This is a genomic window from Campylobacter sp. 2018MI13, from assembly GCF_018501135.1.
Classification (GTDB): Bacteria; Campylobacterota; Campylobacteria; order Campylobacterales; family Campylobacteraceae; genus Campylobacter_E.
In genome coordinates this window covers 1-49,092 of record NZ_JAHCZC010000003.1, presented here as the reverse complement: position 1 = coordinate 49,092, position 49,092 = coordinate 1, and the positions used below count along the sequence as shown (strand labels likewise).

Below are 49,092 nucleotides of genomic sequence, written 5' to 3'. Positions count from 1 at the left end.
CTCTAAAACTTCCGTAATTTTTACAAAATTTATAATTTTCTTTATGAAATTTTTCTCTTATTAACTTTTTATCCATAATCTAACCTAAAAAATTTATAAGCATATTACATAAGGAATTAAAATGAAAGCTATATTGCTAAGCGTTGCTTTATTGTTTTTTACCGCTTGTTTTGATAAGAAAGAAGATAAAAAAGAAGAAGAAAGCGAACAAATTACTCAAGTTGAAGTTAAAAAAGAACCTGATTTTAATAGACTAATTAAATTCTCTTTAAAATTTTATAATAGCGATGAGATTTTTGAAATTAAAAGAATTAATAATGATAATAAAGACTTAGAATTTACTTCAAATGATAAAATTATATTATTTAATTTCTTTACTACTTGGTGCCCACCTTGCAAGGCTGAAATTCCACACTTAAATGATTTAGCATTAAAATATAAAGATAGATTAAGAGTTATTGGTGTTTTATTAGAAGATAAAAGTGATGAAGAAATAGCTAAATTTATTAAGGATAATGGTATTAGCTATGATATTGTTACAGGTGATAATAATTACACATTTTTAAAAGTTTTAGGAGAAATTAACGGCATTCCATATATTGCTTTATACGACCAAAATGGTAAAAACATAAACAACTATCTAGGTGCAGTTTATGAAGAAATGCTTGATATTGATATTCAAAAGGTTATGAAATAATGTTAGATTTTTTAAAAAAAGGCTTAGCAAAAACACTTGAAGCTATAAATCAAGTAAAACCAAAGAACGAAAAAATAAGTAAAGATTTATTAGAAGAAATGCTAGTAAATGCTGATATTACTTATGAAATAGTAGAAGAGATTTTATACTACTTACCGCCTAAAGATATAGTTGAAAGAGCGGATTTAGAAAGAGTAATGAGCTCATATTTTATGTATGAAAATCCTAATTCAAATTCTAATGATAAACCATTTGTAGAATTGATATTAGGTGTAAATGGAGTAGGAAAGACTACAACTATAGGAAAATTAAGTAATTTTTATAAAAATCAAGGCAAAAAAGTTTTACTAGGAGCGTGCGATACTTTTAGAGCAGGTGCAATTATGCAACTTGAACTTTGGGCTAGTAAAAATAATTGCGATATTGTAAGCACTAAGCAAGGGCATGACCCAAGTGCAGTTGCATTTGATACCATTACAAAAGCACTTAGCAAAGGTTATGATAATGTGATTATTGATACAGCAGGAAGATTAGAAAATAAAAAAAATCTAGCAAATGAACTAGAAAAAATAATAAGAATTTCATCTCGTGCTTATGAAAACGCTCCACATAGAAAAATTCTAGTCCTAGATGCAACTCAAGGAAATAGTGGTATTAATCAAGCAAAAGTTTTTAATGATTTAGTAAAGCTTGATGGAGTAATTATTACTAAACTTGATGGAACAAGTAAAGGTGGTTCATTATTTGCAATCGCAAGAGAATTAGAGCTACCAATTTTATATTTTGGATATGGAGAAGGTGCAAATGATATTGCTCCTTTTAAAGCAAATGAATATTTAAAGGTTCTTTTAGACGGAATTTTTAACAATGGCTAAGAAAAAATCAAGCCTTTATGAATGCCAAGCTTGTGGTAATCAGCAAATTAGATTTTTAGGCAAATGCCCTGAATGTGGGGCATTTAATTCATATTTAGAATTAAACCAAACTCAAATTGAAGTATTAAAAAACGAAATAAAACCAAATTCAAACAAAGCAGTTAGTATTAAAGAAGTTTTAATTGAGCAAGTTGATAGATTTTCAACTTATGATAAAGAGCTTGATTTGGTTTTAGGTGGTGGGCTTGTTGTAGGCTCATTAGTTTTACTAGGTGGCTCTCCTGGTGTTGGCAAATCAACTTTACTCTTAAAAACCGCTGCAAACTTAGCGAAAAATGGCAAAAAAGTCCTTTATGTTAGTGCTGAAGAGAGTAAAAGTCAAATAAAACTTCGTGCAAATAGACTAAATGCTAATGAAGATAATTTGTTTTTACTTACAGAACTTTGTTTTGAAAATATTAAAAATGAAGTTTTAAGCAATAATTATGAAGTCTTAATTATAGATAGTATTCAAACTATTTATTCAGAAAATATAAGTTCGTGTGCTGGTTCAATCACTCAAGTAAGAGAGCTTACATTTGAACTAATGAAACTAAGCAAAAGCAATAATATTAGCACATTTATAATAGGACATATCACTAAAGAAGGCTCAATTGCAGGACCTAGAGTGCTTGAACACATGGTTGATGTGGTGCTTTATTTTGAAGGTGATGCTAGTAAGGAATTAAGAATTTTAAGGGGCTTTAAAAATCGTTTCGGAAGCACTAGCGAAATAGGCATTTGGCAAATGAGCGAAAATGGACTTATAAGCGCAAACAATATTAAAACTAGATTTGTAGGTAAAAATCACGCAGGAAGTGCTCTAACTATTATTTTAGAAGGTAGCAGAGCAATTACTCTTGAAGTTCAAGCTTTAGTATGTGAAAGTGCTTATGCTAAAAGAAGTGCAACGGGATTTGATAGAAATAGACTTGATATGATTTTAGCCTTGCTTGAGAGAAAATTAGAAATTCCACTTGCAAGATATGATGTATTTATAAATATTAGTGGTGGGATAAAAGTTAGCGAAACTGCTGCTGATTTAGCAGTTGCGGCTGCTATAATATCTAGCTTTAAAAATAGAGTTTTAAGCAATGAGAGTGTATTTATTGGGGAGCTTAGTTTAAATGGTGGAATTTGCGAAGTTTTTAGCCTTGATATTAGACTTAATGAAGCAAAAAATCAAGGCTTTAAAAATGCTATAATTCCAAATAAAAGTAATTTTAAAGGTATTAAATGCTTTGTAGCTAATGAGTTAGCTCAAGTTTTAGAATGGATGTAAGTATGAAAAAAGCTTTTACTATGATTGAATTATTAGTTGTTATGGTTGTTGGTGCTATACTTAGTGCGGTTGCTGTTTCTAAAATACATACAAGTGAATTAATAGATGCTGCTAGAAGTATTGCAAACGATATTAGATATACAAAAATTCTAGCGTTAGGAGATGACGCTTATGATGGAACAAATAGTTATCATAATAAATATTATCGTTTTACAATAGCTTCTAATAAGATTTATAAAATTAGTAAAGTTGAATATAACTCAAAAGGAACAACACCAGTTTTAGCAGAATATGCTGAAGATTTTTTAAATCCTGATAAAAGAATATGTGATTTTGAAAAAGATGAAGCGTGTGCTACAAGAACAGCTATTCTTAAAATTAAAAAATATAATATAACATTTACCCCAACTACACCAACCACAACTCCTGCTAGTGGTCTAACGCCAACTGATACTATTATATTTAATGAATTAGGAGAGCCTTTAAACTTTAATCAAAATCCAAGTGGTTTTAAAATAGAAATTTCAAAAGGTAGTGATATAGCTTGTATTTATGTAGAACAATATTCTGGATTTGTACATATTGACAAAGCTGCGTGTAAGTAAAAAAGGTTTTACTTTAATTGAATTAGTTTTAGTTTTAGTTGTTGCTGGAATACTCTCAAGTATAGCAATATCAAAAATCAATTCAAATTCTTTAATCCTAGCAGCTAGGAGTTTATCTCAAGATATTTATATACTTCGTGATTTAGCACTAAATTACGATGTATATGATTATACGACAAATTACGATAAATCATATTGGCAAATATATTTTCATTGTGTAGCAAATACAAAAACTTCATATAACAAATATAAATGCAATCATCAAGAATTTGGATATAGTATTTTTAGCGATAGCATAGGTTCTAGCTCATCAAATCCAGATGCAAATGAATTAGCAAAAGATTTATTTGACAAAACAAAACTAATTGGAACTAGATATGCAGGAATAAGCGTAGATGATAATTTGCTTACAACAAGGACAAATCTTACAAAAAGCTTTGGTATAACTAAAATTGATGTATTTTATAATCTAAATAATAAATACAAAAAAACTCACAGAATAATGGTAAATGAATTAGGAGAATTATTTGCAAGTTCATATACTAATAAATCAAAAACTTATAATCTAATAAAAGCTAATTCATATATTATTAGACTAAGCAAATCAACTAATATAGACCAAAATAACTCAATATGTATTGTAATAAATAATGTAGGTTTTACAACAATTCCTAAAAATAATAACGGACAACTTATTTCTAATATCAAAAAGCCTATATATTGTCATAATTTATAAATTACTAAAATATAAAAATACAAATATAGAATTAACATTTTTTAAAAAGGAGATAATATGAAAAAAATTTTATCAACACTAATATGTGTAATCAGCCTAAACGCACAAAACTTCGTAGGTGCTGATTTTATGGTAGGAAAAGCTAAAGATTACGGGCTTAATTTAAGCGATAATGGTATTTATCAAGGAAGAATTTTTATAAATTCTTATAAACTTAGTAATTATGATAATGATTTTGTTTTTGGTGCAGACTTAAGCATTCACGACTTTGATTCAGAATATAAAAATAATATAGAAAGTGGCAAAATTTCAAGCACTTATACTGCTGTTAATGTATTGGGTGGTATTGGATTTTTTAATAATAATGTAGGAGTTAAATCAGGCTTTAATATCTTAGGTGGCTTAGGTCATGAAAAAATCAAAAGCAAAACTAATACTAAAGATTTAGTAGCTAATACTAATTTAATCAAATTAGGAGCTAGCACTATGAATATTTTTGATGAAGGATTAGTTATTGAAGCTAGTGCTTTTGCAAAATTTTATTTAGATAATAAAAGAGATAAATTATTTAACGAGCAACAAAAAAGACTAAATTATGAAGCAAATCTTATGCTAGGTTATAAATTCACTCGCAATTTAGACGGCTTTTATGCAGGAATTAAAGCAAGTTATACAAATGATGTAATAGCTAAAGGTATTAGATACGGAGTTAATTTAGGATATAGTTTTTAAGAATTTAAAACTAGGAATTAAAATTCCTAGTTTGAATATATTTTTACTAAATTAAGTGCTACTTCATAAGATTTTTCAAGTGATTTAACAGGTAAAAACTCAAATCTTGAATGAAAATTATGCGCTCCTGTAAAAAAATTCGGGGTAAAAAGACCCTTTACACTCAACGCGCTTCCATCAGTCCCGCCACGCATAGCAATTGTATTTGCTTTAATATTTGATAATTCAAAAGCTTTATATAATTTATCTAAACTATCTTTATTATCATCGTTTAGAGCATCTTTTAGATTGTAATAAGTATCACTCATTTCTAGTTTAAAACTAGCTTTTTTATATTTATTTTGCATAAAATCAACGCAAGTTTTAATGTATTCTTTTTTCTCTTCAAATTTAGTTTTATCGTGGTCTCTTATATTTAAACACACACTAGCTTCGTTTTGATTTGAGTGCATTTCATTTATCCAAATATATCCATCTTTATCTTTTGTATTTTCAGGAGTTTGCAATCTATCAAAAAGATTTATAAACTCATTTGCTAATAAAGTAGGATTTAGCATTATTTTATAAGCATTCATTGGGTGTGCTGAAACACCTATTATATTAAGCTTTGCACTTGCTGCATTAAATGTCTCATACATTAATTCCCCAACCTCACAACAATCAATAGTATAAGGATGAGTTGTCCTAAAATCATCTAAATTAAGCTGCTTTGAGCCTAAAAGCCCTATTTCTTCATCAGGCACAAAAGCTAAAAATATATCAGGATGATTAATATCACTATTTTTAAGAGTTTTAATTAAGTTCATAATAACAGCAATTGCAGCCTTATTATCAGCCCCTAAAACAGACGAGCCATCGCTAAAAATAATGTCTTCATTTAAATACTTCATAATTTCAGGGTGTTTAGAAATCTCTAAAACCGCCTTACCTAAATCTAAATCCTTGCCTTCAAATCTTAAAATCTTAGGATTTACACAAGGACTAAGCCCAACATCAATAGTGTCAAGATGAGCTACAAAACCTAAGCTAGTCTTAGTTTTATCACCAGCTAAAAGTGCGGTTAAAATGCCATTATCATTTAGCTTAATTTCGCTAAGTCCTAAATTCTCTAGCTCACTTTTTAATAATTTCGCTAATTGCAACTGCCCTTCGCTAGTAGGAGTATTACTCTTACTAGCGTCGCTTTGAGATGAGATTTTTACATATTTTATAAAGTCTTCTACCAACATATCTAACCTTTAAAATTATAAACATAAGTAGTATCAAATCCTAACGGAAGACCTAAAGCCCAGAATATAAATAAACTACCAACTAAAGCTATCCATAAAGCAATACCAAATGGAAGCATTAATGAACTAAGTGTTCCAACTCCTGTTTTTTTATAATATTTTTGACAATAACCAATCACTAATGGGTAAAATGGAAACATAGGTGTCATAACATTTACTGCACTATCACTCGTCCTATATGCTGCTTGAGTAAGTTCAGGGCTAATTCCAAGTAACATTAACATAGGAACAAAAATAACGCTTAATATAGCCCATTTTGATGTAGCTGATGTAACAAAAATATTTAAAAAGCTTGTAAATATAATCACTCCTAAAATTGTAAAAACTGAAGGCATATTCATACTCTTTAAAAACTCAGCTCCTGAAATTGCTAATAGAGTTGAAAGATTTGAAGTATTAAATACATATAAAAACTGCCCGCATACAAAACAAAATACAATAAAGGTAGTAAGAGTATTTAAACTACTAGCAGCCATTTTTGATAAATCACTTGATGTTTTTATAGAGCCACTGATTTTTCCATATACATATCCTGGAATTGCTAAGAATAAAAATACCAATGGAACAATAGCTTTCATTAAAGCTGCATCAGCACTAGTAAGTGAGCCATTAGCACCACGCATAACAGAATTCTCTGGGATTGATACAACAAATAATAATAAAGCCATAAATATAAATGTTAAAGTCGCTCCCCAATAAGCTTTATTTTCTTGTGAGCTTAATTTCTCATTTTCTAAATGAGCGATTTTACAATCACTATCAATAGGCATAGTTTTATTTAGCATAGGCTCAATAATTTTTGAGCTAACAAACCAACAAGCAGCAATTACGCTAAAGGTTGAAAAAATACTTAAAAAATAATTACACAATACATTTACGCTTATTTCAGGGTCAATTGTTCTTGCTGCTTTTTGAGTAAATTCTTGCATTAACGGATCAACTACACTTGGAATATAACTAGCACTAAACCCACCTGCAAGTGCAGCAAATGAAGTAGTAATTCCAGCTATTGGATGGCGACCTGCACTATAATACATAGCAGCTGCAATTGGCATTAAAAATACATAAGCACTATCTGATACTATATGACAAAATATAGAAATTAATATAACCACAGGAACAACAATGCTTTTTGGAACTATTCCTATCATTTTAATTAGTAATGCTCTAATATAACCACTGCCTTCTGCAATACTAACTCCTAAAGTAGCAACTAAAACTAATTGTAAAGCAGGAAAAGTTATAAAATTAACGCCTAATCTAACTATTAATTCAGTTAAATTATGAATTTCAAACATATTTTTAACTACAATTTTTTCGTGACTAACTGGATGAATATAAGAAAAGTCAATAAAACTTAATGCAAAACTTAAAATCATCACAATAAAAAATGCAATTAAAAAAAGAATTGTAATATCAGGTAATTTGTTTCCTAATACTTCAATTTTGTGTAAGATTTTTTCAAATCCATTTCGTTTGATTTGCTGGTTTTCTACCATTAAGGCTCCTTTTTGATAAAATGAAAGGACTTATGTTACAATAAAATCAGATTTTAAGCAAAGAAAATTAGCACTTTTATATATTAATGTAACTTTTCGTAACAAATATTAAAAATATAATTGAAAAAGTATAACTAAGATGATAAGTGGTGCGGATGAGAGGACTTGAACCTCCACGCATTGCTGCACCAGATCCTAAGTCTGGCGTGTCTGCCAATTTCACCACATCCGCTAAGTGGTACGCCCAAGAGGATTCGAACCTCTGACCTACGGCTTAGAAGGCCGTTGCTCTATCCAGCTGAGCTATGAACGCACACTAAAAATAAAAGCTGTATATTATCCTAATAAAATTAATTTTTGCTTAAATTAAATTATATTTTTTATTATTTTATTTCTACCTGTATTTTTAGCCTCATATAAACACTTATCAACTCTTGTTATATATTCATCTAAAATATTATTAGCAAAATTATCTTCTATAAAAACTAAACCTATACTAACGCTAGTAGTTAAGCTTTCAACAGAAAATGTAGAATTTGAATACTCTATTCTAAAATTCTCACAAGCATTTTCAAAATCTAAAGCAGATACATTATAAGCTAATATTAAAAATTCTTCTCCACCCCATCTACAAATCAAATCAGTATATTCTCCAAAATGCTTTCTCATTAAATTTGCACAATTTTTTAATACTTCATCTCCCACACTATGTCCGTAAGTATCATTTACTTTTTTAAAATAATCAACATCTATTAAAGCAATACTTACCTTACTTTTAATATTTAAATCTTCAATACTATCTATAAAACACCATCTATTCATAAGTCTTGTTAAATAATCAAAATTTGCACTTTTATCAAGCTTTTTGTTTATATTTTGTCTATTTTCTAATTCAATATATATTTGTTTTCTTAAAACACTTGATACAATTACAAAAATAGTTGATACTACAATCCCATTAAAACAATTAAAATAGAATTTAGAACCATCACTAAATAAATATAAAGGTATATCTAAAGAATAATCATTCACACAAAAAAAATAATACATTGCCAAATAATAAATAAGTCCGAAAGTCGCTATTAAATATATAATGTATTTTTTCCTATAAATACCTATATAAAAATAAGATATTATAGGTAATATATAATATTCAAACCCATAACCCCACCCAAGATAATAAATTGAGCTAGCAGAAAAAACAAAACAAGAAAAAAAAGTGATATGAATACAAGCATTAAAATTATTACTTTTTACAAAAACTAAAGAAATTAAAAATAACCCCGCTAACATAAAGTATGCTAAAAACAAATAAGGAATATCATTAATTATCATTATTAAAGCATATACTAAATTAAAAACTAAAATACCTTTCATAATTTTTTCAGCTTGTAAAACTTCTACTAGCTCATATTTTCTTTTTTCAAAATCTATCATATTTGTCCTAAAACTATAGTTTCTACTTTATTTTTACCTGATTTTTTACCACTATATAAGGCATTATCAGCTTGAGATAGCATATAATCTATACTTTCAAGTCTTAAAGAATAACAAATTCCAAAAGTAATTGTAGTTTTCCTAGCATTATAACCATCTTTATGAGTATAGTTAGCAAAATCTTCCCTAATCTCATTCATTAGTTCTTCACTTTCATCTATGCTAAGACCTGTTAATAGCATTAAAAACTCTTCTCCACCCCATCTAGCTACATAACTAGAAGCTCTTTTAGATATTTTATCTTTAATGATTTTTGCTGTATTTTTAAGAACAATATCTCCAAAATTATGACCGCACTCATCATTTAAACTCTTAAAATTATCAATATCACCTAAGACAATTACCATAGAACGAATCTGGTCTTTTTGAAAATAATTATGATATATATGTAAAATTTCATTCATTGCACGACGATTTAAAATATTTGTCAAATAATCATAATCAGCTTTATTTTGTAATTTAATGCTTTCTTTTTCTAATATTTTACTTTCATTCTCATCAATACTATGCGTATAAAATGAATAAAAAATAATTACAGAAGTAATATTTATAACATTAAATACATATACAAAAACCATATATTCGCTTTCAAAATCAGGAACATCTTTTGTAATAATTATTGTAACTATAAATAAAATAATTTCAAAAATACCAATAATCAAAGGATATTTAGAACTGCTAAAGTCATGAACATAGCCAAGAGATAAAAGTGCTATCATAACTATTAAAAAACCATATCCTTGCCCTAAAATATATGTGCAAATTGAACAAGACAGCAAAACAGAAGCATGTGTAAAATAAACAGCAATATTATGATATTTGTCAATTTTTAAAATAAAAATCGTAGCTACTAAAGCAATAAAAGCTTCAATAAACTTAATATTAACCATAGGATAAAGACCTAGAAAATAAAACACACTCCCATAAGTAGTATGGGTTATTGTTAGTAAAATCATTGTGATTTTTACTAATTGTCTTATATTATCTATCTTTCTAAATTCATTCATCTTCTATACGCTTTGCTTCTATCCTATTTCTACCGCTATTTTTTGCCATATACAATAATTCATCAACTTTTTTAATATAATTATCAAAATTACTATATGAAAAATCGCCATTTACATGCAAACAACCAACACTAGCACTTATCGTAAAATCGCCAGCACAGAATTTATTATTTTTTAGCTCTTTTCTAAAATTATTACACGCTTCATAAAATTCTTCTTCACTGCAACCTAATGCAAATACTAAGAATTCTTCCCCGCCCCACCTAGCAATCATATCAGTATATCTTGAAAAATTAAGCTTTATGCAACTTGCAGTTACTCTTAAAACTTCATCTCCAACACTATGCCCATAAGTATCATTAACTTTTTTAAAAAAATCTATATCTATTAAAGCAAAATGAAAATTCTTTTTATATTGAATTAAATGAATTTTTTCCATAAAAGCCCAACGATTTAGCAAATATGTAAGCGGGTCTGTAGAAGCATTAATACTTAAAACTTCATTTACATTTTCTTTTGTCTCAATTGTTTTATAAACTTTAATTTTTAAAAAATACATAACAATTATAATTGTAAGACACGCAAATAAGCTATGAATAATATAAAATATGCCATTAATATTGTATCCAAGCACATATAATTGATTTTGTAAGGTATATTTATTAACTTCCATAAATATATACAATAATTCAAAAACTATACTCTCAAAAATTGCTAATGTATAGATAATTTTTCTATTTTCAAATTGACCTACATAACAAAAAGCTATACAAGGTATTAAAAAATATTGAGCTCCAAAACTCCAACCAAAATAAAGAACCATAAAAATAGCATAAACTATACAAACAAAATGCACCGTATATACTAAACTATTGACTTCTAATAAATCTAACTTTTTTAATGAATACAAATATATACAAGCTAAAAACAAATTAACAAACATAGGATAGTTATGACCTAACCAACCCATTAAAATAGATAATAAAAAATATAATGTTGAAAATATAATTAGTATATATCTAGCAATTTTTTTTGCTACAACTAAATCATCTTGATCTAAAAAACTTCCCATATCTAACCTAAATTAACTAACTTTACTCTATTTTTTCCAGAGTCTTTTGCACTATAAAGTGCTGCATCTGCTTTTGTTATCAATACATCTTTATTAATTAAATTTATAGAATAACTAACACCTATTGAAATAGTAACGCTAGTTTCATTTAAATTATCTTTAATTTGTAATTTTTCAATAGATTTTCTACTTTTTTCTAAAGAATTTAAAACATCATTGTAAGAGTAATTGCTAAATAGTATTAAAAATTCTTCTCCACCCCATCTAGCCACATAAGTATTTGTATTGTTTTCATATTCGTTTTTAAACACTTTAGAAACTTCTTTTAAAGCTAAATCTCCAAAATTATGACCATAAGTATCGTTTAAATGCTTGAAATTATCAATATCTCCTATTGCTAATGCTAAAGAATTTACTTCTTTATTTTTTAATTTTTCTAACATATTATCTAATATCTCATTCATAGCACGACGATTTAAAAGTGTGGTTAAATAATCATTTTCAGCTTTATATTGTAAGAATTCTTTTCTAGCATCAAGTTGCTTAATAATCTTGGCATTTTCTCTATCATTTAGCCAAATATAAACTAGCAATGTAACTACCATAAACAAAAAATTAGCTATATTTATATATGGCATATAAGGATTTGGATAATTTGGAGTATCTTTTGTAATATAAAGCATTACAAAAAAAGCAGTCGCTTCTACAAGTCCTATACCTATTGGAACTAAGAAAGTATTGAAATTTTGTAAATATGCTAATGATAATAAAAGAACTATTATCATAGTAAAACCATAGCCCCATCCAAGATAATAAGTGCAATAACAACAAGAAAATAATATATCTAAATGCGCATATAAAGTAGCAATTGCATATCCCTTGTTTCTTATCAACACTACATAAGCTACTAATAAAGAAATAATAATTTGAATTAAGCTAGAAGGTAATAAGAAATATAGCCCCGTTAGAGTAAAACTAACAGCATATATAAGATGAACTAAGCCAATAATAACAACGGTAACTTTTATTATATATTCAAAATTATCAACTCTTCTAATCTCTTTCAACTTATTTTTCCTAAAACCATAAATCAAAAAATATTTTATAATTTAAACCTAAAATATTATTTAAAATTCCAAAACCTGGCTAGAGAGTGAAGGAATCGAACCCCCCGCAGAATAGTCAACTACCCCACCACAAGATTTGAAGTCTTAGGGCTACACCAGTAGGCCAAACTCTCCATAAAAAAGGCTTAGTTATAGCATAAAATGTTTAATATCTGTAACTTTTAATAAACTTTTCAAAATCACTTTTTGTATTCATATTTAAAAAAGCATTATCATTTTTAAAGCTTAAAGTAATTGCCTTTGACTTTATAAAAAAATCTTTGATTTTGCAATTTTCATCTAATTCATCTAAATATTTTAAATCGCTCATCTTATAAAAACCACATAAAAAATGAGTTTTGATACTTTTTGCCACTACTGAACTTTTATATCTTTTATGTTTATAAAAAAGTCTTTTTATAGAGCTTTTATTAATTTTTACAAAATCAACTGCAATTACAAAAACAGAATTTGAATTAGGAATTTTAATATTTGTAAAAGTCTTTAAGCCATTAATCGGATGAAAATATTCATAATTATCTTTTAAAAATTTACATTTTAAATCACTTGGCTTAGCCTTAGCACAAAAATATATTTCATTAAATAAAGGCTGTAATTTTTCATATAAATAATTAATCAGGCTAATTTCACGCTTTTTATAAATAAAGCGTAAATTAGCCTTATCTTGCCCCATTCTACTTGATTTTCCACCACCTAAAATTAGGCAAACGCTATTTTTAAAGCTCATCAGGAGAACAAATATATCCTTTAATTGCACTAGCAGCCGCAATTGCACTATTTGCAAGATAAACTTCTGAAGTTCTCGCACCCATACGACCTACGAAATTTCTATTCGTAGTTGATATACAACGCTCTCCATCAGCTAAAATCCCCATATACCCACCTAAACAAGCACCACAAGTTGGATTACTTACAACTGCACCAGCACTAGCAAATATATCCATTAAGCCTTCTTTTTGAGCTTGTAAAGCAATTTTGGTTGTAGCTGGAGTAATTATCATTCTTACATCTGAATGAACTTTTTTATCTTTTAAAATACTCGCTGCAATTCTTAAATCACTTAGCCTTCCATTTGTGCATGAGCCTACAAATGCTTGGTCAATTTTTACCTTTTCACTTACAGCTTGTTTTATACTTTTACCATTGCTTGGTAAGAACGGATATGCTACAACAGGGTCAAGCTTGTCTAAATCAATCTCAATTACTCTTTCATAAACAGCATTAGGTAAATGGCTAAACTCAACGCCTTTTCTCTTTAAATCAACCGAGTTTAAAAACTCTCTTGTAACATTATCAACAGCACAAATTCCATTCTTTGCACCTGCTTCAATCGCCATATTACATAAACTAAAACGGCTATCCATATCAAGCTCTTCAATTCCAAAAAACTCTAATGATTTATATAAAGCCCCATCAACGCCTAAAATTCTAATAATTTCTAAAATTAAATCTTTTCCATAAACCCAAGGCTTTAATTTTCCACGAAACTGCACTTTAATAGCACTTGGCACTTTAAACCAGTTTTTACCTGTTATCATTGCATACGCTAAATCAGTGCTTCCCATTCCAGTAGCAAATGCTCCTAAAGCTCCGTGCGTACAGGTATGACTATCTGCACCAATTATCACATCACCTGGGCTAATAAGTCCATTTTCAGGTAAAAGTGCGTGTTCAATACCCATATTTTTTTCATCAAAAAGATATTTTAAATTATGTTCTTTTGCAAAATCTCTACTAATTTTTGCTTGATTTGCACTTAGAATATCTTTTGCAGGAATATAGTGGTCAAGCACAATTGCAAAGCCATCAGGATTAGCTAATCTTGTAGCACCACTTTTTTTAAATTGTTTAATAGAAATTGGAGTTGTAATATCATTTCCTATTACCATATCAATAGGACAATCAATAATCTCACCTGCTTTTACTTCTTTTCCTATGTGATGAGCAAATATTTGTTCTGTTAAAGTCATAGATTTCCCTTTTTTTCTAATTTTATTAATTTTAGCCGTTAAAATTAATAAAAGGATTAAAAATGAATTATTATGATTTAGTGCAAATTAAAGATTATTTAAAGCAATATAAAAAGATAAATCGTGCATATAGAATAAACGATAATTGCTTATGTATTGAGTTTAAAGATAAACTATATTTTGATTTAACCAAGGGCAAAAGTGCAATTTATAGTGGTAATTTATATGCTAAAGATTATACTAGTCCATTTGATTTACAACTTAAAAAAATGCTTTTTAACGCAAGTATTTTAGATATTAAAGTGCCTATAAATAATAGGATTTTAGAGTTTAAACTAGCCTTAGCTCACGCTTATAAAAAAATGGAATTTTATTTAATACTTGAGTTTTCAGGAAAATTTACAAATGCACTAATCTTAGATGATAAAAGAAATATAATAAGTGCCTTAAGATACGGCAAAAACAACCTTAGAGATATTTTACAAAATGAACCTTACATAGATTTAGAACCTACAAAAATCACTGAAAAAAATATAAAAATTGAAGATTTTAAAATTTATTTCGCAAATATTTTTGCAAGTCTTCAAAACGAGAAATTAAACTCATTAAAAGCTCAAAAAATAATGGAAAATGATAAAAAAATTGAAAAATTAGAGCTTTTAATAAATTCTTTAGAAGATGAAGAATTGCTAAACAAAAAAGCACTTTATGAATACGCAAAAGGCGATGCACTAAAAGAAAACTTATATAAAATCAAAGATTACGAAAGAGAATTTGAAATAGGAATTTATAAATATTCTTTAATCAACTCTGCAAAATATGAGCTAAATAATATTTATAAAAACGCTAAAAAATTAAGCCAAAAAGCAAAAAATATAAGCATAGAAAAAGATAATCTAAACGAAAAAATAAATGCTTTAAATAGCCTAAAACAAGCAATAATTTGCACAAAAGATGAAGTATTTTTACGCTCATTATTCGCAAAAAACAATAAAAAAGGCAAAACCCAGCAAAATCCAAACATATTAAATTTTTATGTAAATGATTACAAAATTAGCGTAGGACTTAATGAAAACGCTAATGAATATTTGCTAAAAAATAGCAAAAAAGATGATTTATGGTTTCATTTAAAGGATTTAAAAGGCTCTCATGTAATAATTTCAAGCAACAAAAAAAGCTATGATATAGATTTAATCTATCATGCTGCAAGTCTTTGTGCTTGTTATTCTGGTAAAAAAGAAGGTAATTTTTTAGTAGATTTTACAAAAAGAGCAAATGTAAAAATTATTGAAAAAGCGTTCGTTAATTATGTTAATTACGATACTATAAAGGTTTTTTTATGAGTGTTAGCAATATTGGAAATATAAATTATATAAATCAAAATCAAGGCGTAGCGATTGATAATCACGCAAAACATAATGCAAAAATGTTTGCTGATGAGCAAATTACTTTAGTTACGCCAGAAGTTAATGTAATAGAAGAAAGTAGCGAAAGCTCAAAAACAAACACAAATCTTGATGATGAAAAATCATATCAAGAAGAACGCCCTAAAAAAGAGCATAAAAGAGCTAATTTTTTCGGTGTTATGATAGAAGAAGATGAAGAAATTGAAGAAATAAAAGAAAGCGATAGGCTTTTTGATAAACTTGTTTAAGGAGTATTTATGTTGAATGAAAAAATAAAAACAGGCTTAATTTTTGCAATAATTGCAGTAATTTTTCTAGCGATAAATTCTTATTATTTATGGCTAATAATATTTTTATTAGCTAGTGGCATTGGATATTTTGAAGCTTGTAAATTATTTGATACTAAAAATAATTATTTAATTTTAGCCTTAGGATTGATATTAGGAATTTATACTCAAATGCCTGTGGTTTCTATGATTTTTGCTATTTTAGTTCTTGCTTCTTTTTTAGCATACAAACAAGGAGATTTAAAAGAAATTCTACCATTTATTTATGCAGGAATTGGAATTAGCTTTATTTTTGAAACTTATATTAGATTTGAATTAAGTGGCTTTATTTGGCTACTTTTAAGCGTTGTTTTATGTGATAGTTTTGCTTATTTTGTAGGTAAAAAATATGGAAAAACTAGCTTTAGCCCAAGTTCTCCTAATAAGACTTTAGAAGGAGTAATCGGTGGAATTATCATTAGCACAATAGTTTCAAGTATTTATGCTAGTTTTGTTTATAGTGAGATTGGCTTTTTTGGAGTTTTATTTTTATCATTTTTAATGGCGTTTTTTGCTGTATTTGGAGATTTATTTGAAAGCTATTTAAAACGCTTAGCGAAGGTTAAAGATAGTGGAGAGCTTTTCCCTGGACATGGCGGAGTATTAGATAGAGTTGATGCTTTGATTTTTGCTAGTATTATTATGGTGGTATTCTTATGAGCTTTACTATAAATCCAACAAAACCTGAAATTATAAGCGTATTTGGTTCAACTGGTTCAATCGGCGTTAATGCTTTAAAAATAATAAAACAAGCTGATATTAAATTAGAGTGCATTAGTGCTTATAAAAACTATGAATTATTAAACGAACAAATAAAAATGTTTAATCCTAAAATAGTCTTAGCAAGTGATGAAATACTAGATAAAGTCAATCATTCTAATAAATACTCAATAAAAGACGCTGCATTTATAATGCAAGATTTAAAAAGTGATGGAATTATCAATGCAATAGTAGGATTTGCAGGGCTTAAAATATCTTTACAAACTCAAGAATTAGATAAAAAACTCTTTTTAGCAAATAAAGAAAGCTTGGTTGTGGCTGGAAAATTTCTTGATACTTTTAATATCTCTCCTATTGATAGCGAGCATAGTGCATTAGCAGCACTTTTAAGGGGTATTAAACACCCTAAAAAGCTCACAATTACTGCTAGTGGTGGGGCATTTTTTAAATACAATGAAGTTGCAAATCTAAAAGCAAATGAAGCCTTAAAACACCCTAATTGGGATATGGGAGCAAAAATCACAATAGATAGTGCAACAATGACAAATAAGCTTTATGAATTAATAGAAGCAAAACATTTATATCCTAATTTAGAATTAGACGCAATCATAGAGCCAAGCTCAAGTATTCACGCATTTTGTGAAAGTATTAATGGCTCAATGAGTGCTTATTTTAGCGTGCCTGATATGAAGCTTAGCATTGCAAATGCACTCTTAGGTGAGAGTGATTTTGCTGCTTGTGAATATTTTGATATTTTAAAACTTGCTAAATTAGAATTCTTTGAGATAAATCCTAATAAATACCCTATTTTTAGGCTAAAAGATGAGCTATTAAATAATCCTGATTTAGGTGTTATTATCAATGCTGCTAATGAAGAATTTGTATATAAATATTTAAAAGATGAATGTAAATTCTATGATATTAGTGACGCAGTATTTAAGGCTTTAGATAAATTTGCTGATAGTAAAATAAATACTATTGATGATGTGTTTAGTGTAGATAAAATGGTAAGAGAGTTTTTGAATGCTTAAGATATTTTTAACATTTTTAAGTCTTAATTTATTTGCTTTAAATTTTACTATAAACACTTTAGGAGAATGTGAAAAAGTTTGTGATAATACCGTTTTGATTTTTGGCGGTATTCAAGGAGATGAGCCAGGTGGTTTTCACGCTGCTAGCTTATTAATCACTGATTATAAAATCACTAAAGGGAAAGTAATTGTGGTGCCAAATCTTGCATTTGATTCAATAATTGCTAGAAGTCGTGGAGAATTTGGAGATTTAAATCGCAAATTTGCTGAACTTAGCGAAGATGACCCTGATTATTACACAGTTGAATTAATAAAAAAAATAATAACTTTACCTGAAGTAAAACTCATAATAAATCTTCACGATGGTAGTGGATATTATTCTCCAAATTATATAAATAAGGATAAAAATCCTAAAAAATGGGGAAATTCTTGCATAATTGACCAAGAGCAAATTGACGCAAAATACGGGAATTTAAACGAAATTGCAAGTAAGGCTTGTGAAAGTATAAATAATAATTTATTACACAAATTACATAGCTATCATTTAAAAAACACAAACACAGCAAATGGCGATGAAGAAATGCTAAAAAGCCTAACTTATTATGCAATTACTCAAGGCAAAGCCGCCTATGCAAACGAAGCTAGCAAAAATCTATTAACCCACGAAAGAGCATATTATCATTTACTAGCAATTGAGAGCTATTTAAAGGCTGCTGGAGTTGAATTTGAGCGAGAATTTGAATTAAATCCTAATGCAGTAAGAGAAGTTATTGAAAAACCGATTTTAATTAAAATTGAAAATCGCTTTTTATTAAGCCTTCAAAAACCAAGAGAAAAAATAAGATTTATTCCAATAAAATTGCCATTTACTTATAAAGCTAGCAATGAATTAACTGCGATTTTTAAAAACAATCAAGATAATGGCTTTAGTATTCAATACGGCAATCGCTTTCAAACTAATTTGTATTTAGAAAAAAATGTTGAATATAGCGATATTATTGATAAGTTAAATTTAATTGTTGATGATAAAGAAATCACAACTAATTTCGCAAAAATGATTGAAGTAAAAAATTATTTTTTAGTTAAAAAACACGATAAAGTAAGGATAAATGTCATAGGCTATAACGCAAAAGATAGTGAAGATAGTATAAAACTAAGCCTTAAAAATATGCAAAAACAATACTCAATTGATAAAGCAGGTAAGATTTATAGGGTTGAAGCTTACGAAGATAATAAATTTATAGGTGAAATTTTAATTAGATTTGAATGATGAAAAATATTATTTTAATTATTTGTGTTGTAATTTTTACTTCTTGCAGTAAAAATTATTTTGCTCTTCCATCTCAAGACTTAAATAATTATGAGAGCAATGAGTTTTATATCAATAAAGAAGTATCGCAAAAATTAAAAGAAAATTATTTAAAAAACCTATTTTATGTGTGGGGAATTGATAAAACCAATATCAATATGAAAAATATTGCAAATGATATTTTAAAAGACACAGGTTATGGAGAAAATTATCAATTAAATTCTCAAAAATTAATGCAAAATATAGTAGATAATGCTGATTTTGATAATTTAAACAAAATTTCAAAAAATGCAATCATTATTCATTCAAGTAATTTAAGATTATTACCTACTAAAAAACCAAGATTTAAAAATCCTAAATTAGCAGGTGAAGGCTATCCGTTTGATTATTTGCAAAACTCATTTATCTACGCATATACTCCTGTTAAAATCTCTCATTTTAGCAAGGATTTTGGCTGGAGTTTTATTTATAATAGCGTGGTAGTTGGCTTTATAGAAAATAAAAATATTGCATTTATTAGTGATGAAGATTTAAATATTTATAAATCGTCAAAAGACTTCATAATGCCTAAAAAAGATAAAATTGCATTAATAGATAAAAATGAAGACTTCATAGAATACGCAAGAATTGGAATGCCTTTGGCATTAAGTAAAGAAAGTGCTAATTTTTATACTATAAGAGTTTTTAAAAAGGATTTAAACAATAACGCAAAACTTATTGAAATAAAGGTCAAAAAAGAAGATTTTTTCAAGCTTGGAGATAGTTTTTCTAGCGTTGATTTAAAAAAAATCGCAAATGAATTAATAGGACAAAACTATGGCTGGGGCGGATTAAACGGCGATAGAGATTGCTCTGCTTTTTTAAAAGATGTCTTTGGCACATTTGGAGTTTTTCTAGCTAGAAATTCGCAAGATCAAATCTATCAAAAAGATTATTTAAATAGAAAAATATTTTTTAATATCTCAAAACTTAGCAATAAACAAAAATATAATTATATTAAAAGCAATGCAATACCTTTTGCAACCTTGCTAGCTCTAAAAGGTCATATAGTTTTATATTTAGGAGAATTTGATAACAAAATCTATATATTGCATAATTTATGGGGGATTAAAAATTATGAGCGTGGAGTTGAGAGTAGAATTATCGTTGGAAAAGTAGCAATAACCACAATAGATGCAGGCAAAAATCTCTCAAGTGTAAAAGAACAAGATGTAATATTAAGTAGGATTTTTGGTATGAGAAATCTATTTGCTGATGAATTGCAGTTTGAAATTCCTAATTTAAATTCTAATAAGGACTAATTATGGCTATATTACTTGGTATTTTATATTTTTTATTGGTATTTTTCGCTAATGCAAATATGCTTTTAAGAACTATTAAAAATAATACTTTTAATAAATTTAGAAAAATAATTGTGGCTTTTTATAGTATTATTTTTGCGTTTGAACTAAGCCTAATTACTCAAGAAAACTTAATTAAAGAGCTTTTATATTATTCTTTTATAATTTTAATTGCTTCAACTATTGTGTTTTTTATGATTATGAGTTTTTATTATATCAAGACAAAAATAGTCTATGAAGAACATTTTGCAAAAGCAATTGATATATGGGAGATATTCAATTTTTTTCCTATATTTTTTATACTTATTTATTATTTAAAAGATATAAATATTTTAAATTATGAGTATATATTTATTTTCATAGCTTTTGTATTTTTTTATAAGGTATCAAAAAACGCAATAAAAGTCCCTAAAATAAAAGAAATAAATCTAAACGAAGATAAACTAAAAAAAGATTTAAAAATCGCAATGATAGCTGATATTCATCTAAAAAAGAATTTAAATGATGAGTTTTTTATAAATATAATTAATAAAATTAATTCTTTAAATCCTGATTTAGTAGTAATCGTAGGAGATTTAGTAGATACAGGAATTAACAATGTCAAAAACCTTAATTATCTAAATGGACTAAAATCAACCTATGGCACATTTTATGTCTTAGGAAATCACGAATATTATCACGGAGTAGGCAGTATCGCTAAGGAATTAAAAAAATATAAATTGCATTTTTTAGATAATAAAAGCATAGAATTTGATGATTTTGTAATATCAGGTGTAAATGATTTGATGGGGCTAAAGCTTAAGACTTTTGAGCCTGATATTAGCAAATTAAAGCCTAAATTAGATAAGTTTAATATCTTACTAACCCATCAGCCAAAATTTGTTAAAAAATACGATGTTAGCCCTTATGATTTAATCCTAGCTGGACATACTCACGCAGGACAAATCTTTCCTTTTAGCCTAGCTGTTAAACTTGAGCAAGGATATTTAAAAGGCTTATATAATGTAAAAAATAGCAAAATGTATGTAACAAGTGGAGCGGGATTTTGGGGTATAGTAGCTAGATTTAATGCAAGTAGCGAAATAGTCTTAATTAATGTAAAATCTAAATAATTTACTTAATAGAAATTACTAATTAATAAAATATATCTTTATTTAAAACAAGGAGTATTTTATGAAAAAAATTTTTTTATGTTTATGCTTAGGTGCATTTAGTTTATTTGCTAAAGATTTAAGTCCTCAAGAATTAAACGATATGAAAAAAGAACTAAATGAAAGTATGATGAAAATGCACTCTAAAATGCAAGCAGGTATGAATGAAAACGACCCTGATATAGCATTTGTAGCAGGTATGCTACCTCATCACATTGGTGCTGTTGATATGGCTAAAATCGTTTTAAAATATGGAGAAGATGAAAATATCAAAAAATTAGCTAATGATATTATAAAAGCTCAAGAAATTGAAATTAAATTTATGCAAGAATATTTAGAGAAAAAAGGCTATAAATATCCAGAAGCAATCAATCATCATCAACATTAATAATTTATGCAAGGTAATTTTCCTTGCATAAAACTTCATTTGCCAAATTAAGACAATATCATATTTTTTAGGAGTATAGATATGAAAGAAAAATTTTTTATTTTAATATTGGCATTTTTAAGTGCTATTGCCCCACTTGCAACCGATATGTATTTACCTGCATTAAGCTTAGTTCAGCATAGTTTTAATACAAGTGAGTTTTATACCCAATTAAGCATTGCTAGTTTTTTTATAGCCTTTGCATTAGGACAATTATTATATGGGCCAATTAGTGATATTTATGGTAGAAAAATCCCATTAATTATAGGACTTTTCATATTTATAATATCTAGCTTTTTATGTTTTTTAGTTGATAATATTTATACTTTTATTGCTTTAAGATTTATGCAAGCACTTGGCGGATGTGCTGGGGTTGTGATTGCTAGAGCTATTGTAAATGATTGTTTTTCTAAGCAAAAAGCAGTGGCTGTATTTTCATTAATGATGATTAGTTCTAGCATAGCTCCTATGATTTCTCCTAGCATTGGTGGGCTTTTGCTTAAATACTTTTCTTGGCAAAGCATTTTTATTACTTTATTTTGTCTTGGAATTTTATTATTATTTTTAAGTATTTTTTATATAAAAGAAAGTAACAAAAATCAAATTCCATTTTCATTTTCAAATATTTATAAAGCATATAAAAGTGTTTTAACTAATAAAAGTTTTTTAATTTATGTAATTAGCTCAAGTTTAATTATGAGCACTTTATTTGCTTATATTAGTGGCTCAAGTTTTGTTTTTACCAATGTTTTTAATATCAGCTTACAAGAATATGGATTAATATTTGGGATAAATTCTTTAGGATTTATGATAACAGCTAGATTAAATGTGTATTTTACTTCTAAATTTGGTATATCAAAAGTAATTTTTATAGCTTGTATAACAATGATAATTAATTCATTTTGCTTAATACTTTTATCAAATAATTTTTATACTTTTACTTTATTTTTATTCTTAACTTTATGTATGCTAGGCTTTATAACACCAAATCTAGTTACAAAAGCTATGCAAAAATCTAAAAAATATTCAGGTAGTGCTTCAGCAATACTTGGAGCTATGCAATTTATGTTCGCAGGATTTGCAGCGTTTTTAGTCGGTGCTATGAATGCTAATACGAGTTTTGCACTAGCTTGCATAATAAGCGTTTTTTGCTTACTTGCAAGTCTAGTTTATATTTTAAGATTTAAGTTAATTAGAATTTAAAACTTCTGTTTTAAATTCTAAACTTATTGTTTAGTGATATAAAAGCCTAAAATAGAGCCATTTTGCACTACTTCGCAACTATGACCTAAAGCTTTCATATCAGGTGGAATTCCATTAATACTTTGCGGACAATCGCTAATTATTTCTAATACTTCACCACTTTTTAGCTTGTGAATTACTTCATTAGCAACAATTGCAGGATAAGGACAAGGTTCGCCTAATAAAGAAATAGAATAATCAATTTTCATTTTTTCTCCTTGCATAAAATAATATTAAAGCAATGCTTATTAAAAATAAAGCTATATTAATGCCAAGACCACTATATCCGCTTAATTTGATTTTTTCTCCACTCAAAAACCACTTAGGCAATAAATCATAATTTAAAGCAATTAGCATAGTTCCTATTATATTTCCAATACCAACTACTATAAAATGAGTTTGCCCTTCTACTGCACGATATAAAAATCCACATTCACAACCACCTGCAAACACTATACCAAAGCCAAATATAAATGCTCCCGTGCAAAGCCCAAGAGATATTTCTAAAACTTTAGCGTTGTATCCGCCTTTATTTAATAATGCAAATACGAAAATACTAGCAACTAACATTGATACAAATAAAGCTAAAGAAAAACTATATCTTTTAAATAAAAATAAATCCCTAAAACAAGAAGTAAAGCAAATCTGTCCTTTTTGTATCAACCAGCCAAAAATCACGCCAAATATCAATGCTGTAGGAAGATTTTTAGTATCATTACTAGCTAAATATGCAAAGAATACAAAAAAAGCAATTACGCTAAGAAATAAAATAATTTTGTTTTTTTGTTCTAAATTCTTATCTATTTTTAATTGCGGAGTATTTGTTTTAATCATCTCATATCTAGGAGCAAAAATCTTAATTTTTAGCACCAAAATAGCCGCTGCAACCCCAAGACACATAAAAATAGCAAAAACCCAAGTATGTAAAGAAAAATAAGGAAGACCTGTAAAAAAGTTAGCCAAATTGCACCCCCAAGCAAGTCTAGCACCAAATCCTGCTAATATCCCGCCTACTAATGCTTGAAAAAATCTAGTCTTAGAAGCTATTTTTCTAAAATACACCTTATTAGCAACGCTAGCAGCTAATAAACAACCAATTATAAGTCCAATAATCATAACTCCATCAACACGAGTTAGCATAGTTCCGTTTAGATTTTGCTTTTGATAATATGAATACGAACTTAAATCCATTCCAAAAAGCTCAAGAATTTCCCCACCGATACGAGTAAATTCGCCTGTTACTGCAAAAACACCACCAAAAATAGCAAAATATAAAGTTGCCATTATGCTTAAAACCATAACCGCTTTAGTATTGCTATAGAATTTGCTTAGGTAGTTTTGATGAAAGTGTGCAAGTTCTGCACCAAAATTTGAAGTTTTCATAAAAATCCTTTGTATAGCTAAAACTTAGCCAAAATTAAAAGGCTGATTATAAATTAGCATTCTTAAAGATTTCTTTAAATTATTTATCTCAAAATCAAGTTAATTTATTTGAATAAAATTATTTAATATAAACACATATTTATTAATAATTTTTGTAACAAAATTAAAAGAATTTGAAAATAAAATTGCAAATATTATTTATCAAAAAAAGATATATTTAACCCGTTTTTTTAAATTAGATAGGGGGTTAAATGGATTTTGAAGTTATAAAAGAGTTTTATCCACTTTACATAGACGCATTAATCCTTACTATAAAACTTGCATTTTATGGCATAGTTTTATCATTTTTAATAGGGTTATTTTGTATGTGGGTTGAACTACATAAACTAAGGTTTTTAAAACTAATTTGTAATGCTTATATAGAGCTTTCAAGAAATACCCCGCTTTTAATTCATTTGTTTTTCTTATATTATGCAATGCCAAAGCTTGGAATTAAGCTAGAAGCCTTTACTTGTGGAGTAATTGGACTTGCGTTTTTAGGTGGTGGATATATGGCTGAGAGTTTAAAATCAGGCTTAAATGCTATTAATAAGCACCAAATAGAAGCAGGATATGCTCTAGCGTTAAGCAAAAATCAAGTTTTATACTACATATTATTGCCATTATCACTTAGAGTTTCTATAGCTAGTATTAATGCAAATATAATATTTTTGTTAAAAGAAACATCAGTTGTAAGTGTAATAGCTCTAGCTGATTTAGTCTATACAGCAAAAGATATAATAGGACTTTATTATGTAACTAATGAAGCTTTATTTATGCTTTGTGTTGCTTATTTTATAATGATTTTACCGCTTTCATTATTTTTAACTTGGTTTGAAGCAAGGATTAGAAAATGAGTGAAATATTATTTGATTTATCAATTTATTCAAGGCTTTATGAAGGCTTAAAAGTTACTTTATTTATATCTTTTGTATCTATATTTTTCTCAATTATAGGTGGGCTTGTTTTAGGCGTTTTTATGAGTTTAGGAAATAAAATTATTTTTTATATTCTAAAAATAATTCTTGAAATTATAAGATTTATGCCTATTATCGTTTGGCTATTTTTAATATATTTTGGAATGTCAAGTTGGCTTAGTATAGATGCTATTAGTGCTACTATTATTGTATTTGTGATTTGGGGTATGTTTGAGATGATGGATTTAGTAAGGGGTGCAATAACAAGTATTCCTAAACACCAATTTGAAAGCTCAATCGCACTTGCACTTAGCAAATACCAAATGTATAGATATATTATTTTGCCACTTGCATTAAAAAGATTAATTCCTAATGTAATAAATCTTTTAAGCCGTATGATTAAGACTACTTCAGTAGCTTATTTAATAGGTGTTGTAGATATTTTAGCAATAGGTAATCAATTAAAAGAAGTTACATTATTTATTAGCAATCTAGCACCTTTATATATTTATACAATTATATTTTTTATATATTTTATAATTTGTTATCCCTTATCAAAAATATCAAAAATACTAGAAAAAAGGTGGAGTTAATGAGTATTTTAAAACTTGAAAATATTAATAAATTTTACGGCAATAACCACGCTTTAAAGGATATTTCTTTTGAAGTTAATAAAGGCGAAGTTGTTGTTTTAGTAGGGCCTAGTGGCTGTGGAAAAAGCACAACTTTAAGGTGTATTAACGGACTTGAAAATATAGCTAGTGGAAATATTTATATAAAAAATGAAATAATTACTAAAGATTATAAAAACTGGCAAGAGATTAGAAAATATGTTGGAATGGTGTTTCAAAGCTATGAATTGTTTGACCATTTAAATGTACTTGAAAATATCTTATTAGCTCCTATGAAAGTTCAAAAGCGTAAAAAAGATGAAGTTTTAAAACAAGCCCTAGATTTATTGCAAAAAGTTGGTTTAGAACACAAACAAAACGCCTATCCAAAAGAGCTAAGTGGTGGTCAAAAACAAAGAATTGCAATAGTTAGAGCTTTATGTATGAATCCTGAAATTATGCTTTTTGATGAAGTTACGGCTGCGCTTGATCCTGAAATAGTAAGAGAAGTTTTAGATGTATTATTAAATCTTGCAAAAGAAGAAAAAACAATGCTAATAGTAACTCACGAAATGGCATTTGCTAGAGCTGTAGCTGATAAAATTATTTTTATGGATAGTGGCAAAATCGTTGAAATTGCAAGTCCTGAAGAGTTTTTTACAAATCCGCAAACTAATAGAGCTAAGCAATTTTTAAATATGTTTGAATTTAAAAAGGATTAAAATTATCTTTTATTAATTTTTTTGCGTTTTAATTACAAGCGATTTTATTTAAAGGAGAAATTATGAAAAAAGTTATTTTATCACTTGTTGCAGGGGCTTTACTAACCTGTTTTGCTAATGCTAGAAATATTGAAGAGATTAAAACTAGCGATAATATTAAAATAGGTGTTTTTGCTGATAAACCACCATTTGGCTTTGTTGATAAAGAAGGTAAATTCCAAGGCTATGATATTTATTTTGCAAAAAGAATTGCTAAAGATTTATTAGGTAGTGAAGATAAATTAACCTTAGTTCCTGTTGAGGCTGCTAGTAGGGTTGAGTTTTTACAATCTGATAAAGTTGATATTATTTTAGCTAATTTTACAAAAACACCTGAAAGAGCAAGAGTTGTTGATTTTGCATTACCTTATATGAAAGTTTCATTAGGCATTGCAAGTCCTAAAAATGCAGAGATTAAAGACATTAAAGAACTAGATGGAAAAACTCTAATCGTAAATAAAGGCACAACTGCTGATGCGTATTTTACAAAAAATAAAAACGGAGTAAATCTAGCAAAATACGACCAAAATACTGAAACTTTTGGAGCATTATTAGATGGCAGAGGTGCTGCACTAGCACACGATAATACCTTGCTTTTTGCTTGGGTTAAAAACAATCCTGATTTTGTAGTAGGTATTAGTGAATTAGGAGATATTGATGTAATCGCACCTGCTGTTAAAAAAGGCAATAAAGAGCTTTTAGAATGGCTAAATAATGAGATAGTAAAACTAGGCGAAGAACAATTCTTCCACAAAAATTATGATGAAACTCTAGCACCTGTTTATGGAACTGATATTGATAAAGAAAGCGTTGTTGTAGAAGGCGGCAAACTTTAATAATTTTGAATTAGGATTATTCCTAATTCGCTTTTTATTCTTATTTTAAATTCTATTGAGTTTTAAGAATTTAAAATAAGAAAATCTTTTCAAAAATCAAAATATCTTATAACTTTTGCAATAAAATTTCTAAAATAATCTAAACTTTTATATCAAACAATCTTATATTAGATACTTTATTTTGGCTAAAACTAAAAGCTAGTTTTAAAAACTCATCATAATTTAATTCGCTAATGTTTTTATTTGGATTTTCTAAACCCATTAACTCTCTTATTTTTCTCATAAATTCATCAGCTTGTTTTTCTTCAGCTTTTTTATTACTACTAAAAAATCCACTATTAAGACTATATAAAGTTTTAGTATAATTAGCACTTCCTAAAATAGCACTTCTTTGGCTTAATGGTTTATCATAAGCATTTAATTTGACATAATCTTTCAGCCATCTTGGCATACGCTCAACTTCAGCACTCATAAAGCCATTTTCTCCCCTTGCCATTATTTGCATTCCTAACGCTTTATCAAATACAAAAAATGTAGCCGAGCTAATTTTTCTATCATAACCACTTAATTTACCTTTATATGTGCTTTCTCCTTCAATTAAAGCTGGGTTTGATTTTAATATACCTATCAAAAGCCCGCCTTTTGATATTTCGCCATTTTCATTTATATAATTTTGTCTTGCTTCGTCATAATCACCAAAATATCCACTAAATCTAGGGTCTTGCTTGATATTATCAGGTGGAAAAACATTTGTGTTTGGTAAGGTTTTATCATCATTGTCAAAAGAATAAAATAAGGGATGATGAGTTTGGTAAAGTTCATTTTGAAAAGTCATTCCGTGATTATTCTCATAATCATCAGGTGAATGTAAAATTTTATTGATTTTGATTTCATCACTTCTTGCTTGAATATAACCTTGTGGAAATTGCTTTATATCTTCGGTGTTAAAAAAATCTTTAGAGTTTAAAAAATCTTCACTTACAACTTGGCTTAAGACTTTATAAGCATTACCAACGCTTTTTGCTATATCAATTTCATAAAATGGTCTATGTGCCAAATATGATTTTTCGTTATTTTCTACTAGATTTTTTAAAGTATCACTATGTATTTTAAAATCTTCAGGAATTCCTGCAGCTTTGTTAAAATCACTTGTAAAAAAGCCATCTTTATCAACTCCGTATCCTAATACTTCACCTACCTTTTTATCATCTGCTTTATTGTCTACTTTTTTAATCTCGTTATTTGTTTCTTTTTTGCTTATATTAGTTATTTGATATGTTGAATAAGAATTTATTTTCATAATTATTCCTTTATTTTAAACTCTTTTATCATATAAATTCTCGCTATCTTTATATGCCATTAAAATAGCTAATAAATCTCTTTCATTTTTGATATTTTGAATATCAAGTTTGCTTAAAATATCTTCCATACTTTCACGAGTGCTTGTGCCTTTTACTTCTATGGCTTCGTAAGGTTTTTCTTTAGTTTGTTCTTCATCTATTTCTTTTGCTTTGTTTCTTTTAGTTTCTATCTTTTCTTTAATCTCTAAATATTTTTGCTTAAAATCATCTACTTTTAGATTATCATCTGCAAAAAGCTCCATAATCTCATCGGCGTAATCTTTAGGTATTTTAAAAAATCTACCACTTAAATCAAGCCCATCAATACTATTATCTTTTAAAAATTGAACTAAATCTTTTACTTCATCAGCACTTGCGTTGCCTTGATATGCCTTTTGATAAATACTATTAGTTTTAATGCCGAATGCTACTTGAGCCTTTAGCTTAAACTCGCTAAGCCTTGCATCATCGCCTTTTTGATATTTAAATACTTCTTCATTGCTTGGTAATTGCTCGTTTGGGTCTTTTTCGTAAGTAATTATTCCTTTTAGCATTTCGTTTTCTAAGGCTTCATAAATCTTACTGCCTTTTTCGTAAGCTCCTATTTTACTAAGCACAGCATTTGGATCATATGTGCCCCATTCATCTTGTGGGGCGTCTTTTAAAATATTTGCGATTTGTTCTTGTAGATTATCTTTAGGAGTTTGAGTGGTTAGAATTTGATTTTTAATATTTGTTTGATAATTTATATAATTGTTATTTGATATTTGCATTTTAAACCCCCGTTATTTTTCTATATCGGTAGGTTTAAAAAAATATTAATCGTTATTAAATTCTTATAAAAATTTATATAAAATTTATATATAAACTTATTGATAATAACAAACAAAAATTAGGCAATAATATTTAAACCTTAATTTATTATTAAATTTTAACATTAATTATACAATCAAAAAATATACTCATTAAAATCTAAATCAAAGGTTTTATATGAATAGAAGAGTATTTATTACAACCACATTAGCTTCATCAAGTTATGCTTTTAGCCTAAAAAATAATGGTATAGATAAAAAAGATAAAAGATATATAGGAGATAGCAAAAAACGCTATGCAATGCTAATTGACCTTAGAAAATGTATCGGCTGTCAAGCTTGCACTGCTGCTTGTATCAATGAAAATCAAGTCCCCCACGAACAATTTAGAACATTTGTTACTGAATATGAATTAAGTAAAAGCGATGAAGTATTTAAGGCATTTTTGCCAGAACTTTGTAATCATTGCGAAAATCCACCTTGCGTAAGCGTTTGCCCTACAGGAGCAACTTTTAAAAGAGAAGATGGAATAGTATTAGTAGATAATGAAATATGCTGGGGTTGTAGTTACTGCGTAAATGCCTGTCCTTATGATAAAAGATTTATTAATAAAAATACAAAAGTAGCTGATAAATGCACTTTTTGTGTGCATTTAATAGATAATAATGAATTACCAGCTTGTGTTCAAACCTGCGTTGGTAGGGCTAGAATTTTTGGCGATTTAAATGATAGTTCAAGTGAAATTTCACAAATATTAAAAGATTATCCAACAAGTGTTTTAAAGCAAAATTTTGGGACTAAACCACAAGTTTTTTATATTAATTTAGACAATGAATTAAATGAAATCAATCCTAATCATAAAATGTTTCAAGATATTTCAAAAGAATTTGATTTGGCTTTAGAAGAAGAATGGAGAATAAAATGAGTGCTGTAGTTTTAGAAGGTTTTAGCGTTCAGCGAACTTGGGCTTTAGATGTTGTGAATGATTTTTTCATAGCAGGAGCTAGTTTTGGAGCGTTTTTATGTGCTAGTTTATATTTAGTATTTGGATTGAAAAACTACAAAAATATCGCCCTATTTTCAATGATAATTTCTTTTGTTTGTTTATGTGCAATTCCTTTTAATTTAATTGATGATTTAAAACAACCTAGCAGAGTTTTTGAAATCTTTTTAAATGGTTGGGGCAATCTACCAACTTCAGCTATGAAAATAGGAATTATATTACTTATAACCTACCCTATTTTACTAATAGTATTAGCATATAATCATATTAACAATAAAAATACTAAAAAATTAGGAATAATCACACTTATTGTATCTTTTTGCATTCCTTTATACACTGGATATATTTTAGGAACAAGTGTTGGAGTTAGTTTTTGGAATACACCTGTTTTACCACTTGTATTTGCTGCAAATGGCGGTGTAGGAGGTGTTGGAATATGTGCTTTGGTCTTATTTGTATATTCAAAAATCATAAATTATAAAATCAATCTTTTTATCTTTATAAGACTTGCTAGTGCTTTAATAGTATGTGATTTATTATTAAGATTATTTTGGTTTAGCTTTATGCTTGGTTTTAATAAAGAAATTAAAGAGCTATATCAATATGTATTTATGGCTAGATTTTATGAGATTTTCATACTTGAGTTTTGCTTAATTTTTATTATTTTAATAAATCTTTTTACAAGATTAAAAAACAATCAATTCTTTTTATTACTTGCATTTTTATCTATGATAATTTATAGCTTTAGCTTTAAATTCAATGTAGTTTTTGCAGGAAATTCTATGCCAAAAATTATGAGTGGATTTTTAACATACACACCAAAAATCTTAGGTAGTGATAGTTTAGGTTCTGTATTTGGCAATTGGCTAATTTGCATAAGTTTGTTTTGTCTTTTAGTAAGCATATTAGAAAAACAAATAAAAGGAGAATTAAGTGAGTAGAAGAAAGTTTTTAATAGCATCAGGGATAACAGGCATAGCAGGAGCTTATTTTTACAATGAAACAATACAAAAAATCATAAAACCACAAACAAAAACAAACGATAGCATATATGCAAATAGCCTAAATCCAAAAATCGGCAAGTATTATTCAAGTGTTTGTAATGGTTGCGTTACTCATTGTGGTGTTAGGGTAAAAGTATTAGATAATAAGGTTTTAAAAGTTATTGGCAATCCATATAGTTTATTATCAAGCGACCCTTGGCTTAATATGAATATTAGTATAAAAGATAGTTATTTACTCACAAATCAAGGCAAAATCCATTCAAGTGTTTGTGCTAGGGGTAATTTAGTATTTGATAAATTAAATGATAAAGCAAGGGTAACTAAAATACTAAAAAGAGTTGGAAAAAGGGGAGAAAATAAATGGCAAAGTATTGAGCCTGATAAATTTTTAGATGAGATAGTAAATGGCGGAGATTTATTTAATGAAGGCTATGTAAAAGGATTTAAAGAAGTTTATAATCATACTGATTTAATAGATGAAAATGCTCCTGAATTTGGAAAGAAAGCAAATGGATTATGTATAATCGCAACAGGCGATGAAGGAAGAAAGAATTTCTTTCAAGAAAGATTTCAAAAATCATTCGGAACTATCAATTTTCACGGACACACAGCAACTTGTGGTCTTTCTATGAGAGCTGGAATGGCTGCTTTTTTAAATGATTTTGATAAATACCCACACTTAAAACCTGATTTTGATAATTGCGAGTTTTTGATTAATTTCGCAAGTGCTCCTGCTCAAGCTGGAAATCCTTTCAAAAGACAAGGATTAAAAATAGCAAATAGAAAAAGCAATAATTTAGAATACGCAACAATAACCCCAATACTTACAAATTCTACTTCAAGTGCATCTAGCGTAGGAAAATGGATTGCTATAAAGCCTGGTGGGGATTTGTTTTTAGCATTAGCCTTATTACAAGATGTAATAAATCAAAAAATTTATGATGAAGAATATCTATCTTATACTAATTTAAATGAAAACAATGTAAGTTTTTCTAATGCTGCTTATTTAGTCGTTGAAGATGATTATAAAAACTATAAAAAAGGAGAATTTTTAAGAATTAATAATGAAATTATGGTCATTAACGAGCAAGGATTAATAAGTGCAAAAGATTGTAAAAAAGCTAATATTTATTATGATGGAATAATAACTTTAGATGATGAAGCAATAAAGGTTAAAACAAGTTTTATCAAATTAAAAGAAAGTGTCAATTCAAATTCTTTAGATGATTTATTGCAAAATAGTGGCGTTAGTAAAAAAGATTATGAATATTTATTAGAAAAAATCAAAAAATATAAAAATAAAGTAGCATTTGATTTGCACGGCGGGACTATGCAAACTAATGGATTTTATACAGCTTATGCTATTTTAGAATTAGTTGGTTTGCTTGGGAATTTAAATAAAATTGGTGGAATGAGTGCTGGTGGGGGTAAATATAATGATTTGTCAGGAGAATTTGAATTAGCAAAATATAAAGGCAAAATTAAACCTAGTGGAATTAGGGTTGATAAAACTAAAAAACCTTATGAAGCAACTAGCGAATATAAAAACAAAATCAAAAATAACGAAAACCCTTATCCATCAAAACTACCTTGGTATCCACTAACTAATGCAATTTGCACCGACGCAATCACAAATGCAGCATTAAAATATCCTTACGGAATAGATATATTGCTTTCTTGGAATGCTAATATTGCTTATGCTAGTAATATGAATAATGTTAAAAATTCTTTAAAAGATAGCTCTAAAATACCATTATTCATAGCAATTGACCCATTTATAAACGAAACAAGTATGTTTGCTGATTATATAGTTCCTGATAGCGTTATGTATGAGACTTGGGGTGTTGTTAATCCTTGGGGTGGTGCTTTGAGTAAAGCTAGTCATTTTAGATTTCCTATTTTAAATTCTCCTAATGTTAAGTTTAGTAATAATGAAAGCGTATGTATGGATAGCTTTATAATTGAATTAGGCAAAAAATTAGGCTTAGCAGGATTTGGTAAAAACGCAATTAGCGATAGTGAAGGTAATTTATTTGACCTTGATAAGCCGAGTGATTATTATTTAAGAAGTTTTATAAATGTTGCGCTTGATGGTGGATTTGATTATGAAATAAACGAAGATGAGATAAAGGACTTACCATTCATTCAAGAATTAAAAGAAATTAGCCCAAAACACTATAAAAAAGCTTTATTTTGTATGGCAAGGGGTGGAAAATTTGAAAGCAAAAACAAAGCATATAACAAAAATGCCTTAGCAAAAACATACAAAAAAGAAGTAGCTATTTATAACGAAGATTTAGCACTTACTAAGGATTCTTTAACTGGGAAAAATTATAGTGGGGTTCCTTATTTTGTAAAACAAAGATTTAAAAACAATACCACATTAGATGAGTTAAATCTAAAAGCCTTTTCGTATAAATCAAATATATATTCAAGTTTAGTTGCTGCTAGTTCAAAACTAACTCATTTAAGATATTCAAACTACATTGAATTACACGAAGATACAGCAGCAAAACTAGGTCTTAAAGATAAGGATTTAATCAAAGTTATAAGAGATGATAAAAAAATAATAGGAATATTAAAAACTAGAAAAGGAATTCATAAAGAAGCAGTAGGAATTGAGCATTCTCGTGCTAGGCGTGGCGAAGGTGCTAGTGATTTTTATATTGATGGGAAATTAATTGCTAAAAATATTTCAAAAAGAACAGGCGTTAGTATCTCAAATATAATACCTGATGATACTATTCGTGGAGAAAATGCCTTAATTAGTGATTTTGTCGTAGGCTCTGTAGCAAGGCAAGGATTTGGAGTAATTATAGAAAAAATCTCAAGCTTAGGTTAAGGAATTTAAACTGATTAAATTATTTATCCTAAATAAACTATAATCCTTTAAATAAATATTAAAGGATTATTTATGATACACGATATAAGTGCTAGTAAAAATATGCCGATAGCTTGGAAAATTGATGTTAAAAAGCACGAGCTAACAGAAAAAGAGCTAAAAGATTTAAATTATCAAATAAATAAAAATATTTTTGAGATAAAGACTAATAAAGAGCAAGATTACAATGTATTTTTTAGATTTGATAGTGATAATATCGGTGTAAAAATAAATGAAAAAAATCTAAATAGATTAAAAGAATTTTTTGATAGCGATAATTTCATTGCTAATAATAAAGGCACTATTTTAGATAAAGACGCAGCAAGTTTTGTCGCTGGATGGTTTAGCAATATTGCTTATAGAGAAAATCTCTTAGCAGCTGATATTAATAACGATGGAGAATTAACGGGCAAGGAATTTAAATATACATTTACGGTATTTAGTGAAGCAGCCGAAATAGTAGTAAATGAAAAGACACTTGAAGAAGAAATAATCTCAAGTGCAATCATAGGCACATATTTACCTAGTATGGTAGCTTTGCCAGAGGGCGAGAGTATGGATATTAGTAAGGCTTTAAATATTAGTTTAAATGATGATAAAAACCTTGATGGAATAATAACATTTGGCGAATATTTAGGAGCTGATGGTAAAAATAAAATTCATAAATATACAGCTGATTGTAAATCAAGTGATGAGCGAATTAAAATTGATAGTGGCAATATTTATAAAATTATGAATATAGATAAATTCAAAGAAAAGGAATTAGAAGAATTAAAAAAATTAGCAGCCTTAGCAAAGCTAAAAAATCAAGGCCTAAAAAGTCTAACAAATGATGAAAAGAAACTCTTAAAAGACTTTAGTCTTAATCTTAAAATCAGTGAAAATAAATTAGAAGAATTAGTCGCAAATGATAAATTAAGTGATTTTATAGATTTTACGAAAGAATTTAAAAAAGATTTAAGCGATACAAAATTAATTGATATTAAAGTTTAATTTTTTATTTTTAATTAATTGTTACTAAAAGTTACAATATATCAAAACATTAAATAAAATAATAATAGTATTAATTAAAATCAAATTATAATAATTCAAATCATTTTTTAATGTATTAACTTAATTTGCATTACGAATGTTAGTGCATATTTTAAAAAGTATTAGTGCTTTAATATTGCTTTTTAAGTGTAAAAAATAGCTATATGATTTTAAAAATGTCTTGATTAATTAGCTAGTAGAATAACTATCATCTAATTTAGTCATAATTTTAAAGGATTTTTTATGAGACATTATCTAGGAAACTATTTAAATACGCCTATAGCTTGGCAAGATAAAATTAATTCAAATTCTTTAAATTCTTTTGATTTATACAATATAAAAAATGCAATAAATATAAATAATTTTGAGATTAAGACAAATAAAGAGCAAGATTACAATGTGTTTTTTAAATTTGATGAAAGTAATATCGGAGTAAAACTTAGTGAAAATAATATCAATAGATTAAAAGAATTTTTTGATGAAGATAATTTCATTTTTAATAGTAAAGGCACTATTTTAGATAAAGACGCAGCAAGCTTTGTAGCTGGGTGGTTTAGTGATATTGCTTATAAACGAAAATTCCTTGAAGCTGATGTTGATGGTAATGGGGAGCTAAGCAATAAAGAAGGAAAAAAGACATTAAACTTTATACATGAAAGGCTTGAATATAGAAGAGATAATAAAGGTGAATATATAATCACTAATTATGTAAAAGGCTATAAAGAGAGTAAATTTTTAGCAGATAATGATGAATACTATACTGATATTAGCTATACTTTAAATGCTAGTTTAAATAATGATAAAAATCTTGATGGCATTATTACATTTGGCGAATTTCTAAATGTAGGCGAAAAGGGATATTTTGAAGATAACATAGAAGTATCTAATAATAAAAATAATAATGATTTTATTAGCTTATATAAGATTGCAAATACAGATAAATTAAAAGAGAAAGAATTAGAAGAATTAAAAAAATTAGCAGCCTTAGCAAAACTTAAAAATCAAGGCCTAAAAAGTCTAACAAATGATGAAAAGAAACTCTTAAAAGATTTTAATATTAATTTAAAAATAAGCGAAGATAAATTAGAAGAGTTAATTACAAATGATAAGCTAGGAGATTTTATAGATTTTACGAAAGAATTTAAAAAAGATTTAAGCGATACAAGATTAATTGATATTAAGGTTTGATTTTTTATTTTTAATTAATTGTTACTAAAAGTTACAATTTATCAAGATATTAAATAAAATAGTAATAGTATTAAATAAAATCAAATTATAATAATTCAAATCAATTTTAATATATTTAATTTCACAAAAATACTAGTTCGTATCATAAGTTTTGGTATTTTAAGATAGCTTTTTTGTAAGTATTCTAAGAGATATTAAAGACCAATTAATTGTGGTTATAGCTATAAATATCGCAAGTATATGTGTATGAATTATTGATTTAACGGCAGACTTTATTGCCGTTATGTTTTTAAATATTTAATTAAAGTAATAAACATTAAGGATTATTTATGAAACACTATATTAACAATACTTCTAACACTCCAATTATGTGGCAAGATAATATTGCTAAAAAAGAGTTAAGCACACAAGAACTAGCAAGTATAAATGCTAGTATAAAGAGCAATTCTTTTAGCGTTAAAACAAATAGAGCACAAGATTATAATACTTATTTTAAATTTGGTAATGAAAACATTGGAGTGAAATTAAATGAAGCTAGTATTGAAAAATTAAAAGATTTTTTTGATGAAGATAATTTCATTAAAACTAATAAAGGAATTATTTTAGATAAAGATGCAGCTTCTTATGTCGCTGGATGGTTTAGTGATATTGCATATAAACAAAAATTTCTTGAATCAGATATTGACAATAACGGAGAATTAACTCACAAAGAAGCAAGGAATACATTAAGTGGATTTGATGAAGATGCAGTTCTTATAAGCGATGAAAAAACCAAAGAAAAATATATAGTTTCAAATTCTATTACAAAAACTTATAAGAAAAGTGATTTTTTACCAAAAAATGATGGTTATTATTCAGATATTTCAAATTCTATCAATGATGCTATAAAAGATGATAAAAATCTTGATGGTATTATTACATTTGGTGAGTTTATGGATGTAGGTGAAAAGGGATATTTTGAAGATTTTATGAGCGAAAGTGGCTCTAGTGCTCCTGCAATTAGCCTTGATGATTTGATAAATGGACTTACTAAGCATTCTAGGCAGCTTGCCGAAAAAGCTGAAGAAAAATTAACTGAAGTAATAGCCAAGATTAAAAAGCTTGGAGTTGATAAGTTAGACCAAAGTGATAAAGATGTATTAATTCAACTAGGAATTGACCCTGCACCTTATGAGAGTGAATTTAAATTAAAACAGATTATAAGTGATAAACTAAATATAAGTCCTGATAAAGTAGAAAGCCTAGCAAGTGAAAATAAATTAGATGATTTTGTAAATTTTAGTGGAAATTTTGCAATAACTCTTAGTGAAACAAAATTACTTGATATAAAAGCTTAATTTTTAATTTAAATTCTTTGTAATAAAATGGGCTAGTTTATGGTAATAAACATTAAGGAACTTTATGAAAATAGATATCTCGCAAGTAAAAAATACTGCTATTGCTAGGAAAAGTGATATAAAAATTAAAGAATTAAATACTCTTGATATAAATAAATTAAATGCAAGTATTAATTCAAATTCTTTTAGCTTTAAGACAAATAAAGAGCAAGATTACAATGTATTTTTTAGACTTGATAAAGATAATATCGGGGTAAAGCTTAGTGAAAATAATATTAATAGATTAAAAGACTTTTTTGATGAAGATAATTTTATTGATACTAATAAAGGAATTATTTTAGATAAAGACGCAGCGTCTTATGTAGTGGGTTGGTTTGCTGATACGGCATATACAAGAAATTATCTTGCAGCCGATAAAGACAATGATGGAGAAATTACGGCTTTAGAAGCTTGGAATTTGTTTGACTTAGTTAATGTAAATTATGAATTATTACAAGATAAAAATAAAGAATATTTCCTAAAGGCAACAAATATAGATGAAACTTATGATTCAAATAGAATAGCTCATAGTATTGAAGGTAAGTCTGATTTAAGTGAGGCATTAGATATTATAATTGATATGGACAAAGACTTAGATGGCAAAGTTACAGCGGGTGAATATTGGAATGTGGAAGATAAAGATTATATAAATGAGTTTGGAATTGTATATGATGATGAAAATCACTCTTTTATGAGTATTCCACATAAAAAAATTAAATTTAATATAGCAGAAGAAGAGCTTAAGAGAGTAAAAGAACAAATTAAACTTAATAATATAATTGCAAAACTTAAAAAATCACAATCTTTAGATAATAACGAAAAAGAAATATTACAAAAATTTAATATCCAAAATATAAGTAATGAATTAAAAATAAGTGAAGATAAATTAAAAGATTTAATTACAAATGATAAGCTAGGAGATTTTATAGATTTTACGAAAGAATTTAAAAAAGATTTAAGCGATACAAGATTAATTGATATTAAGGTGTAATTTTTTATTTTTAATTAATTATTACTAAAAGTTACAATATATCAAAACATTAAATAAAATAATAATAGTATTAATTAAAATCAAATTATAATAATTCAAATCATTAATGAAAGTAGATTTTCAATGAAAAAAAGTAGTTTTAGCTATTTTAGCTTTTATTACGAATGTAAGTGCGTATTCTTGGTATAGTTATACAAATGGTTATAGCTTTCTTACTTGGTCAGGTGTTTGGGGTTCAGCTTTTAATTCTTCAGCAAGAGATAGAGTAATGCCACAAAAAGAAGGCTGGAAACCACCTAGATTACCAAAATATTAAAATATAAATTAATATACTTTTACTAAATTACTTTAGTAAAAGTATTAAGGAAAACTTATGAAAATAGATATCTCGCAAGTAAAAAATATAGCAATGTCTTGGGCTGATAATGTTAAAACTAAAGAATTAAATACTAAAGATATTAGCAATTTAAAAGATAATATAAATAAAAATAATTTTGAGATTAAGACAAATAAAGAGCAAGATTACAATGTGTTTTTTAAATTTGATGAAAGCAATATCGGAGTAAAACTTAGTGACAAGAATATTAATAGATTAAAAGAATTTTTTAATGAAGATAATTTCATTGATACTAGCAAAGGCATTATTTTAGATAAAGATGCAGCAAGTTTTGTAGCTGGGTGGTTTAGTGATGTAGCGTATAAGAGTAATTTTTTAGCAGCCGATAGAAATAACGATGGAGAAGTAGATAAAAAAGAAATTGATTATACTATCTATGCATTTGCTTTATATATAGAGCCAACTAAAGATGGTTCAGGACAAGCTACTAAAGTTGCAAGTTATATTCCAAGTATTTTTGCTATCAATAAAGATAATGTAAGCAGTATTAGCAAAGCACTTGATAAAACTATTAGTATGGATAAAAATCTTGATGGTTATATAACAATTGCTGAAAAATATGATTTTAAAGATATTGTTTATGAATACGGAGTATTTTTAGATAGTCAACCTTTTACAAGTATTCCACTCCACAAACAAGCTAATGTTGATATGGCAGAAGAAGAAATTAAAAGAGTAAAAGAACAAATTAAAATTAATAATATAATTGAAAAACTTAAAAAATCACAATCTTTAGATAATAACGAAAAAGAAATATTACAAAAATTTAATATCCAAAATATAAGTAATGAATTAAAAATAAGCGAAGATAAATTAAAAGATTTAATTAGTAATGATAAGCTAGGAGATTTTATAGATTTTACGAAAGAATTTAAAAAAGATTTAAGCGATACAAGATTAATTGATATTAAGGTTTGATATTAGGAGATTTTATGAGAATTAGTGGTTTTGATGTTGATATTTCAAAAGTATTTGATACTAGCTATCATAAGGCGAATTTGAGTAATTTTCACAATTTAAATCAAGAGCAAATTAATGCTATAAAAGATGATATAACAAATCAAAATTATGCTCTAAAAACAAGTGATAAAGACAATATAAATGTTGTTTTTAGTTTTGATAATAATACTCAAGGAGTTAATCTTAGTCAAAATACTATTGAAAAATTAATGGCTCATTTTGATAAAGCTGATTTTATCTTAAGTGATGATAAGCTTATTTTAAATGGTAATGCTGCTAATTTTGTCTCAAGCTGGTTTAAAACAATTGCTTATGATTTAGGACTTGCAAAAGCTGATAGCAATCAAGATGGTAGGATAAATAATGATGAATTAAGTAATGCAAGGCTTGAAGTTGGGGTTTATGGCGAGTTTAATGGATATATTTATGTAGTAAATAAATTAAGTGATGAAAGATTTATAAATACTAAAACATATGATAAATTAACCTTAGAAATTGGCACAAGTATTAGCGAGTATTTAGATAGTGTAATATCTAGTGATAGGGATTTTGATGGGGTTTTGAGTTTTGCTGAGATTAATTTTGAAAATATTAGCGAAGAACAAGATTATAAAAGTGAATTAAAAGAGAAAAATACAGATATAAAACGCTATCAAAATGAATTTCAAAGGTCAATTGCTTATTTTACAAAAGAAGGTCAAAGTACCGAAGAAATCAAAAACAAGCAAAAAGAAAAAGAATTAGAACAAGCCGAGCTTTTAGCAAAACTTATGCAAATAACTCAAAAAATCAAACAACAAGGTTTAAATTCACTTACAAGTGATGATAATAAAATCTTAGAAAAATTAGGCAAAAGTGCAAATGCGATTGCAAATAGTGTAGAAATTGACTTAAGTATTAGTGTGGTAGAAGATTTAGTAAATAACAAAATCTTAGATATAAAAGTCTAGTTTTATGATTTTATTTATGTTTAAAATTAAGTTATTTTGATACTTATATAAAATCTTAGAATTTGAAATTCTTATTTTAAATTCTAGAATTTCAAATAAGAATTTCATCAAACTATAAAGTATTTTTGAGCATCATCTTTGCTAAGTGCATTAGCAAAATAATTATTTTGCATAAATTCACAATCTTTATTAGTAGGATTTTTTGCATATGCAAGTGCTAAAGAACAAGCAAGTTTAATATCTTCTAAACTAGCGTCATTGTCAAGTAAAGAAATAGCACCTATTAAATCGGTTCTAATTTCGCTCATTTTTATCTCTTCATTATCTAATAATTTTAAGATTTTTAGACCTTCTTCTTCATTTCTTGAAATTATCATTTTAGCACCATTTGGCAGTCTTAAATGTCTTCCATATCTTAACAATTCAGCGTTTTTACTATCTAGCGTTTTGTATTTTAGATAATCTTGGATTTTGTTTTTATATGCTTGTAAGGTTAGCAAACACCCACCAGCAGGGCTTTCATAATCGCTATAACCATAAACTTTTGCAAGTTCCATTTGTCTAGTTCTACCCCTACCACTAAAATCAAATAATTTTTCTCTATCAACCCAGCCTTTAAGTTCAGGCATAGTAGGTGCTAGTAATTTTGCACTAAGTGGGCGTAAAATGATATTATTTAAATCTTCGCTAAGTTTTGCAACACTATTTAATGCTTGTGCTCTTTGGCTCATTGGACGCTGACCTAGCACTTCTCCACTAATTACAAAAGAAGCACCTAAATCATCACACATACTAAGAGCAGTTTTAAACATATACCCATGACAATCAATGCAAGGATTAATAGCCTTGCCATAGCCATATTTTGGATTTAACAATACATCTTGTAAATATTTACTACTAATATCAACAACCCTAAAACTAGCTCCAGCCATATTTGCACGACGCTCTAAAAGGGCGAAATTCTTTCCGCCAAACCCTGTATCAATGTGAATAGCTTCAACTTCTATTCCTTGCTTTGCAATGGTAGTGATTGATAACATACTATCAAGACCACCACTAAATAAAGCTAATGCTTTCATTTATTCTCCTAATTTTCTTATATTATCTTTAAGCCTTGCTCTTTCATCATCGCTTAATTGCTTATTATGATTTGCTATTAGTTCTACTAGGCAATGATAAGCCTTTTTTAAACCATCATTACTATGAATTAATTTATGATTTTTTATTAATTCTTTAGCGTAATTTTTAAAAAGCAAGGCGTTTAGGATATTACAACTTGCGTAATAATTGGCTAAATTATTAAAAAATACTAAGATATTATCTACTTTTTTAGTAGGGTGAATATTGTTTAAAAACTCTAGCATATTAGCATTTGCGTAGTTTTTATTTAATACATCATCAATTAAATTATTATGAAAATATTCTCTTAAAATAAGAATATTAAAATTAGCTTTTGAAATAGCTAAAAAATAAATTATCGCATCTTCTAAAGAATTGCTTTGAGTTTGTTTAGCTTGTGGTTTTTTATCTATTACTTTTGCTTTTATTCCGTTTAATAAATCAAAATCAAGCCCATAATTTTCGCAAAATATTTTAAGATGAGTATTGGCTAAAAATTTATCAATAGTATTGGTGTAATTTAGCACAGCTGAATATGCTTGTTTGATTAAAAATGGCTCAATTTTGCTTATGCTTAATTTGTCTATATAATCTAAATTCAATTCTTTTTTAAATATATATTCAATACAAAAACTAATTATATTAATAGTATTATTTAGTTCGGTTTTTAGCTTTAATTCTTCATTATTTTCAATGTATTCGCCTGGGTCTTTATATGTTTTTAGCCTTATTACTTCGGCGTTGTAGCCAAATTTACTCAATAAAACTCCCGCTTTAAAAGCAGCTGCATTTCCCGCTGTATCTTTATCAAAGCATAAAGATACAAAACAATCTTTTTTAATTAATTTTAAATGCTGCTCTGTTAGTGCAGTTCCTAGCACTGCTACTGAATATGTAAGTCCTGCTTTATGAAGACTTATTGTATCCATATAGCCTTCGCAAATTATCATTCTTTTGTGTTTATTAATATCATTTTTTGCTAGATGATAAGCGTAAAATATACTACTTTTATCAAATAGTTTTGAAGCGGGAGAATTTACATATTTTGCAGGATTTTGTGGATTTAATGTGCGTCCTCCAAAACCTACTAAATAACCTGTATTATCGTAGATTGGAAAGGTAATTCTTTCTATAAAAGATGGATAAATTCCATTATCGTTTTTTTTAACTACCCCTTCTATTAATGCTTGCTCTAAAGCTATATTTGATTTTTGCAAAATCCTTAAAGTATCATTTGCACTTGGTGCATAGCCAAGATTAAACTTAATTCTTAAATCTCTTGTGATTTTTCGCTTTTCAAGATAGGCAATCAAATTCCTTCTGATATTTAATTCACTTATATAATATTCGTTGAGTATTTTACAAGCGTCGTTGTTTTGAATAATTTTTGTTTTTTTATCATCTTCTAAAATAAAGCCATAAATATTTGCTAATTCTTTTACTGCTTCTATAAATTCTAAATTATGATATTTTTGCATAAAGCTAATAGCATCACCATTCGCCCCACACCCAAAGCAGTGAAAATATCCTTCATTTTCACGAACAGCCATACTAGGATTTTTATCAGCGTGAAACGGACATACGCACATATAATTCGCACCATTTTTATGCACGGGAATGTAGTTTGAAATCAAATCAACAATGTTAATGCTATCTTTTAATCTTTGAATGCTCTCGTTTGTAATCATAAAAGTATTATATGTATAATTAATTAATTTTATTTAAAGGATATTAGTGGATTTAATACTTAGCTATTATAGAAATCCTATTTTTGGAATTTTAGTTTTAATTAGCCTTGTTTTAATTATTGCTTTAGCTCAAATAATTTTTGCAAGTTTAAAAGAAAATCAAACTAATAAAAATATCAAAAAATATCTTGCTAATTTTAATGCAATTGAGCCTAAGTATTTAAGTAGTTTAAGTTTTGATGAAAGGCTTAATTTAGCTAATGGATTTTTTAAAGCTTCAATGTTTTTAGAGTGCAAATATGTTTTGATTAATTTATTAAATGAATTTGCAAATGATAAAGATTTATTATACTTATTATCTGTTTGTGATTTAAGGCTTGGATTATTAAACGACGCTAAACAAAATTTATTAAAGATTTTAAAATCTCGTGCTAGAGATGAATTAGCACTACTATGCCTTGGATATATTCATTTTAAATTAAATGAAATCAATGAATGCAAAGAAGTTTATAAATGTTTGTGCGTTTTAGGAGATTATGAAAAAGATTTAGAATTTATAAATAATTATAAAAGCTTTAATACTAAAAGTTTTAAAGAAATTAAAATTGATGATGAAACAATAAATCCAAATAATATCAGTCAATTTTATTTATGTAAAAATTGCTCTTCACAATCTATTTTTTACACTCCGTTTTGTTCGCAGTGTTTTAAGTGTGATACAATGCAAGCTAATTTAAGGATAAGGATATGAAAAAATTAACGATTTATACTGATGGGAGTTGCCTTAAAAATCCTGGAGCAGGGGGTTGGGCTTGGATTATTATAGATAATGATTTAATCATTAAAGATAGTGGTGGAGATAAGCTTACAACCAATAATATTATGGAATTAAGTGCCTGTATTAACGCTTTAAAAAGCTTAAAAGAACCTTGCAAGATTGATTTATATAGCGATAGTCAATATGTAGTTAAGGGTATTAATGAATGGCTTAGTGGTTGGGTTAAGACTGATTTTAAAGGCAAAAAAAATGTTGAATTATGGAAGAGTTATTTAGAAGTTAGCAAAATCCACGATATTAATGCAATTTGGGTTAAAGCTCATAATGGTGATAAATACAATGAAATGTGTGATGAACTAGCTAGAAGTATGGCACTTGAGTATGAAAATAACACTATAAATGCTAATGTAGTGCTAGAAAAAAGAATTTCAAAATATCATAAAATTGAAGAAAAACTAGGATATAAATTTAAAAACGAAACCCTATTAAATCAGGCTTTAACTCATAAAAGTTTTAGCAAAACTCATAATGAAAGGCTTGAGTTTTTAGGTGATGCGGTGCTTGATTTGATAGTAGCAAATATTTTATACAAGGATTTTTCTCGTTATAGTGAAGGGGATTTAAGCAAATTAAGAGCAGCTTTAGTGAATGAAAAGTCTTTTGCAAAAATTGCTAGTTATCTTGAAATTGGAGAGTTTTTGCAATTATCAGTATCTGAAGAAAATAACGGCGGAAGAAAAAAACCAAGCTTATTATCAGATGCTTACGAAGCAATAATAGGTGCAATTTATTTAGAAAGTGGATATGAGATTGCTTGTGCTGTTGGCTCTAAGATATTAAATGAAGTTTTTCCTAAGATTGATATAGAATTAATTAAAGACTATAAAACAAAATTACAAGAAAAAACCCAAGCAATAATGGCTCAAACTCCTGAATATAGGATTTTACACACAAAAGGGCCTGATCATAAAAAAGAATTTGAAATAGGGCTTTTTTTAAATGATGAATTATTTACAAAAGCAATGGGTAATAGCAAAAAAGAAGCAGAGCAAAGTGCTGCTAAATTAGCGTTAGAGAAGTTAGAAGATGAATAGTTTTGGAACATTTTTAAAATTTAACACTTTTGGAGAAAGTCACGGAAAAGCAATTGGAGTGGTTATTGATAACTATCCTGCAGGGGTTAGAATTGATACTGATTATATAAATTCCTTGCTTAAATTAAGACAGGGTGGTGGAGCATTTAGCACTCCTAGAAAAGAAGCTGATGAAGTTAATATTATTAGTGGAGTATTTAATGATATTAGCACAGGTGCTCCAATTTGTGTGCTAGTAGAAAATAATAATACAAGAAGTAAAGATTATAAAGAGCATTTACGCCCTGCACACGCTGATTTTACATATTATGCAAAATACGAGCATTTTGATTATCGTGGCGGTGGTAGAAGTAGTGCTAGAGAAAGCGTAGCAAGGGTTATTGCAGGTGCTTTTGCTGATTTAATATTAAAAGAATTTAACATTAGAACTTATGCTAGTATTTGTGGGGTAGGTGGTGTTAGTTTAGATGAGTTTAAATTCAGCGAAGAAGAGTATAAAAGGGCTTTAGAAAAAGATTTTAATGCTTTAGGTGATGATTTATTTAAAGAATTATTTAAAGATGAAATCACAAAGGCAAAAAATAACAATGATAGCGTAGGTGCAAGTGTTAGCGTAGCAGCATTTGGCGTAATGGCAGGGCTTGGAGATGGGCTTTATGATAAATTAGATGCTAGAATTGCTAGTGCGTTTATGGGATTAAATGCTGTAAAGTGCGTTGAAATTGGAGCAGGAAGAAAGCTTAGCTCAATGAATGGCTCTTTTGCAAATGATGAGATTTTAGGTGTTAGCAATGATGAATTAATGCAAAATCAAAATAGCTCTATTTTAAAACAAAGCCCTAATTTTAAGTCATTTAAAGTAGCAAAAACTAATATTAATAAGCCTTTATTTTTACATACTAGACATAATTTTAGTGGTGGAATTATCGGTGGGATTAGCACAGGAGAGAGTATTTATATTAAAGCTCATTTTAAGCCAACTCCATCAATTTTTAAAGAACAAACTATGTTAAATAAAGACTTTAGTCTAATAAAAGATGCAATTTATGGAAGGCACGATCCTTGTGTAGGTGTTCGTGGAGCTGTTGTCTTAAAAGCTATGCTAAGTTTTATAATAGCTGATTTTTTAATTTTAAATTCATCTGCTAAAATAAGCAATCTTAAAAAAATCTACAAAGGAGAATAAATGCCAATAATTAATGTAAAATTAGCAGCACCAATGCCAAATAAAGAAAAATGCGAAGAAATAATAAGTGATTTAACAAATTATTTTGAAACAAAATTAGGCAAAAAGCGTGAGAGAATAGTGGTAATGCTAGAAGAAATTCCGCAATCTCATATAGGTTTTGGCGGAAGAAGTGTTGAAACTATTAATAATGCTGATTTTGTTAATAATTTTAAACTTGACGATGATAGATAAAAAGCTCCCTAATTTAAGGGAGTAATTATGGAAATTTTATTAATTATATTATTTGCTATTGCAATTTTTCTTTCAGTAATTTATGGGTTTTTTTATTTTATATGGAAAGCCTTTAAAATTCTTTATGCTACTTTTCCTTTAGTGTATTTAGCAATTTTTACAATCTTATTTTTATTATTTATCAAAAAAATAAAAAAACTAAAATTCAAAACTTTTTTAACCATTAGCCTAATAATTATTAGTTTTGAAATGCTTTTTATTAGACCTGTGGTTGATTATTCTAGTTTTAATAATTTTAGTTATGTTTTTAAAAGCAATTATGAAAAAGACTTGCAAGGATATTGTGTAAAAGAAAATAAGATTTTAAGTAAAGACGAGCTTTTAAGAATAGCTACTAATGATTTTTTAGATAAAACTATAGTTTATTATAAAAATATAGCTAATAAGTATGAAAAAGACAGAGTTTATTTTTATATCCTTGATGAGGTTAAGGAATTTAATGATTTAAAATTATTTGATTTAGAAAAATTAAAACAACACAAAATAAACACTAAAAATTATTTAGCAAACTTACCAAAACTACTAGAAAAACCATTATTTTTATCTACTCCTTATAGTTTTGATATTGTATTTTTTAATGAAGGATTTAAGATAAATAATGGATATTTAGAGTTTTTATATACCAGAACAGATAGTGCTAACATAACTCATCAATTAAAATCTAGCATAGAAATAGACAATTGTGGCAATACCAATAGAGCTATTGATGAAGAGCCTTGTTTTGATTTTTTTGGCTGCAAATATAGATATAATTTATAAAATTATAAGAATTTTAATTAGGATTTTAAAAACTAAAATTTTTAATTAAATTCTTGCCGAAATATCATATTTTGTCATTAAAACTCATAAAATATCTATTTTATTACTTGATTTTTAGCATTACAATTTATATATTTTTTGAATAATGATTTATAGGCTTTTTAAAATACTATGAAATTTAAAATTAGAATTTCATCTTTTAACCCAATTTATTCATTGCATTATTAATTTAAATTAATTAATCCTATTGAAATTTTAAAAGAATTTAATTTAGTATGCTAAACCCCATTTTATCATTTCGCATTTACCTAGTT

Annotated in this window: 47 protein-coding genes, 3 tRNA genes and 1 pseudogene; 34 read left to right on the top strand and 17 right to left on the bottom strand. The window is 27.3% G+C overall.

The genetic code is table 11. From position 1 onward, the window contains the following. The first annotated feature begins 121 nt into the window (after positions 1-121). From KJQ99_RS00855 to KJQ99_RS00830, 6 genes are read left to right on the top strand one after another with little or no spacing between them, the layout of a single operon-like run. Entirely contained in the window at positions 122-697 is a 576-nt protein-coding gene (locus KJQ99_RS00855; RefSeq protein ID WP_214115921.1) for a TlpA family protein disulfide reductase, read from the top strand. Further along, on the top strand, positions 697-1,572 hold the full coding sequence (ftsY, locus tag KJQ99_RS00850) for a signal recognition particle-docking protein FtsY (protein ID WP_214119726.1): 876 nt from the start codon (positions 697-699) through the stop codon (positions 1,570-1,572). Before KJQ99_RS00855 ends, ftsY begins: the two co-directional genes overlap by 1 nt. Further along, a complete protein-coding gene (gene radA / locus KJQ99_RS00845; protein ID WP_214115925.1) occupies positions 1,565-2,893 on the top strand; it encodes a DNA repair protein RadA in 1,329 nt (442 codons plus the stop codon). Before ftsY ends, radA begins: the two co-directional genes overlap by 8 nt. Before the next feature lie 2 nt (positions 2,894-2,895). Next, positions 2,896-3,498: a pilus assembly FimT family protein gene (locus KJQ99_RS00840; RefSeq protein WP_214149726.1), complete on the top strand. Its 603-nt coding sequence runs from the start codon at positions 2,896-2,898 to the stop codon at positions 3,496-3,498. Further along, the gene (locus tag KJQ99_RS00835; protein ID WP_214149725.1) at positions 3,476-4,234 is read left to right on the top strand and encodes a pilus assembly FimT family protein; all 759 of its coding nucleotides are present in this window, start codon (positions 3,476-3,478) and stop codon (positions 4,232-4,234) included. Before KJQ99_RS00840 ends, KJQ99_RS00835 begins: the two co-directional genes overlap by 23 nt. Positions 4,235-4,291: 57 nt before the next feature. Then, positions 4,292-4,966, top strand: a complete 675-nt coding sequence (locus KJQ99_RS00830; protein ID WP_214119723.1) for a hypothetical protein — start codon at positions 4,292-4,294, stop codon at positions 4,964-4,966. Positions 4,967-4,992: 26 nt separating this feature from the next. Here the strand turns inward: KJQ99_RS00830 and pepT are convergent, their stop codons facing one another. The 11 genes from pepT to KJQ99_RS00775 all read right to left on the bottom strand — a co-directional run bounded on the left by pepT (position 4,993) and on the right by KJQ99_RS00775 (position 14,427). Further along, a complete protein-coding gene (gene pepT, locus KJQ99_RS00825; RefSeq protein WP_214119722.1) occupies positions 4,993-6,195 on the bottom strand; it encodes a peptidase T in 1,203 nt (400 codons plus the stop codon). 2 nt (positions 6,196-6,197) lie between these two features. Further along, the gene (locus KJQ99_RS00820; RefSeq protein WP_214149724.1) at positions 6,198-7,754 is read right to left on the bottom strand and encodes an AbgT family transporter; all 1,557 of its coding nucleotides are present in this window, start codon (positions 7,752-7,754) and stop codon (positions 6,198-6,200) included. A 147-nt stretch (positions 7,755-7,901) separates the two neighbouring features. Further along, a tRNA-Leu gene (locus KJQ99_RS00815) sits at positions 7,902-7,986 on the bottom strand. A 4-nt stretch (positions 7,987-7,990) separates the two neighbouring features. Next, positions 7,991-8,067: transfer RNA gene (locus KJQ99_RS00810), tRNA-Arg, on the bottom strand. Positions 8,068-8,120: 53 nt separating this feature from the next. After that, complete coding sequence (locus KJQ99_RS00805; protein WP_214149723.1) at positions 8,121-9,191, bottom strand: GGDEF domain-containing protein; 1,071 nt, start codon at positions 9,189-9,191, stop codon at positions 8,121-8,123. Next, on the bottom strand, positions 9,188-10,258 hold the full coding sequence (locus KJQ99_RS00800; RefSeq protein WP_214119719.1) for a GGDEF domain-containing protein: 1,071 nt from the start codon (positions 10,256-10,258) through the stop codon (positions 9,188-9,190). Before KJQ99_RS00800 ends, KJQ99_RS00805 begins: the two co-directional genes overlap by 4 nt. Next, positions 10,251-11,330: a GGDEF domain-containing protein gene (locus KJQ99_RS00795; protein WP_214149722.1), complete on the bottom strand. Its 1,080-nt coding sequence runs from the start codon at positions 11,328-11,330 to the stop codon at positions 10,251-10,253. The genes KJQ99_RS00800 and KJQ99_RS00795 overlap by 8 nt, the downstream gene beginning before the upstream one ends. 2 nt (positions 11,331-11,332) lie before the next feature. Next, positions 11,333-12,397: a GGDEF domain-containing protein gene (locus KJQ99_RS00790; protein WP_214115946.1), complete on the bottom strand. Its 1,065-nt coding sequence runs from the start codon at positions 12,395-12,397 to the stop codon at positions 11,333-11,335. A 76-nt stretch (positions 12,398-12,473) separates the two neighbouring features. Next, positions 12,474-12,572, bottom strand: a tRNA-Sec gene (locus KJQ99_RS00785). A gap of 30 nt (positions 12,573-12,602) precedes the next feature. Next, the gene (locus KJQ99_RS00780; protein WP_214149721.1) at positions 12,603-13,184 is read right to left on the bottom strand and encodes a molybdenum cofactor guanylyltransferase; all 582 of its coding nucleotides are present in this window, start codon (positions 13,182-13,184) and stop codon (positions 12,603-12,605) included. Further along, positions 13,174-14,427: a 3-isopropylmalate dehydratase large subunit gene (locus KJQ99_RS00775; RefSeq protein WP_214149720.1), complete on the bottom strand. Its 1,254-nt coding sequence runs from the start codon at positions 14,425-14,427 to the stop codon at positions 13,174-13,176. The genes KJQ99_RS00780 and KJQ99_RS00775 overlap by 11 nt, the downstream gene beginning before the upstream one ends. A gap of 62 nt (positions 14,428-14,489) precedes the next feature. Between KJQ99_RS00775 and KJQ99_RS00770 the strand changes: the two genes are divergently transcribed. From KJQ99_RS00770 to KJQ99_RS00730, 9 genes are all read left to right on the top strand, one after another. Beyond that, positions 14,490-15,770, top strand: a complete 1,281-nt coding sequence (locus KJQ99_RS00770) for an NFACT RNA binding domain-containing protein (protein ID WP_214115953.1) — start codon at positions 14,490-14,492, stop codon at positions 15,768-15,770. Continuing rightward, positions 15,767-16,081, top strand: coding sequence for a hypothetical protein (locus tag KJQ99_RS00765; RefSeq protein ID WP_214115955.1), 315 nt, complete (start codon positions 15,767-15,769; stop codon positions 16,079-16,081). Before KJQ99_RS00770 ends, KJQ99_RS00765 begins: the two co-directional genes overlap by 4 nt. A gap of 9 nt (positions 16,082-16,090) precedes the next feature. Further along, a complete protein-coding gene (locus tag KJQ99_RS00760) occupies positions 16,091-16,819 on the top strand; it encodes a phosphatidate cytidylyltransferase (protein ID WP_214115966.1) in 729 nt (242 codons plus the stop codon). A gap of 32 nt (positions 16,820-16,851) precedes the next feature. Then, the gene (locus tag KJQ99_RS00755) at positions 16,852-17,910 is read left to right on the top strand and encodes a 1-deoxy-D-xylulose-5-phosphate reductoisomerase (protein ID WP_214116014.1); all 1,059 of its coding nucleotides are present in this window, start codon (positions 16,852-16,854) and stop codon (positions 17,908-17,910) included. Beyond that, entirely contained in the window at positions 17,903-19,180 is a 1,278-nt protein-coding gene (locus KJQ99_RS00750; RefSeq protein WP_239803375.1) for a M99 family carboxypeptidase catalytic domain-containing protein, read from the top strand. Before KJQ99_RS00755 ends, KJQ99_RS00750 begins: the two co-directional genes overlap by 8 nt. Continuing rightward, a complete protein-coding gene (locus KJQ99_RS00745) occupies positions 19,177-20,520 on the top strand; it encodes an SH3 domain-containing C40 family peptidase (protein ID WP_214149719.1) in 1,344 nt (447 codons plus the stop codon). Before KJQ99_RS00750 ends, KJQ99_RS00745 begins: the two co-directional genes overlap by 4 nt. Before the next feature lie 2 nt (positions 20,521-20,522). After that, on the top strand, positions 20,523-21,671 hold the full coding sequence (locus KJQ99_RS00740; RefSeq protein ID WP_214149718.1) for a metallophosphoesterase: 1,149 nt from the start codon (positions 20,523-20,525) through the stop codon (positions 21,669-21,671). Between the two features lie 61 nt (positions 21,672-21,732). After that, the gene (copM, locus tag KJQ99_RS00735) at positions 21,733-22,098 is read left to right on the top strand and encodes a CopM family metallochaperone (RefSeq protein WP_214119711.1); all 366 of its coding nucleotides are present in this window, start codon (positions 21,733-21,735) and stop codon (positions 22,096-22,098) included. Between the two features lie 81 nt (positions 22,099-22,179). Continuing rightward, positions 22,180-23,340 carry a multidrug effflux MFS transporter gene (locus KJQ99_RS00730; protein WP_214115973.1) on the top strand — a complete coding sequence of 387 codons (1,161 nt, stop codon included), beginning with the start codon at positions 22,180-22,182 and terminating at the stop codon, positions 23,338-23,340. A 23-nt stretch (positions 23,341-23,363) separates the two neighbouring features. Here the strand turns inward: KJQ99_RS00730 and yedF are convergent, their stop codons facing one another. Together yedF and yedE are read right to left on the bottom strand one after the other, a co-directional pair. After that, entirely contained in the window at positions 23,364-23,588 is a 225-nt protein-coding gene (gene yedF / locus KJQ99_RS00725) for a sulfurtransferase-like selenium metabolism protein YedF (RefSeq protein ID WP_214149717.1), read from the bottom strand. Beyond that, positions 23,578-24,762, bottom strand: coding sequence for a selenium metabolism membrane protein YedE/FdhT (gene yedE / locus KJQ99_RS00720; RefSeq protein ID WP_214115978.1), 1,185 nt, complete (start codon positions 24,760-24,762; stop codon positions 23,578-23,580). The genes yedF and yedE overlap by 11 nt, the downstream gene beginning before the upstream one ends. 251 nt (positions 24,763-25,013) lie before the next feature. Between yedE and KJQ99_RS00715 the strand changes: the two genes are divergently transcribed. From KJQ99_RS00715 to KJQ99_RS00700, 4 genes are all read left to right on the top strand, one after another. Further along, positions 25,014-25,658, top strand: coding sequence for an amino acid ABC transporter permease (locus KJQ99_RS00715; RefSeq protein WP_214115980.1), 645 nt, complete (start codon positions 25,014-25,016; stop codon positions 25,656-25,658). Next, positions 25,655-26,311, top strand: coding sequence for an ABC transporter permease subunit (locus KJQ99_RS00710; RefSeq protein WP_214115982.1), 657 nt, complete (start codon positions 25,655-25,657; stop codon positions 26,309-26,311). Before KJQ99_RS00715 ends, KJQ99_RS00710 begins: the two co-directional genes overlap by 4 nt. Beyond that, complete coding sequence (locus KJQ99_RS00705) at positions 26,311-27,051, top strand: amino acid ABC transporter ATP-binding protein (RefSeq protein WP_239803371.1); 741 nt, start codon at positions 26,311-26,313, stop codon at positions 27,049-27,051. The genes KJQ99_RS00710 and KJQ99_RS00705 overlap by 1 nt, the downstream gene beginning before the upstream one ends. A gap of 62 nt (positions 27,052-27,113) precedes the next feature. After that, the gene (locus KJQ99_RS00700; RefSeq protein ID WP_214119709.1) at positions 27,114-27,926 is read left to right on the top strand and encodes a cysteine ABC transporter substrate-binding protein; all 813 of its coding nucleotides are present in this window, start codon (positions 27,114-27,116) and stop codon (positions 27,924-27,926) included. Between the two features lie 139 nt (positions 27,927-28,065). Here KJQ99_RS00700 and KJQ99_RS00695 read toward each other — a convergent pair whose 3' ends face one another. After that, positions 28,066-29,226, bottom strand: a complete 1,161-nt coding sequence (locus KJQ99_RS00695) for a Cj0814 family flagellar-dependent secreted protein (RefSeq protein WP_214149716.1) — start codon at positions 29,224-29,226, stop codon at positions 28,066-28,068. A gap of 15 nt (positions 29,227-29,241) precedes the next feature. Then, on the bottom strand, positions 29,242-30,039 hold the full coding sequence (locus tag KJQ99_RS00690) for a hypothetical protein (RefSeq protein ID WP_214149715.1): 798 nt from the start codon (positions 30,037-30,039) through the stop codon (positions 29,242-29,244). A 217-nt stretch (positions 30,040-30,256) separates the two neighbouring features. On the opposite strand from KJQ99_RS00690, the gene dsrO reads away from it, so the two are divergent. The 9 genes from dsrO to KJQ99_RS00645 all read left to right on the top strand — a co-directional run bounded on the left by dsrO (position 30,257) and on the right by KJQ99_RS00645 (position 41,860). Continuing rightward, entirely contained in the window at positions 30,257-31,003 is a 747-nt protein-coding gene (dsrO, locus tag KJQ99_RS00685; RefSeq protein WP_214119706.1) for a sulfate reduction electron transfer complex DsrMKJOP subunit DsrO, read from the top strand. Continuing rightward, the gene (gene nrfD, locus KJQ99_RS00680) at positions 31,000-32,022 is read left to right on the top strand and encodes an NrfD/PsrC family molybdoenzyme membrane anchor subunit (protein ID WP_214149714.1); all 1,023 of its coding nucleotides are present in this window, start codon (positions 31,000-31,002) and stop codon (positions 32,020-32,022) included. The genes dsrO and nrfD overlap by 4 nt, the downstream gene beginning before the upstream one ends. Further along, the gene (locus tag KJQ99_RS00675; protein ID WP_214149713.1) at positions 32,015-34,927 is read left to right on the top strand and encodes a molybdopterin-dependent oxidoreductase; all 2,913 of its coding nucleotides are present in this window, start codon (positions 32,015-32,017) and stop codon (positions 34,925-34,927) included. The genes nrfD and KJQ99_RS00675 overlap by 8 nt, the downstream gene beginning before the upstream one ends. 72 nt (positions 34,928-34,999) lie before the next feature. Beyond that, entirely contained in the window at positions 35,000-35,959 is a 960-nt protein-coding gene (locus tag KJQ99_RS00670) for a hypothetical protein (RefSeq protein ID WP_214149712.1), read from the top strand. 282 nt (positions 35,960-36,241) lie between these two features. Beyond that, positions 36,242-37,186 (top strand): hypothetical protein, encoded by a 945-nt coding sequence (locus tag KJQ99_RS00665; protein ID WP_214149711.1) that lies wholly within the window; start codon positions 36,242-36,244, stop codon positions 37,184-37,186. 329 nt (positions 37,187-37,515) lie between these two features. Continuing rightward, positions 37,516-38,523 (top strand): hypothetical protein, encoded by a 1,008-nt coding sequence (locus KJQ99_RS00660; RefSeq protein ID WP_214120485.1) that lies wholly within the window; start codon positions 37,516-37,518, stop codon positions 38,521-38,523. 64 nt (positions 38,524-38,587) lie between these two features. Then, a complete protein-coding gene (locus KJQ99_RS00655) occupies positions 38,588-39,553 on the top strand; it encodes a hypothetical protein (protein WP_214149710.1) in 966 nt (321 codons plus the stop codon). Positions 39,554-39,926: 373 nt separating this feature from the next. Beyond that, positions 39,927-40,868, top strand: coding sequence for a hypothetical protein (locus KJQ99_RS00650; protein ID WP_214149709.1), 942 nt, complete (start codon positions 39,927-39,929; stop codon positions 40,866-40,868). A gap of 14 nt (positions 40,869-40,882) precedes the next feature. Next, the gene (locus KJQ99_RS00645; RefSeq protein WP_214149708.1) at positions 40,883-41,860 is read left to right on the top strand and encodes a hypothetical protein; all 978 of its coding nucleotides are present in this window, start codon (positions 40,883-40,885) and stop codon (positions 41,858-41,860) included. A 107-nt stretch (positions 41,861-41,967) separates the two neighbouring features. Here KJQ99_RS00645 and KJQ99_RS00640 read toward each other — a convergent pair whose 3' ends face one another. Both KJQ99_RS00640 and dnaG read right to left on the bottom strand, forming a co-directional pair. Continuing rightward, on the bottom strand, positions 41,968-42,939 hold the full coding sequence (locus KJQ99_RS00640; RefSeq protein WP_214118699.1) for an argininosuccinate synthase domain-containing protein: 972 nt from the start codon (positions 42,937-42,939) through the stop codon (positions 41,968-41,970). After that, positions 42,940-44,667 (bottom strand): DNA primase, encoded by a 1,728-nt coding sequence (gene dnaG / locus KJQ99_RS00635; protein WP_214149707.1) that lies wholly within the window; start codon positions 44,665-44,667, stop codon positions 42,940-42,942. A 46-nt stretch (positions 44,668-44,713) separates the two neighbouring features. On the opposite strand from dnaG, the gene KJQ99_RS00630 reads away from it, so the two are divergent. From KJQ99_RS00630 to KJQ99_RS00610, 6 genes and pseudogenes are all read left to right on the top strand, one after another. Beyond that, positions 44,714-45,418, top strand: coding sequence for a tetratricopeptide repeat protein (locus KJQ99_RS00630; protein ID WP_214118702.1), 705 nt, complete (start codon positions 44,714-44,716; stop codon positions 45,416-45,418). Beyond that, positions 45,415-45,804: pseudogene (rnhA, locus tag KJQ99_RS10545) on the top strand (ribonuclease HI); the annotation flags it as partial. The gene KJQ99_RS00630 and the pseudogene rnhA, both read left to right, overlap by 4 nt. A 66-nt stretch (positions 45,805-45,870) precedes the next feature. Then, positions 45,871-46,539 carry a ribonuclease III gene (rnc, locus tag KJQ99_RS10540; RefSeq protein WP_336607624.1) on the top strand — a complete coding sequence of 223 codons (669 nt, stop codon included), beginning with the start codon at positions 45,871-45,873 and terminating at the stop codon, positions 46,537-46,539. Beyond that, on the top strand, positions 46,532-47,725 hold the full coding sequence (aroC, locus tag KJQ99_RS00620) for a chorismate synthase (protein ID WP_214149706.1): 1,194 nt from the start codon (positions 46,532-46,534) through the stop codon (positions 47,723-47,725). The genes rnc and aroC overlap by 8 nt, the downstream gene beginning before the upstream one ends. Further along, a complete protein-coding gene (locus KJQ99_RS00615) occupies positions 47,726-47,959 on the top strand; it encodes a tautomerase family protein (protein WP_214118708.1) in 234 nt (77 codons plus the stop codon). Positions 47,960-47,986: 27 nt separating this feature from the next. Next, positions 47,987-48,778 carry a hypothetical protein gene (locus tag KJQ99_RS00610; RefSeq protein ID WP_214149705.1) on the top strand — a complete coding sequence of 264 codons (792 nt, stop codon included), beginning with the start codon at positions 47,987-47,989 and terminating at the stop codon, positions 48,776-48,778. Positions 48,779-49,092: the final 314 nt, after the last annotated feature.

What these genes read in the sequence shown, in the direction of transcription:
- KJQ99_RS00855 (WP_214115921.1), top strand. Translation starts at nt 122, where the DNA reads ATGAAAGCTATATTGCTAAGCGTTGCTTTATTGTTTTTTACCGCTTGT.
- ftsY (WP_214119726.1), top strand. Translation starts at nt 697, where the DNA reads ATGTTAGATTTTTTAAAAAAAGGCTTAGCAAAAACACTTGAAGCTATA.
- radA (WP_214115925.1), top strand. Translation starts at nt 1,565, where the DNA reads ATGGCTAAGAAAAAATCAAGCCTTTATGAATGCCAAGCTTGTGGTAAT.
- KJQ99_RS00840 (WP_214149726.1), top strand. Translation starts at nt 2,896, where the DNA reads ATGAAAAAAGCTTTTACTATGATTGAATTATTAGTTGTTATGGTTGTT.
- KJQ99_RS00830 (WP_214119723.1), top strand. Translation starts at nt 4,292, where the DNA reads ATGAAAAAAATTTTATCAACACTAATATGTGTAATCAGCCTAAACGCA.
- pepT (WP_214119722.1), bottom strand. Translation starts at nt 6,195, where the DNA reads ATGTTGGTAGAAGACTTTATAAAATATGTAAAAATCTCATCTCAAAGC.
- KJQ99_RS00820 (WP_214149724.1), bottom strand. Translation starts at nt 7,754, where the DNA reads ATGGTAGAAAACCAGCAAATCAAACGAAATGGATTTGAAAAAATCTTA.
- KJQ99_RS00805 (WP_214149723.1), bottom strand. Translation starts at nt 9,191, where the DNA reads ATGATAGATTTTGAAAAAAGAAAATATGAGCTAGTAGAAGTTTTACAA.
- KJQ99_RS00800 (WP_214119719.1), bottom strand. Translation starts at nt 10,258, where the DNA reads ATGAATGAATTTAGAAAGATAGATAATATAAGACAATTAGTAAAAATC.
- KJQ99_RS00795 (WP_214149722.1), bottom strand. Translation starts at nt 11,330, where the DNA reads ATGGGAAGTTTTTTAGATCAAGATGATTTAGTTGTAGCAAAAAAAATT.
- KJQ99_RS00780 (WP_214149721.1), bottom strand. Translation starts at nt 13,184, where the DNA reads ATGAGCTTTAAAAATAGCGTTTGCCTAATTTTAGGTGGTGGAAAATCA.
- KJQ99_RS00775 (WP_214149720.1), bottom strand. Translation starts at nt 14,427, where the DNA reads ATGACTTTAACAGAACAAATATTTGCTCATCACATAGGAAAAGAAGTA.
- KJQ99_RS00770 (WP_214115953.1), top strand. Translation starts at nt 14,490, where the DNA reads ATGAATTATTATGATTTAGTGCAAATTAAAGATTATTTAAAGCAATAT.
- KJQ99_RS00765 (WP_214115955.1), top strand. Translation starts at nt 15,767, where the DNA reads ATGAGTGTTAGCAATATTGGAAATATAAATTATATAAATCAAAATCAA.
- KJQ99_RS00760 (WP_214115966.1), top strand. Translation starts at nt 16,091, where the DNA reads ATGTTGAATGAAAAAATAAAAACAGGCTTAATTTTTGCAATAATTGCA.
- KJQ99_RS00750 (WP_239803375.1), top strand. Translation starts at nt 17,903, where the DNA reads ATGCTTAAGATATTTTTAACATTTTTAAGTCTTAATTTATTTGCTTTA.
- KJQ99_RS00745 (WP_214149719.1), top strand. Translation starts at nt 19,177, where the DNA reads ATGATGAAAAATATTATTTTAATTATTTGTGTTGTAATTTTTACTTCT.
- KJQ99_RS00740 (WP_214149718.1), top strand. Translation starts at nt 20,523, where the DNA reads ATGGCTATATTACTTGGTATTTTATATTTTTTATTGGTATTTTTCGCT.
- copM (WP_214119711.1), top strand. Translation starts at nt 21,733, where the DNA reads ATGAAAAAAATTTTTTTATGTTTATGCTTAGGTGCATTTAGTTTATTT.
- KJQ99_RS00730 (WP_214115973.1), top strand. Translation starts at nt 22,180, where the DNA reads ATGAAAGAAAAATTTTTTATTTTAATATTGGCATTTTTAAGTGCTATT.
- yedF (WP_214149717.1), bottom strand. Translation starts at nt 23,588, where the DNA reads ATGAAAATTGATTATTCTATTTCTTTATTAGGCGAACCTTGTCCTTAT.
- yedE (WP_214115978.1), bottom strand. Translation starts at nt 24,762, where the DNA reads ATGAAAACTTCAAATTTTGGTGCAGAACTTGCACACTTTCATCAAAAC.
- KJQ99_RS00715 (WP_214115980.1), top strand. Translation starts at nt 25,014, where the DNA reads ATGGATTTTGAAGTTATAAAAGAGTTTTATCCACTTTACATAGACGCA.
- KJQ99_RS00710 (WP_214115982.1), top strand. Translation starts at nt 25,655, where the DNA reads ATGAGTGAAATATTATTTGATTTATCAATTTATTCAAGGCTTTATGAA.
- KJQ99_RS00705 (WP_239803371.1), top strand. Translation starts at nt 26,311, where the DNA reads ATGAGTATTTTAAAACTTGAAAATATTAATAAATTTTACGGCAATAAC.
- KJQ99_RS00700 (WP_214119709.1), top strand. Translation starts at nt 27,114, where the DNA reads ATGAAAAAAGTTATTTTATCACTTGTTGCAGGGGCTTTACTAACCTGT.
- KJQ99_RS00695 (WP_214149716.1), bottom strand. Translation starts at nt 29,226, where the DNA reads ATGAAAATAAATTCTTATTCAACATATCAAATAACTAATATAAGCAAA.
- KJQ99_RS00690 (WP_214149715.1), bottom strand. Translation starts at nt 30,039, where the DNA reads ATGCAAATATCAAATAACAATTATATAAATTATCAAACAAATATTAAA.
- dsrO (WP_214119706.1), top strand. Translation starts at nt 30,257, where the DNA reads ATGAATAGAAGAGTATTTATTACAACCACATTAGCTTCATCAAGTTAT.
- nrfD (WP_214149714.1), top strand. Translation starts at nt 31,000, where the DNA reads ATGAGTGCTGTAGTTTTAGAAGGTTTTAGCGTTCAGCGAACTTGGGCT.
- KJQ99_RS00670 (WP_214149712.1), top strand. Translation starts at nt 35,000, where the DNA reads ATGATACACGATATAAGTGCTAGTAAAAATATGCCGATAGCTTGGAAA.
- KJQ99_RS00665 (WP_214149711.1), top strand. Translation starts at nt 36,242, where the DNA reads ATGAGACATTATCTAGGAAACTATTTAAATACGCCTATAGCTTGGCAA.
- KJQ99_RS00660 (WP_214120485.1), top strand. Translation starts at nt 37,516, where the DNA reads ATGAAACACTATATTAACAATACTTCTAACACTCCAATTATGTGGCAA.
- KJQ99_RS00655 (WP_214149710.1), top strand. Translation starts at nt 38,588, where the DNA reads ATGAAAATAGATATCTCGCAAGTAAAAAATACTGCTATTGCTAGGAAA.
- KJQ99_RS00650 (WP_214149709.1), top strand. Translation starts at nt 39,927, where the DNA reads ATGAAAATAGATATCTCGCAAGTAAAAAATATAGCAATGTCTTGGGCT.
- KJQ99_RS00645 (WP_214149708.1), top strand. Translation starts at nt 40,883, where the DNA reads ATGAGAATTAGTGGTTTTGATGTTGATATTTCAAAAGTATTTGATACT.
- KJQ99_RS00640 (WP_214118699.1), bottom strand. Translation starts at nt 42,939, where the DNA reads ATGAAAGCATTAGCTTTATTTAGTGGTGGTCTTGATAGTATGTTATCA.
- dnaG (WP_214149707.1), bottom strand. Translation starts at nt 44,667, where the DNA reads ATGATTACAAACGAGAGCATTCAAAGATTAAAAGATAGCATTAACATT.
- aroC (WP_214149706.1), top strand. Translation starts at nt 46,532, where the DNA reads ATGAATAGTTTTGGAACATTTTTAAAATTTAACACTTTTGGAGAAAGT.
- KJQ99_RS00615 (WP_214118708.1), top strand. Translation starts at nt 47,726, where the DNA reads ATGCCAATAATTAATGTAAAATTAGCAGCACCAATGCCAAATAAAGAA.
- KJQ99_RS00610 (WP_214149705.1), top strand. Translation starts at nt 47,987, where the DNA reads ATGGAAATTTTATTAATTATATTATTTGCTATTGCAATTTTTCTTTCA.